The sequence below is a fragment of the Amycolatopsis sp. NPDC051903 genome (assembly GCF_044452505.1).
Classification (GTDB): domain Bacteria; phylum Actinomycetota; class Actinomycetes; order Mycobacteriales; family Pseudonocardiaceae; genus Amycolatopsis.
The window spans coordinates 794085-836897 of sequence record NZ_JBITBT010000001.1 but is presented as its reverse complement, the minus strand read 5'-3'; the positions used below and the strand labels follow the sequence as shown (position 1 = coordinate 836897).

Sequence of the window (42813 nt, the reverse complement as noted above, 5' to 3'; positions counted from 1 at the left end):
TGCCGAGCCAGCATGTGCGCCACGATGAAATGCGTGTTGATCACCCCCGACACACTCATCCACCCCCGCGCGATCTCCTCCACCACCAGCGCATAGGTCAACAACGACTCGCCAAGACCACCGAACTCCTCCGGGATCGTCAACCCGAACAAGCCCAGCTCCTTCATCCCCTCCACGATCTCCACCGGATACACATCCGCACGCTCCAGCGCCTGCGCATGCGGAATCACCTCCCGATCCACGAACGACCGCACCGTCGCCAAAATCTCGGACTGCACATCGGTCAGGCCTGCGGTTTGGGCGAGGCGGGCCATCGGGAGCTCCCTTCCGCGGGGGTTACCGCGGAGTATTCACGGCTGAGCGGGTGCGCGCCTATGAGGGTGCTCACGAATGGGCCGCGTTTACCCCGTTAAAGTGCGGATCCGGACAACCTGTGGTGGGGAAGGAGCGTGATGAGCGAGGGATACGAGCACTCGTCGTTCGAACACCAGCCGTACCCGCCGCAAGGCCCGCCGCCCGGCGCGGGTCTCGCGATCGGCTCGCTGGTGTGCTCGATCGCGGGCCTGATCGTGTGCGCGCCCGCCGCGATCGCCGGGATCGTGATGGGCCACATCGCCTACCACCGCTCGCGCCACGGCCGAGCGACGGGCGGCGCGGTGGCGATCGCCGGGTTCGTGATCGGGTACCTCGCACTGGTGGTGTGGGGCATCACGATCCCGCTCGTGGTCCACGAACTCGCCCGCCTCGGCGCGTTCGGCTGAGCAGGTGCGCGGTGCCCAACCGCCAGAACCGAGGGGGAACCCCATGACCAACCCGTCCGAGCCGCAGGATCGGCCGGCCGACAGCACCAGCAGCACCGACGGGACGGCGAGCTACGAACCGCCCGCCACCGCCGAACCCGCGGCCTACGCGCCGCCGGCCACGGCCGACCCCGCGCCCTACGACCCGCCGCTGACCGACGCGACGGCCTTCGGCTCCGACGCGGCGGCCGAGCCGGGTTCGGGCAGCACCACCGTCGGCTTCACATCCGGGTCCGGCGAGCAGGCCGCAACGGGTGGTCACACCACCGCGGCGGCCGGTGGCTTCGCCGCGCCTGGCAGCTCCCCCGACTCCAGCGGCTTCACCACGCCTGGCGCATCCGGCGGTTTCGCCGCGCCCGGCACCTCCCCCGACGCCGGCGGCTTCACCACGCCTGGCGCGTCCGGCGGCTTCGCCACGCCCGGCACCTCCCCCGACGCCGGCGGCTTCACCACGCCTGGCGCATCCGGCGGCTTCGCCACGCCCGGCACCTCCCCCGACACCGGCGGTTTCGCCACGCCCACTGCGTCCGGCGGCTTCGCGACGCCCGGCAGCCAGCCGTCCGGCGAGTTCGCCGCGAGCGCGTACCAGCCGCCGGCCTATCCGGGGCAGCCGTACCCGGGCCCGACCGCCGCCTACCCCGGCGCCCCGGGTGTTCCGGGTGTTCCGGCGGCTCCCGGCACCCCCGCGCCGATGCCGTACGGCCAGCCGTACCCGCAGGCCCCCTACGGCCAGCCGTACGCGCCCTACGGCCCGAACCAGCAGGCCAGCGGCCTGGCCATCGGCGCGCTGGTCTGCTCGCTCCTGGGCCTGCTGACGTGCCTGATCGCGATCCCCGGCATCGTCATGGGGCACATCGCGCTGGCGAAGGCCAACCGCGGTGAAGCGGGCGGCCGCGGCATCGCGCTGTCGGCCGTGGTGATCGGGTACGTGATCGTCGCGCTGTACATCGGGTTCTTCGTGACGATCGTCGTCCTCGGGGTCAACGGCTACCTCGACAACTGAGACAACCGACTAGCGCACGCGCAGCCCGTCGACGAGCAGGTCGAGCATCCGGGACGCGCGGGTGCGCCAGTCGGACTTCGGGTCGATGCGCCAGAGGAACCCGGTGATGAGCAGGACGTCGTCGGGGTCGAGGCCGGGGCGGACGGTGCCGGCCGCCTCGTTCGCCTCCAGCAGCAGCCGCAACGCGCCGATCACCGGCTCGTACGTCTCCGCGGCGAGCCCCTCGTGGGTCGTGGTCGCCGTGTACAGCGCTTCACCGAGCCCGGCCTTCGTCGTGCCGTAGTGGGCGAGGTGGTCCAGCCACTCGCGCAGCGCGGCGAGCGGCGGCTGGGACGCGAGCAGGCGCGGTGCGGCGGCCGCGACCTGCCGCACCTCGTAGCGGTAGACCTCCAGGACCAGCGCGTCGCGGTTCGGGAAGTGCCGGTACAGCGTGCCCGCGCCGACCCCCGCGCGCTTGGCGATCGAGTTCAGCGACGCGTCGGGCGACTCCGTGAACGCCTCCAGGGCCACGGCCAGGATGCGCTCGCGGTTCTGCACCGCGTCCGCGCGCCGCTCGGCCACCGCGCCTCCCGCCCGTCACCCAGGAACCCCGGAAGCCAGCAACCGGAGAGTACTCCGCTTGTATTCTAGCGGCGGCTCACTCGGCGAGCGCGTCCCCTTCCCGGCGCGGCTGCGGCGGACCGGCGTGGCCGTTGGCCCCGGGCCTGCCCAGCAACGGCGCCGGCGGCTCGTCGGCAGGCGACTCCACCGGTAGCTCAGCCCGCGAGTCGGCCGGCGGCTCAGCCGGCTCGACCGGTGCGTCGGCGGGTTCGTCGGCCGGTTCCCCCGGGGACTGCTGGGCCTTCTTCGTGTTCGCGTCCAGGAAGCGCAGCAGCTCGACCGGGAACGGCAGCACCAGCGTCGAGTTCTTCTCCGCCGACACCTGCACCACCGTCTCCAGCAGGCGCAGCTGCAGCGCACCCGGGTGGTCGCTCATCGCCGCCGCGGCCTGCGCGAGCTTGTTCGACGCCTGCAGTTCACCGTCGGCCGAGATCACGCGGGCCCGCCGCTCGCGCTCGGCTTCGGCCTGGCGCGACATCGACCGTTTCATCGACTCCGGCAGCGCCACGTCCTTGATCTCGACGCGGTCGATGTGGATGCCCCAGTCGATCGCGGGGCTGTCGATCATGATCTCGAGGCCCTGGTTGAGCCGTTCCCGGTTCGACAGCAGGTCGTCGAGGTCGCTCTTGCCGATGATGGACCGCAGCGACGTCTGAGCCACCTGCCCGACGGCCGCGCGGTAGTCCTGCACGTTGATGGCCGCCCGCACCGGGTCGACCACGTTGAAGTACACGACCGCGTCGACCCGCACCGTCACGTTGTCCCGCGTGATGCCGTCCTGCCCCGGCACCGGCATGGTGACGATCTGCATGTTCACCTTGTGCATGCGGTCGGCGCCGGGTACCAGCAGCGTCAGACCCGGCCCGCGCACTTCGGGCCGCACCCGGCCGAAGCGGAACACCAGGCCTCGTTCGAACTGCTTCACCACGCGCACGCCCGAGGCGAGCCACACCCCGCCCACGATGACCACCGCACTCAGAATTTCCACGATCATGGCCACTCCCAGGATCGAAAAACCCCTGGTTGTTCACTGTACGCGCGCCTCGCGCCGGGCGAAACGCGTTCGCCGGGCCTGCCACGATGGGGATCATGGCCAGACTCGTCGTTCCCGCACCGTTCGCCGCCCGCGCGCCCCGTGTGCTCGGCCCGGACTGCCTGCCGTGGCTGGCGGCGCTGCCCGGCCTCGCCGACCGGTTCGCGCGCGAGTGGGACCTCACGCTCGAAGGTCCGGCCCTGCACGGGTTCGTCGGCGTCGCCCAGCCCGTGCGCCGCGCCGACGGCACCCCGGCGGTGCTCAAACTCGGCTGGCAGCACGAGGAATCGCGCGACGAGCCGCTCGCACTGTCCACATGGGCCGGTCGCGGAGCGGTGCTGCTGCTGGAGTCGGCGCCGGACGAGGGCGTGCAGCTGCTGGAGCGCTTGGACCACACGCGAACGCTGCACGGCGAGCCGGTGCTCGAGGCCGTCGGCGTGATGAGCGACCTCGCCCGGAGGCTGGCCGTGCCCGCTCCCCCGCAGCTGTCGCGCACGCTGCGGGGTGAGGCCGAACGGCTGCTGGCGAAGCTGCCGAAGAGCTGGCACGACCTCGGCGGCCCGTTCCCGCGCCGCGAACTCGACGCGGCGCTGGAGGTCTGCCGCGACCTCGGACCGGGCGCCGGCGGGCTGCTGGTGAACGAGGACCTGCACTACCAGAACGTGCTCGCCGGGCAGCGCGAACCGTGGCTCGTGATCGACCCGAAACCCCTCGCCGGCGACCTCGAGTACGGCGTGTTCTCCTTGCTGTGGAACCGGTTCGGCGAGTCCACAGTGGAGAACAAGCTCGCGGCCACCGGGTTCGACGCGGACCGCGCGCGGGCGTGGACGCTCGTGCGCGCCGTGCAGAACCGGCTGTGGTTCGAGGCGGATCTGGCCGGGTCCACCGAACTCGGCGCCGAACAGCCCGCGTACGAGGCGCTGCCCGCTTTGGTCGACTGGGCCTTGTCGTCCTGACTGAGAGAACGCTGGCAAGACACGGATCCGCGGCACGGGCGCCCGGGCCCGCAAGCCGATAGTGTCAGCCCCATGGCTGGCGTGAACAGGGTTTTCGTGGCTCGGCTGGCGGGCCTGCCGGTGTTCGGGCCCGACGGCGAGTCGATCGGCAAGGTCCGCGACGTGGTCGCGGGCTTGCGGCTCGACGCGCAGCCGCCGCGCATCCTCGGCCTCGTGGTCGAGCTCGCGACGCGGCGGCGCGTGTTCGTCCCCATGCTGCGCGTCACCTCCATCGAACCCACGGCCGTGACGCTCGCCACCGGTTCGGTCAACATGCGCCACTTCACCCAGCGCCCCAACGAGGTCCTCGTGTGCGGGCAGTTGCTCGACGCGCACGCGACGCTCATGGGCACCGAGACGCGCGTGACGATCGTCGACGCCGCCATGGAACCCACCCGAACCCGCGATTGGATCCTCACGAAGCTCGCCGTTCGCGAGCGCTCCACGCGCCTGTCGCTCGGCCGGCGGCGGGCGGCGATGCAGGTGCTGCCGTGGGACGAGGTCGCCGGCCTCGGCCTCACCGACCTCACCGGCCAGCCGCAAGGCGCGGGACGGCTGCTGATGCTGTTCGACACGATGCGCGCCGTCGACATCGCCGCCACCGTGCGCGACCTGCCGCTCAAGCGCCGCCACGAGGTGGCCGACGCGATGGACGACGAACGCCTCGCCGACGTGCTCGAAGAGCTGCCCGAAGACGACCAGAAGGAGCTGCTGGCGTACCTGGCGGAGGAGCGCGCGGCCGACATCCTCGAGGCGATGAACCCCGACGACGCCGCCGACCTGCTGGCCGAGCTCGCGCCCGCCGACCAGCACCGGCTGCTCGCCCTGATGGAGCCCGAGGAATCGGCGCCGGTCAGGCGGCTGCTCGCGTACTCCGCCGACACCGCGGGCGGCCTGATGACCCCGGAACCGGTGGTACTGACACCCGACTCGACCGTGGCCGAAGCGCTCGCGCACATCCGCAACGCCGACCTGCCGGCCGCGCTCGCGAGCATGGTGTTCGTCTGCCGTCCGCCGACGGCGACGCCGACCGGCCGGTTCGTGGGTGTCGTGCACTTCCAGCGCCTGCTGCGCGAGCCGCCGGCCGAGCTGATCGGCGGCGTCGTGGACACCGACCTCACGGCGTTGCGGCCCGAGGCGTCACTGGCCGAGGTCACGCGCTACTTCGCCGCGTACAACCTGGCGTGCGGCCCCGTGGTCGACGGCGGGGAGCACCTGCTGGGCGCCGTCACCGTCGACGACGTCCTGGACCACTTGCTGCCCGACGACTGGCGCGAGACCGGCCTGCACGACGTGGCCGACGGCGCCGACGTGCACCCCGAGGAGGCCGGACGTGCCTGAGCTCACCAGCGGTCGGCGGCTCGACCAGCCGCGCGGCCAGAACCGGTTCCGGCTGAACATCGACCCGGACACCTTCGGCCGCTTCACCGAGCGCATCGCGCGCTTCCTGGGCACCGGGAAGTACCTGTTCTGGCAGACGCTGATCGTCATCGTCTGGATCGCGCTGAACCTGGTGGCGACGACGCTGCGCTGGGACCCGTACCCGTTCATCCTGCTCAACCTGGCCTTCTCCACGCAGGCCGCGTACGCCGCGCCGCTGATCCTGCTCGCGCAGAACCGGCAGGACGACCGCGACCGCGTCTCGCTGGAGGAGGACCGCACGCGCGCCGCGCAGACGAAGGCGGACACCGAGTACCTGGCGCGCGAACTGGCGGCGCTGCGGCTCGCGATCGGCGAGGTCGCGACCCGCGACTACCTGCGCAGCGAGCTCGACCGGCTGCGCGAGGACCTGGCCGGCAGCGGCAAGGCGCGCAAGGTGAAGCAGGCGGCGAAATCGGACGTGCCGACCGGTACGTAACATGGGTTGCGTGACGAGTACACAGCAGCTCCCCAGCGTCGAGGACGTCCGCACAGCGCTGAAGGACGTGTACGACCCTGAGATCAAAAAGCCGATCACCGACCTCGGCATGGTGAAGGACGTCGCGGTCGGTGAAGACGCGGTGGTCACCGTCGGCATCTACCTCACGGTCGCGGGCTGTCCGCTGAAGGCGACGCTGACCGAGGACACCACCAAGGCCGTGAAGAAGCTCCCCGGCGTCGCCGACGTGCGCGTCGAGCTCGACGTGATGAGCGACGAGCAGCGCACCGAGCTGCGCAAGTCGCTGCGCGGCGATTCGGCCGAGCCGGTGATCCCGTTCGCGCAGCCCGGGTCCATGACGCGCGTGTACTGCGTGGCGTCGGGCAAGGGCGGGGTCGGCAAGTCGTCGGTGACGGTGAACCTGGCCGTCGCGATGGCCGAACGCGGCCTGTCGGTGGGGGTCGTCGACGCGGACATCTACGGCCACTCGATCCCGCGCATGCTGGGCGCGCGCGAGAAGCCGACCAAGGTCGAGACGATGATCATGCCGCCGCAGTCCCACGGCGTGAAGGTCATCTCGATCGGCATGTTCACGCCGGGCAACGCCCCCGTCGTCTGGCGCGGCCCGATGCTGCACCGCGCGCTGCAGCAGTTCCTCGCCGACGTGTTCTGGGGCGACCTGGACATCCTGCTGCTGGACCTGCCGCCGGGCACCGGCGACATCGCGATCTCGGTGGCGCAGCTGGTCCCGAACGCGGAGATCCTGGTGGTCACCACGCCGCAGCAGGCCGCCGCCGAGGTGGCCGAGCGCGCGGGCGCCATCGCGATGCAGACGCGCCAGCGCGTGGCCGGTGTCATCGAGAACATGTCGTGGCTCGAGACGCCTTCGGGCGAGCGCATGGAGATCTTCGGCTCCGGCGGCGGCCAGACCGTGGCGGATTCGCTGTCGAAGTCCGTGGGCTCCACCGTTCCCCTGCTGGGCCAGGTGCCGCTCGACCCGCGGCTGCGGGAACAGGGCGACGAAGGCACCCCGCTCGTCCTGGCCGAGCCGGACGCCCCGGCGTCGAAGGTGCTCAAGGAAGCGGCGCAGAAGCTCACGGTCCGCGCCCGCGGCCTGGCGGGCATGATGCTGAACGTCAGCCCCGCCGGGCGCTGACCCCGGACACGAGTCGGGCCGGGCGGGAACTCCCGCCCGGCCCGTTTTTCGCGGTTCTTACGCGGCGTGCACCGTCACCAGGAGCGTGCCGGCGGTGCCCAGCGTGACCTTGGTGTCGCCGGCCTTCGCCACCGTCCAGACGACGTCCTGCGGGGCGCCGGGGCCGACGTCGGAGGACGCGTCGGCATTGTTCTGGACGTCGATGGTCTCCTGCTGGTCCGACGTGACGCGGACCTTGACGCGGTCGCCGACCTGGACGTCGACGACACCGGCGGGCGGGGTGACCTTGCCGGCGCTGTAGTCGACCGTCACGAGGACGTCCACGTCGGCCTCACCGGTCTGGGCGCCGCGCTTGACGTTGGCCTGGTCACCGGCCGGCGGGGCGCTCGAGGACGGCAGCACCGACGGGCCGCCGGTCGTCACGGGCGCGGGCACCGAGGTGAACGTGGCCGGGGGCGCGGTGCTCGGCTCGTCGTCGGCGGTGCAGCCGGCGGCGAACAGCGCCGCCGCGGCGATCGTTCCGGCCAGCGCAGCCGCACGGCGTGACATGGGGAACCTCCAGGGTCGATATGGGCGGTTTGCCCGAGGTTACCCAGCAAGATCACTCGTGCACACCGCGGGCCCGCCACAGCCAACTCGCCCGGCCACCGCCGTGCAACTCGGCGCGCGCCGCACGGGCCACCCGCCGGTTCAGGTCACACCCGGACGGGCAACAAGCGGACGGAACCGGCTCAGGTGGCGTCCGGATCCACCGGCGGGCGTTCACCCGGCTTCAGCGGATCGGCCTGGGGCGTCACGGTTTGCGGCTTGACGCCGTTGGATCCGTTGGAGCCGTTCGTCCCGTTCGAACCGTTCGACGAGAACCCGTTGAGCCCCAACGGATCCGAATCGCCGTCGAACAGGTGCTGGGTCACCACGCGCTTCGGGTCGAAGTTGCGCAGTCCGCGAAGGTCCTCGAGCGGCTTGCGGAGCTGGTCGAACTCCGGGCCCATCTCCTCGCGCAGCTGGTCCCGGGCACCGTTGGCGAACTCCCGGACCTTGCGCACGCTCTTGGCGAGCCACGACGCCGCTTCCGGGAGCCGTTCCGGCCCCAGGATGAAGAGACCGGCGACGATGAGCACGAGGATCTCGCCCCAGCCGATACTGTCGAACACCCGTGGACCTCCGCTCGTGCTTCCCCGCTCAGAATACCCGGGCCGCCCCGCGTTCCGGCAGGCCCGAACGCCGAAGCGGGGCTACTGCGGCATTCGTTCCCGATCCGGCCACAGTCACGGTGGAAAGCGTTAGCACAACGCTAGCCTCCAGTTGGTGTCCGCCTTCTGCCGGCCGCATCGGGAAGGCACCCGACGTCAGTCGGAGCCGAGGGTCACGTCGACCACGAGCAACGCGCCGTCGCGGGCGACCTGCACGGGCACGACCTCACCGACGTTGTGGTTGCGCACGGCCACGGTCAGCTCCGCGGAATCGCGCACGAGCCGGTCGCCGACCTTCGTGATCACGTCGCCCTCCTTGATCCCGGCCGCCGCGGCGGGACCTCCCGGCTCGACGTTCTTCACCTGCGCGCCCATCGTGGTCGAGCCGGCGACGGTGGTGGAGGCGTTGATGCCGATGTCGGCGTGGGCCACCTTGCCGTCCTTGATCAGCGCCTTCGCGATCTTCATCGCGTAGTCGCTCGGGATGGCGAAGCCGATGCCGATGCTGCCCCCGTCTGCGCTCGACGAGCGGATCGACGAGTTGATGCCCACCAGCGCCCCCGTGGAGTCGACGAGCGCGCCACCGGAGTTGCCGTGGTTGATCGCGGCGTCGGTCTGGATGGCCTCGTACGTCACGGGCGGCTGGCCGCTGTCGCCGCCGGCGGTGATGGGCCGGTTGAGCGCGCTGACGATGCCCGAGGTCACGGAGTTCTGCAGCGCCAGCGGCGAACCGACGGCGATCACGGCGTCGCCGACCTCCAGGTCCGACGACTTGCCGATCTGCATCACCACGGGGTTGGTCACGTTGACCTTCACCACGGCGAGGTCGGTCTTCTGGTCGGAGCCGACGATCTTGGCCTCGGTTCGCGTGCCGTCGTTGAAGATCGCGGTGACCTTCACGGTCGGGTCGGCGACGGCGGTCGCGACCACGTGCTCGTTGGTGAGGATGTAGCCCTGCGGGTCGATCACCACGCCGGAGCCCTGCTCACCGGAGTCGGCGCCCGGCTTGAACACCTCCAGCGAAACGACCGTCGGTGACACGCGTCGCGCGATGTCCGCGATCGAGCCCGGCGGGCGTTCCTTCGCCGCTTCGGCTTCGGAGATCGTGGCGCTGCCGGTGAGCGCCGAACCGGTGTCGGCGATCCACCAGCCCACCAGCCCGCCGACCGCGCCCACGAGCAGCGCGACGACACCCAGCAACGCCAGGGCCCGCGGCTTCACGCGACGGCCGAACAGGACCTCCGGCAGGCTCAGCAGCGCGCCGGAGGGCCGGTGCCCCGGCTTCTCCTCGTCCTCGGCGGCCACGGCCGGGCCGGCCAGCACCGCGCCGGCGGTGGGGTCGCGCCACGGGTCGCGCGGGTCCGTCCACAGGGGATCCTCGGGCGCGGGCGGCTCACCGGTCGCTTCGCGCGGACGCTCCAGCACGACGTCCTCGGCGCCCGGCGGACGGCGGAACGCCTCCGCGAGCGATTCGGGCGTCGGCGGTGCGAGTTCGAGGTTGCGGCTGCCGTTGGGCGCCGGGGTGTAGAGCTTGTCGAACGCCCCCTCGACGCCTCGCGGCCGGCCGAACACCGCTTCCTGCGCCGGATCCACCGCCGGGCGGTCGAGCGGCCGGGGACCCAGCCGGTCGTCGCCCGCGGCGGGGGGCTGTGCGGAGTTCGCGTTCGGCTGCTCGGTCATCATTCCCCGGGGCTGAGATCAGGTGGCTGGGCGTGACGATACCCAAGCCTCGACGTCCCAGTGTGCCCAGACGACGGTGAAATGGCTGTTGCCCACCGCGTTCGGGGGGCAACCGAACCGCACCACGGCCTCCCTCTCGCGCCGTGGTGCGGTGGCTCAGCGGGCCGGCGTCGGCGCCAGGCTCTCGTCGACCACCGGCGTGGCGGTCGGCGTCGTCGGCTCGGTCGGCGGCGTGGACACGGTCGGCTCCGATCGCGGCACGGCCATCTGCGCGGGCAGCAGGTTGGCGTTGGGCGGCGGGACGTTGCCGGGGTCGCCGGTGCCTTCGCCGCTGTCGGCGGACGTGCCGACCAGGGCCAGCGCGCTCAGCACCAGCCCGGACACGACCACGCCGGCGCCCTGGGCCGCGCGCTTACGGGTGAGGGTGAAGCGGCCGCCGCCGAGCACGTTTGGCGAGTGCCCGAGCGGCGTTGTCGATCCCAACGGTGGCGGACCTCCGAGCACTCCCGCCTCGCGCAGGCCGGCCACGCGGTCCGGGCGCTGGATGGCGACGAGCTGGCCGTCGGCCGTCATCGCCAGGTTGTCCGGGGCGCCGGGCAGGTCGGTGTGGTCCGGGATCGAGCGCAGGCTCGCCAGGAAACCGTCGGACATCGACGGCGCGCCCGCGTGGCGGACGGCCTCGACGGCCTGCCGCTGGGCGGACACCTCGGCGGCGCACATCCCGCAGCGCGCCAGGTGCGCGGTCGCGCGGTCGTGCGCGCCCGGGGAAAGCTCGCCGTCGACGAGTGCGACCACTACGTCCGGCAACAGGTGCGACTCGGGGAGGCCCCAACCTCGCGCAGCGGTCATACCGACACCTTCGCAGTCTCGTCTCGCAGCGCCCGGCGGCGCTCCAGCGAAGCCCGCAAGGCCTGGCGGCCGCGGTGGATGCGGCTGCGGACGGTGCCGAGCTTGACACCGAGCGTCGCGCCGATCTCCTCGTAGGACAAGCCTTCGACGTCGCACAGGACCACGGCGGCCCGGAACTCGGGCGGCAGCTCGTCGAGCGCCGCCTGCAGGTCGGGGTCGAGGTGGGTGTCGCTGTAGACCTGCTCGGGGCTCGGGTCGTCACCGACGATGCGGTCGGTGTCCTCCGGCAGCCCCTCCATGCGCACGCGCGAGCGGCGGCGCGCCATGTCGAGGAACAGGTTCGTGGTGATGCGGTGCAACCAGCCCTCGAAGGTGCCCGGCTTGTACGACGCGAGCGAGCGGAAGACGCGGATGAACGTCTCCTGCGTGAGGTCCTCGGCGTCGTGGGTGTTGCCGGTCAGGCGGTAGGCCAGCCGGTAGACGCGGTCGGCGTGCTCGCGCACGACCTCGTCCCAGGACGGCGGCGTCCAGGCCGCTTCGCCCGAGTCCACGGTCACCGGCTCCGGTTCGGTCGTGTCGGCGTTCTGCATCAGGGGAGCAGGCACCTCCATCAGCGTGTCTCCTCTTCTGCCTCGGCCAACGCTGCTCGGGAGCACGGTGTTCCCGTGCGGTCGAGATTGAGTCTGTCCGGTCTCCTTATGGTTCTAGTGAGACGCGTCTGAGAACAGGCTGAGAAGTTATTTCGGCGGGCTTACCAGGGAGCCTTCGCGGTTTTGTCGACAAGCAACGCTAACCTTCGCGCGTGAGTTCCGGGACGCATGCGGCCTCGGCGGCCGAGCCGGTCGGCGCCGAGTACGTCGACGGGTACCTTCCCGACGACGACGTGCTGGCCGCGGCGCGGGCCCGCGCGGCCGACTTGGGGTGCCACCCGCTGGCCGCGGGAGCGGGCGCGACCTTGCGTTTCCTCGCCGCGACGCTCGGGGCGAAGGCCGTGGTGGAGGTCGGTACCGGGGTCGGGGTGAGCGGGCTGCACCTGCTGCGCGGGATGGCCCCCGGCGGAGTGCTGACGTCGATCGACCTCGAGCCGGAGTACCAACGGGCCGCGCGCAAGACGTTCCTCGACGCCGGCATCCCACCCGGCCGCACCCGGCTCATCGTCGGCCGCGCGCTCGACGTGCTCCCGCGGCTCACCCCCGGCGGCTACGACCTGGTGTTCGTGGACGCGGCCCGCATCGAGTTCCCCAGTTACTACGAGAAGGGCGTCTCGCTGCTGCGCCGCGGCGGGATCATCGCCTTCCACAACGTGCTGGCCGGCGGCCGGGTCGCCGACCCCTCGCGCCGTGATCCGGAAACGCTGGCCCTACGGGAGGTCGCGCGGGCCATGCGGGAGGACGAACGCCTGGTGCCGGCTCTGCTGCCGGTCGGCGGCGGGCTGCTGGTCGCGGCGGTCGGCTGAGGGCGTTGCCCCTGGTCAGGAGTGCGCCAGCTCGCGCGGGCGCACCCGGACGGCGGTGCCGACCCCGACGGCGACCGCGGCGAGCGCGAGCCACACCGCCACGGCGACGATGAGCCAGGCCCAGCCGGCCGTGCCGTAGATGACCGCACCGACGGCACCGCCGATGCTGCTGCCGAGGTAGTAGAGCAGTGTGTAGAGACCGCCGGTCTGGCCGCGCGCGTGCTCTGGCGCCTCGGCGGCCGCCCAGCTGTTCGCGATCGCGTGGGCGGCGAAGAACGAGCAGGTCAGAACCACGAAACCGAGCGCGAACAGGAGCACGGAGTCCGGGATCGTCAGCACTCCCCCGACGGCCATGGTCAGCAGCGCGCCGAGGATCGCGCGGCGGCGGCCGATGCGGGCGGACAGGCGGCTGGCCAGCGCCGAGGAGACGGAGCCCAGCGCGTAGGCGAGGAACACCAGCGACGCGAGGGCCTCGGACAGGTGCAGCTCCCCCGTCAGCCGGAAGCCCGCGGCGTTGTAGAGCGCGACGAACGAGCCCATGGCCAGCAGCGCGACCGCGTACTGGGCGAGCAGCACGGGCTTGCGCACGGCGTGGAGCACGCCCACGCAGACGTCGCGCACGTGCTGGCGCGGTTCGTCCGGCGCCCGGTGGCTCGGCGGCAGGGTGACGACCGTGACGATCGCGCAGACCAGCGAGAGCCCGGCGACCACGTACAGGGCGCCCCGCCAGCCGAAGGGAGCGGCGGTGAAGCCCGTCGCGAGCCGGCCGGTCATGCCGCCGATGGAATTGCCGGCGATCATCGCCCCCACCGCCGCCGCGACGCCGACCTTGCCGAGCCGCTCGACCAGGTAGGCCGTGGCGACGCCGGGGAAGCCCGCGATCGCGACGCCCTGGACCGCGCGCAGCACCAGCATCAGGGAGTACGAGGGCATCAGCGGCAGCAGCAGCCCCAGCACCGCCGACACGATCACCGACGTCAGGATCACCGCCCGGCGCCCGACCACCTCGGACAGCGCCGCGATCGGGAGCACGGAGATCGCCAGCGCACCCGTCGCCACGCTGACCGCCAGCGACGCGCCGCCCGGGTCCAGGTGGTACTGCTGCGCGAGCTGCGGCAGCACGGCCTGCGGCGCGTAGAGCAGCGCGAACGAGGTGAAGCCGGCCGCCGTGACGGCGACCTTCACACGAGCGGTGGTGGTCACGTACTCCGAAGCTAAGGAACGCTAACCAATACGTCCAATACGGTAATGCGGGATAATCCATACCGTGCCGTATGAGACTCTGACTTCCCAGCTCGCGCCCCACCTGCAGCTCCTCGCCACCCTGAGGAGCACGAGGAACGTCACACGCACAGCCGAGCTGCTCGGGGTGCCGCAGCCCACAATCAGCCGACGGCTGTCCGCGCTGAGCGAGTCGCTCGGGGCGCCGCTGACGGTGCCGGACGGCCGGGGCATCCGGCTCACGCGGGCGGCCGAGTTGCTGGCGGAGGCCGCCGAACGGGCACTGGTGGCGGTGGACGCCGGGGCGCGGCTCGCGCGCGAAGAGATCGAACCGGACAGCGGGCGGGTCGTGCTGGGGTTCCTGCACCTGCTGGGGCGGTCGCTGGTGCCGTCACTGCTGCGCGACTACCGGGCGGTGGCGCCGAGGGCGCGGTTCACGCTGGTGCAGGGGTCGCGGCAGGAGATGGTGGACCGGCTGGCGGAGGGCGAGCTGGATCTGGTGTTGCTGGCGCCGGTGCCGGACGAACCCGGGTTCGAGACGGCGGTGCTGGCGACGCAGCCGATCCTGCTGTCGGTGCCGGCTGGACATCGGCTGGCGGGCAGGGAAGGGGTGCGGATGGAGGAGCTCGCCGGGGAGGAGTTCGTGTTGCTGGAACCGGGGTACGGGTTGCGGCGGATCACGGACGAGTTGTGTGCGGCGGCGGGGTTCGAGCCGAGGATTGCGTTTGAGGGGCAGGAATCGGACACGGTGCGGGGGTTGGTGGCGGCGGGGTTGGGGGTGGCGTTGTTGCCGCATTTCGAGCCGGGGGCGCCGGCGGGGGTGGCGGAGGTGCCGATCGTGCCGGGGGTGGGGAGGACGATCGGGTTGGCTTGGCGGAGGGGGGAGCCGGTGTCGAGGAGTGTTGGGGAGTTTCGGGGGTTTGTGGTGGGGAGTTAGGGGTGGGGAGTTAGGGGTGGTCTTGGTGTGGGGTGTGGGCCCTCGCGGGGGCGGGTGCGGTCTCGTTGTGGGTTGATGCGGTCCTGCGCGGGGGCGTGTTGCGTGGCGTTGTGGTGGGGATGCGGTCCTGCGCGGGGGCGTGTTGCGGTGCGTAGGCACCCCGAAGCTCGAGTGTGACTACGGCCGCTGACCCCGTGTCAAGGCGGGAAAGCGTGCCTTGACACGGGGTCGGCGGCCGTGTGGAAGCTTCGGATCGAGGTGCCGGGCAGGGGCTGGATGCATCCTTCGTTGCCTAGTTCGGCGGCGGTGTCGTATGCGTGGTGCGTCGCCTGTCGGGGGTGCGCGGCAGGGGCTGGGCGCATCCTCAGTGGGTCTGTTTGGCGGCGGTTGCGTATGCGTGGCGCGTCGCCGATCGAGGTGCACGGCAGGGCTGCGTGCATCCTTCGTTGCCTAGTTCGGCGGCGGTGTCGTATGCGTGGTGCGTCGCCTTGGGTGGGTGGTCGGCCTGGGAGCCGGGGGTGCCTGGCTGTGTCGGATTGGGCTTGGGGCGCGGTCAGTGGGTGAAGGAGGCGGCTAGTTCCACGAGGGTGCGGGCGGCGAAGCCGGAGGCGCCGGGGACGATGTCGTCGTAGGTTTTGTCGGCGCGGGCGGGGCCGGCGATGTCCAGGTGGGCCCAGGGGAGGCCGGCCGTGAATTCGCGGAGGAAGAGCGCGGCCATGATGCCGCCGGGGCCGCCGGGGGCTTGGCGGACGTCGCCGAGTTCGCCTTCGATGCCGGTGGCGTAGTCGTCGACGAGGGGCATGCGCCACCAGGATTCGCCGACGCGCGCGCCGGCTTCGACGACTCGGGTGGCGAGGGCGTCGTCGGTGGCGAAGAGGCCGCCGGTGCGCAGGCCGAGGGAGACCTTCATGGCGCCGGTGAGGGTGGCGGCGTCGACGACGAAGTCCGGCTTGTGCTTTTCGATGCCGTACGCCAGCGCGTCGGCCATGACCATGCGGCCCTCGGCGTCGGTGTTGCCGACCTCGGTGGTGCGGCCGCCGTAGTGGCGGACGATGTCGCCGGGGCGGTACGAACCACCCGAGACGTGGTTCTCGGCCGCGGGCACCAGCGCGCTGACGCGCACCGGCAGCTTCAACGCGGCGATCGCGCGCACCGCCGACAGCACGGCCGCGCCGCCCGCCATGTCGGTGCGCATGAGGTGCATGCCGTCGGCCGGCTTGATCGAGAGGCCGCCCGTGTCGAACGTGATCCCCTTGCCCACGAACAGCACGTGGGTCTTCGCGCCGCGCGGGCGGTACTCGAGTTCGATCAGCCGCGGCGGCGACGCCGAGCCGCCGCCCACGGCGAGCACGCCGCCGAAGCCGTTGTCGGCGAGCCACTTCTCGTCCCGTACGGTCACGGTCACCGCGGCCGAACCGACGACCTTCGCCGCGGTGTTGGCGAGCCACGCCGGGTTCTTGACGTTCGACGGCGTGTTGGCCAGATCGCGCGTCAGCGCCGCGGCCGCGGCCAGCTCCCGCACCCGCGCGACCTCGTCCGCGTACGCCGCCGCCGCACCGCCGCGCCCGGTCACCAGCCGCACGGTCTGCAGCGCCGGCTTCGGGTCCTCTGTGGTCACCAGGAACCGGTAGCCGCCCAGGAACAGGCCCATGGCCAGCTCGCCGACCTGCGCCACGGTGACGTCCGCGGGCAGCTCGACCTGCACGGCCTTCGCCGGCTCGTCCACAGAGGTCACTGCGCGCGCCACGGCCGCACCCGCCCGCCGGTACTCGCGCGGTTCCCCGTCGCCGATCCCGGCGACCCAGCCGCCGGCCGGCACCGGCTGCACGTCGCCGGCCTTGCCGGACGGCTTCACGCCGCCCAGCTCCAGCTCGGCCGACTTCAGCGCGAGCACCACGTGCGGCGCCGCGCGGCGGAACGAATCGGCGACCTCGATCTCGGGCAGTTTCGTCGGAACAGGCGGTAGCGAGTTACGCACAGTGAGCAACCTTTGGGCGCAGATGAACCGCAACCCCGGCCTCCAGCAGGAGACCGGGGTGCGAATTGGACAGTGGGGGAGCCGGGATCAGCCGGTGACCTCCTGCAGGGCCGCGCCGAGGTCCTTCGCTTCTTCCGCGGAGAGCTCGACGACGAGCCGGCCGCCACCTTCCAGTGGCACCCGCATCACGAGGCCCCGTCCCTCCTTGGTCACTTCGAGGGGACCATCTCCGGTCCGGGGCTTCATGGCCGCCATAGCGTGCTCCCTCCGTCTCAACCGGCGCGCCCGGGTCGCGCACTCCCATGCCAGCCGGGTCTTGACCCCCATTGTCCCTCATCAGCGGCCGGGCGCGAACGCGGACCGATCATTTGCCGCCACATCGGTGCTGGTATGCGCCACGCGGGGCTGAAAGACTCGGCGGAACAGTCGTGATTACGCCAAGAGGAGCACCAGTGACCACATCCGACGTCCTCCTGACCGCCGACGCCGACGGCGTGCGCACCCTGACCCTGAACCGGCCGGAGGCGTACAACTCGCTGACCGTCGAGCTGAAGGAACGGCTGCTCGCCGAGCTGCGGGCCGCGGCCGACGACGCGGACGTGCGCGCGGTCGTGCTCACCGGCGCGGGCAAGGCGTTCTGCGCCGGTCAGGACCTCAAGGAACACGTGGGCCTGCTCCAGGCCCACGACCCGGCGCCGCTGCACACGGTGAGCGACCACTACAACCCGATCGTCAAGGCCATCGTCGACATGCCGAAGCCGGTCATCGCCGCCGTCAACGGCACGGCCGCCGGCGCGGGCGCCGCCTTCGCCTACGCCAGCGACCTGAGGATCGCCGCCGAGTCGTCGTCGTTCCTGATGGCCTTCGCCAACGTCGGGCTCGGCCCCGACTCGGGCGCGTCGTGGACGCTGCAGCGGCTCATCGGCCTCGGCCGCGCCGCCGAGCTGATGCTGCTGGCCCGCACCGTCGACTCCGCCGAGGCGCAGCGCATCGGCCTGGTCGGCGAAGTCGTGCCCGACGAGGAGCTGGCCGCGCGCGCCCAGTCCGTGGCCGCGAAGCTCGCCGCGGGCCCGACCGTGGCGTACTCGAAGATCAAGCACGTGCTGTCCGTCGCCGCGCAGTCCTCTCTGGACGACGCGCTCGGCGCCGAGGACGAGGCCCAGACCGCGCTCGGCGCGACCGCCGACCACACGGAGGCCGTGGAGGCGTTCGTCGCGAAGCGCAAGCCGAACTTCCAGGGGAAGTAGCCGCGCCGGGCTGCTTCCGGCGGGTTCAGTTCGCCCGGAAGCAGCCCGCGACGTGATCGTCGACCATGCCGGTCGCCTGCATGAGCGCGTAGCAGGTCGTGGGGCCGAGGAAGGCGAAGCCGCGCTTCTTGAGCGCCTTCGCCATGGCCTTGGACTCGTCGGTCGCCGCCGGCACGTCGGCCATCGTCTTCGGCCGCACGTGCTTCTCGGGCGCGAACGACCACAGCAGTTCGTCCAGCGGCAACTCGAGCTGCGCGATCGCGCGCGCGTTGCCGATGGCCGCGAGGATCTTGGCGCGGTTGCGCACGATGCCGGCGTCGGCCATAAGCCGTTCGACGTCGGCGTCGCCGAAGCGCGCGACCTTGGCCGGCTGGAACTTCCGGAACGCCTTCCGGAAGTTCTCGCGCTTTCGCAGGATCGTGATCCACGACAGTCCCGACTGGAACGACTCGAGGCACAGCCGCTCGTACAGCGCCGCCTCGCCGTGCAGCGGCGTGCCCCACTCCTCGTCGTGGTAGGCCGTGTAGTCCGCCGTCGAGTTGCCCCACGAACAGCGCGAAACGCCGTCTTCCCCCAGCAGCCCCGTCATCGGCCGCCCACCGTGTAGTCCTGGACGAACTTCGCGAACCGCTTCATCGAATACCGCAGCCCGAGCGAGAACGCCGGGCGCACGACCGGCCAGCCGACGCGCCCGAGGAGGCCGAACGGCAGGTCGAGGTGCTCGGCCCAGACGAACGTGGAGCGCGTCGGCCCGTTGGCGACGACCTGGAACGCCGCGGTGCCGCGCACGAGGCTGCCGATGTGGCGCATCGTCACGCGCAACGGCGGCTCCCAGGCGGTGACCTCCATGGTGTCGGTGAAGAGCCCGACGCCGGCGATCCCCGTGGTCGCCGCGATCTTCGAGCCGACGCTGCGGCCGTTGCCCTCGAGCACCTCCACAGTGGTGCCGAGGATCCACTCGTGCTGGCGCGGCCAGTCGGTGAGCGCGAGCCACGTCGTCCCTGCCGGGGCGTCGACCTCCACCGACAGCACCAGGTCGCTACTCACCCGCGGGCCTCGGTTCCCGCTGGGCCGCCTCCAGCTCCGCGACTCGGCCGCGCAGCTCGTCGAGCTCCACCCCGAGCCGGCGCATCACCCAGTCCACTTCGGACATCTTGTAGCCGCGCAGCACGAGCTGGTAACGCACCTGCCGCACGTCTTCACCCGTGATGTCCTCGGCGGGCAGGCGGGTGGGCGAGCTGCCCGGCGGCAGCGGGGCCAGCTCCTCGCCCCGGCCGAACACCACGGCGGCGAGCAGGAACACCACGGCGGCCACCAGCAGCATGACTACGAGGTAGATCAGCGCGGTCGTCACGCCACGATCGTGGCACACCGCGCCATCGAACGTCGCGCGAGCACGACCAGACGCACCGACAGCAGTACGTACGCCACCATCAGCAACACGCACGGAACGGACAGGAACAACCGCGAAACGTCGACGAAGCCCGTCGCCACCACGAGCGTGAGCACGGACGCGAGGTTGATGCCGACGGCGCCGGCGATGAAGAACCCGCACGTGCGCGCCAGGCGGATCCCGTCGACGCGGCGGCTCAGCCAGCGCGCGCACACCAGCGCGACGAGCCCCACCGCGGGCACCACGAACACCGCGCCGTGCGAGAAGTGCGTGGCGAGGCGGTACCACTCGGGCGTCGGGGTCGACAGGCGCGTCCAGTCGCCGAAGGTGAGGATCCGGGCGAAGTCCCACGAAAGCTGCATCGCGGGCACGCCCAGCACGAGCTTCCACAGCGTGCGCACGCCGCTGTGCATGGACAGCTCCGCCTGGTAGTCGCCGGCGATCACGTCGGCCCCGCCGAAGTCGGCCACCGCGCGGCGCTCGGCTTCGAGGCCGGGCATCCCGCCTTCGCGGTACGCGTCGGCCGCGTCGTGCAGGCCGTCGCGCGCCTCCGCCAGCAGGTCGTCCTTCGTCGACCGGCAGCCCACGAGGCGCCGGTCGAGGTCCGCGAGGTACCCCTCGATCCCGGTCATGCCCGCTCCTCCCCCACCCGCGGTCCGGCGAACCGCGGGAACGCTCTCACGCGCCCGCCTGGAGGACGCCGCCGATCACCGTCGTGAACTCCCGCCACTCGGCTCGCTCGGCGGCGAGCGCCTGCTGCCCGGGGCGGGTGAGCCGGTAGGTGCGGCGTTTGCGCCCGGCCACCACGTCCCACTCGCTGGCCAGGTAGCCGGCCCGCTCGAGTCTGCGCAGCGCCGGGTACACGGTCCCGGTCGGCAGGTCGAGTGCACCGCCGCTCCGCAGCGCGAGCGCCTCGATGATCGCGTAGCCGTGCAGCTTCCGGCCGTCGAGCACAGCCAGCAGCAGCGCGTCGAGGTGCCCGCGCAAGGTGTCCGCCTTCATAGGTGGGCAGTCTACTCATACCAACGCCGGAAGCGTAATCCCCGGTTCGGCGAGCGGGACACCGGGGATGACCCTGAGATGACCCGGATCTCATAGATTTCTCTGCTACATGTAGCCGCACTACGTATAGACTCCGCCGCCATGGACCCACTACCGATCGCGAGACTCCAGTTCGCGACGACGACGACGTTCCACTTCCTGTTCGTGCTGCTCACCCTGGGTTTGGTGACCGTTGTGGCGATCACCCAGACCCGGGCTGCCATCAGCGGCACTCCGCAGCTGCTCCGGATGACCCGGTTCTGGGGCCGCCTCTACGTGATCAATTACGCGCTCGGCATCACCACCGGAATCGTCATGGAATTCCAGTTCGGGCTGACGTGGACCGGGCTTTCCGCATTCGCCGGTGATGTTTTCGGAGCGCCACTCGCGATCGAGACGCTGGTGGCGTTCTTCCTCGAGTCCACATTCCTGGGATTGTGGATCTTCGGCTGGGGCCGGCTGAACAAGTGGGTGCACCTGGCCACGATCTGGCTCGTCACGCTAACCGCGTACGCGTCGGCGCTGTTCATCATGGTCGCCAACTCGTTCCTGCAGAACCCGGTCGGCAGCCACCTCGAGAACGGCGTGCTGCGGCTCGACGACTTCGGCGCCCTGCTCACGAACCCGGCGCTCGTCGCGTCGCTGCCGCACGTGCTGGCCGCCGCATTGGCCACCGGCGGGTTCTTCGTGGTCGGCGTGAGCGCCTACCACTTCATCAAGCGCACGCCGGAGGTCGACTTCTTCCGCCGCTCGATGCGAATCGGCGTGGTGACGGCACTGGCCGGCAGCGTCCTGGTGATCCAGCAGGGTTTCGCGCAGTTCGGCGAACTGGCGAAGTACCAGCCGGACAAGCTCGACGGCAACAGCACCGGGGTCGCCACGCCACTGGGCGTGATGGTGACCATCGGGTTCGTCATGCTCCTGTGCACGGTGGTCGGCACCGTGCTGCTCTACCGCAACTGGCTGATGCGCGCCCGCCCGCTGCTCTACCTGATGGTGCCCGCGATCGCGCTGCCGTTCGGCGCGGCGATCGGCGGCTGGCTCGTGCGGGAGATCGGGCGCCAGCCCTGGCTGGTCTGGGGGCAGCTGCGCACGGCCGACGCGATCTCCGGGGTGAGCGCGGGCCAGATCCTGTTCTCGTTCGTCGCGTTCGGCGTGCTCTTCGCCGCCCTCGCCGTGGCCGACTGGGTGCTGCTGTCGCGGATCGCGCGGCGCGGCCCCGAGCCCGAAGAGGCGCCGGCCGAGCCCGAACTTCCCGTGCTGAGCGGAGTCTGATCATGGTGACGATCTGGTGGTGCGTGCTCGGCCTGCTGCTCGGCGGGTACTTCGCGCTCGCGGGCTACGACTACGGCGTCGGCTTCCTGCTGCCCGGCCTCGCCCGCGACGAACCGCAGCAGCGCCGCGCGCTGGGGGCGCTCGGGCCGTTCTTCCTCGCCAACGAGGTGTGGCTGATCGCCGCGGTCGGGGTGCTGTTCGGCGCGTTCCCGCACCTGGAGGGACGGGTGTTCGCCGGCGCGTACGTGCTGGTGGTGACACTGCTGCTCGGGCTCGTCGCGTTCACGGCGTCGGTGCAGCTGCGCAGCCGCCGCCCCGAAGCGCGCCGAGGGCCGTGGACGTTCGGCATCACGGCGGGCGCGCTCGTGACGACGGTGTCGTGGGGCCTGTTCCTCGGCAACCTCGTGCTCGGCCTGCCCGTGGATTCGCGCGGCAACCCGGTCGACGACGTGCTCGCGCTCTTCGACCCGTACGCCGTGCTGTGGGGGCTCGGGTTCGTGGCGCTGTTCGGGCTGCAGGCGGCGGTGTTCCTCGCCGTGCGCGGGCCGGCGGACCTCGCCGGGCGCGCGGCGCGGTTCGCCAAGTCGTTCACGGCCCCGGCCGGCACGTTCCTGGTGGTGGCCACGGCGTGGGGCGCGCTGGCCGTGTCGGGGGCGTCGTGGCTCGCGATCGTGGTGACGGCCGTGGCGTTCGCCGCGTTCGGTGTTGTCCTGTTCGGACTGCGGACGCGCCGGTTCCGCGTCGCGCTGCCCGCCGCCATGCTGCTGTCGGCCACACCGGCGCTGCTCGTGGGCGTGCTGCGGTTCCCGACGGTCCTGGTGTCCACTTCGGACCCGTCGTACGCGCTGACCGTCTCCGCTGCCGTCACGGCGCCGGAAACGGCCGCGCTGCTGGGCTGGTTCGCGGTACCCGTGCTCGTGGTGCTGGTCGTCGTGCAGTGGCTGACCTGGCGCGCGAACCGCGGTCCCGTCGACCGGCAGTCGCTGCTGCACTTCTAGGGGGAACGGAAATGCCGTCCTTGCCCGGCTTGCGCCGGTACCTGGCCGTGCTCGGGGTGCTCGGCGCGCTGACCGCCGGCGCGGTCCTCGTGCAGGCCGAAGGCCTCGCCACCCTGCTGACCGGTGGTGGCGTCGGTGTCGCGCTGCTCGTCGCCGTGGCCGCGCGGGTGCTGCTCGCGCTCGCGCAGGGGGTCGTCACGGGCCGCTTCGCGGCGGGCGCGCAGGCTGGGCTGCGGCGCCGGCTGCTCGGCTCGTCCGCCGACGCCGGCGCGGTCACCACGCAGGTGACCAAGGGGGTGGACGCGACCACCGGCTACCTCACCGGGTACCTGCCCGCGCTGGTGCTGTCGGTGCTCGTGCCGGTGGCCGTGGTGGCGCGGCTGTTCACGACGGACCTGACGTCGGCGTTGATCGTGGTCGCGACGCTGCCGCTGATCCCGGTGTTCGCGGCGCTGGTCGGCGCGCGGGCGAAGGCGCGCACCGAACGGCAGTGGGCGCTGCTCACCCGGCTGGGCGGGCACTTCCTCGACACCGTGCGCGGTCTGCCGACGCTCAAGCTGCTCGGCCGGGCCCGCGCCCAGGCGGACACCGTGCGGGCCATGGCCGGCGCCCACGCGGACGCGACGCTCGGCACGCTGCGCGTGGCGTTCCTGTCCTCGCTGGTGCTGGAACTGGTGGCGACGATGTCGATCGCGCTCATCGCCGTGCCGATCGGGTTCCGGCTGCTCGAGGGCTCGCTCGACGCGCACACCGCGATGCTCGTGCTGGTGCTCGCGCCCGAGGCGTACCTGCCGCTGCGCGCGGCCGGCGCGAAGTTCCACGCGGCGGCCGAGGGGCTCACGGCGTTGCGGGAAGCGCTGGCCACGCCGGCGCCGGCCCAGCGAGGCGGCGTGCTCACGCGGCCGGCCGGGCCGCCGGAGCTCGTGGTCGAGGGGGTGTCGGTGCGCTACGGCGACGTGGTGGCACTGTCCGAAGTGGACCTCGTTGTCGGGCGCGGTGAGCACGTGGCGCTCACCGGGCCGAGCGGATCGGGCAAGTCGACGCTGCTGGCGGTGCTGCTCGGTTTCGTCACGCCGACGTCGGGCCGGGTGCTCGTGGACGGCGTCGACCTGCGCTCGCTCGACCACGCGGCCTGGCTGCGCGACACGGCGTGGCTGCCGCAGCGGCCGACGCTGTTCAGCGGCACCGTCGCCGACAACATCGCGCTGGGCTCGACGTGTGACGTCCCGGCCGCGGCGCGCGCGGCCGCGCTCGACGACGTGATCGCCGGGTTGCCCGAGGGTTGCGCGACCCGCATCGGCGAGCTGGGCGCGGGATTGTCCGCGGGGCAACGGCAACGCATCGGCTTGGCGCGCGCGTTGGCCCGGACCGGCGCGGGACTCGTGCTGCTCGACGAACCGACGGCGCAGCTGGACCTCAGGACGGAACAGGCGGTGCTCGACGGCACGCGCCAGTTGCTGCCCGGGCGGACGGCGGTGTTCGTCGCCCACCACCCGGCGCTGGCCGACCTGGCCACGCGCACGATCCCCGTGGCGGGCGGGCGCGTGCCGGAGGCGGTCCGATGAACGGCGCGCGGCTGATCCGGGCGGCGCTGCTTGCCGCCGCGGCGGAACTGGCCGGGCTGGCGCTCACCGGCACCGCGGCCTGGCTGCTCATGCGAGCGGCCGAACAGCCACCACTCGCCGCGCTGACGGTCGCGATCGTGGCGGTGCGCGTGTTCGCCTTGGCACGCGGGGGGTTGCGCTACGCCGAACGCCTGGCCGGGCACGAGGTCGTGCTGCGTTACCTCGGGGCGCTGCGGGCGCGGGTGTACGAAGCGCTCGTGCCGCGGCGGGTGGCGGAGCACTCCGGGGCCGACCTCGTGACGCGACTGGTGTCCGATGTGGACGCCGTCCAGGACGCCGTGCTGCGGCTGGCGTTGCCGGCGGTCGTCGCGGGGATCGTCGGGGCGGCGGTGACGGTCGTGGTGGGCCTGGTGAGCCTTCCGGCCGCCGCGGTGGTGGTGGCCGGGCTGATGGTCGCGGGCGTGGTGCTGCCCCGGCTCGCCGTGCGGATCACCGCGAAGAGCCAGGCGCTGACGTCCCCGGCGCGGCAGGAGCTGGCCGAGCGCACCGTGGAGCTGGTGACGGGCCGGCGGGAGCTCGTGGCGTACGGCGCGGAAGCCGAGGCGACGGCGGCCGCCGGCTCGGTGGCCGACGGGATCGCCGCCCGGGCGCGCGGAATTTCGGCGTGGCTCGCGGTGCTGACCGCTGCCGGTGCGCTCGTGCAGCTCGCGTCGACGGCCGCGGTGGCGCTGCTGGCGGGCGCGAGCGTCCCCGTCACGGCGGCGCTGACGCTGGTCGTGCTGGCGGTGTTCGAGATCGTCCTACCCCTCACCGCCGCCGCCCAGCGCGTGCCGGAGCTGCGGGCCTCGCTCAGCCGCGTGCGGGAACTGCTGGCGACCACGCCCGCCGAGCCGCCGGAGCACACCGGCCCGGGGCACCTGCGGCTGAGCGGGGTCGGCGTGCGGCACCCCGGCCGGGCCGCGGCGCTCGACGGCGTCGACCTCGACCTCCCGCCGGGCACGCGGCTCGGCGTGCTGGGCCCGTCGGGCGCGGGGAAGACGACGCTGCTGCACGTCCTGCTCGGGTTCACGGCGCCTACGGCGGGCCGGGCCACGCTCGACGGCCGGCGGATCGAGGGCCCGAACCCGCGGGTCGTGTCAGGCGCGCTCGCCGACGCGCACGTGTTCACCACGACCGTCCGCGAGAACCTGCGGCTGGCCGCGCCGGACGCTTCGGACGACGATCTGCTCGCCGCGTGCGCCGTCGCCGACCTCGACGTGCCGCTCGATCGCGCCGCCGGCACGCTGTCGGGCGGCCAGCGCCAGCGGCTGGTGCTCGCACGGGCCGTGCTCGCCGCGCCACCGGTGCTCGTGCTGGACGAACCCGTCGAAGGCCTCGACGAAGCTCACGGCGACGAGGTCCTCGCGCGCGTGCTCGCGGCCGCGAAGGGGACCGTCGTGCTCGTGACGCACCGGCCCGAGCACCTCGCCGGTTTCGACCGCGTGCTCAGCCTCGAGGACGGGCGGCCCGCACCTCACGCATCGGCGGCCGGTCCAGCACTGCGACCTCGGTGACGTCGGGCAGCCACTCCCCCGACACCTGCACGAACTGCGTGAACCGGGCCGCTTCGTCACTCGGCCCGCCGCAGCGGGCGAGCGCCGTGCCGAGGATCTGGCGCGCCATCACACCCAGCTGCAGCAGCGAGCGGTTGCGGTGCTTGCGGACGCCGAGGTTGACCTGGGCGAGCCCGTCGAGGCCGTAGCGCTCCTCGGCGTCCAGCAGCAGGCCGATCTCCACGCCGTAACCGCCGGCGAAGGGCACGGACTCGAAGAACTCGCGCGTGCCCGCGTACTCGCCGCCGAGGGGCTGCACGAGCTCGCCCAGCGCCGGGCGCAGCGCGGAGAGCACCGGCCGGGCGAGGAGTTCGGTGACGCGGCCGCCACCCGTGCTCTCGAGCCGCAGCGGACGGCGGTAAAAACCCTTGACCAGGTGCACGCCGGCTTCCGTGAGCAGCGGGCCGAGCAGCGCCGGCACGAACGCCGGGCCGGGATCCACGAGATCGGAGTCGAGGAACACCACGACGTCGCCGCTGGTCGCCGCAAGTGAACGCCACAGCACCTCGCCCTTGCCGGGCCGCGGCGGCAGATCGGGCAGCACGTCCTCGCGGTGCACGACGCGCGCGCCCGCCTCCTCGGCGACCCGAGCCGTCGCATCGGTGGAGCCGGAGTCGACGACCACGAGCTCGTCGACGACCGACCCCAGCAGCGGGCGCACGGACCCGACGACGGCACCGACCGTCTGCTCCTCGTCCAGCGCCGGAAGCACCACGGAAACCGTGCGGTCACGCTTCGCCGCGAGGATGTCCGCGGGCGTCCACGCGGGTTCCTGCCAGGTGCGACGTTCGAACCAGCTCATCGGCCGATCGTGCCATGCTGGAGCCGGCGACCTGTCCACCGGAGGGAGACCCCGTTGCTGCCCCTGCTCGTCCGTTTCGCGCTCGGCCCGTTGGTCCGCTCGCTCTACCGTCCGGAGGTCGAGGGTGTGGAGAACGTGCCGGCCCACGGTCCGGTCCTGCTCGCGGCCAACCACCGGGCAGCGCTGGACACCGGCGTGATCACGTTCACGACGCCACGCCAGGTGCGGTTCCTCGGCAAGGCGGAGTACTTCACGGGCAAGGGCCTGAAGGGCCGGTTCATCGCCAACTCACTCGACGCGCTCGGCTACATCCCCGTCGAGCGGGGCAACGCGTCCGCCGGCCTGGCCGCGCTGGAGGCCGGGCGCCGCGTCCTCGAGGCGGGCGGCACGTTCGCCATCTACCCCGAGGGCACGCGCTCCCTGGACGGGCGCCTGTACCGCGGCCACACGGGCGTCGCGGCGCTGGCGCTGTCCACCGGCGCCAAAGTCGTCCCCGTCGCCCTCTCCGGCACCGAAGCCATCCAGCCGGGCGGCGCGAAGATCCCGCGCGTGTGCCCGATCCGCGTCAAGTTCGGCGAACCGCTCGACTTCTCCCGCTACGAAGGCCAGGACTCGTCCTCGGCCATCCGCCGTTCCGTGACGGACGAGATCATGTACGCGATCCTGGAGCTCTCAGGGCAGGAGTACGTGGACAGCTACCACAAGCGGCCGAGCGAAGGCGCCGCCTGATCACGACCACTTGGGCTGCGCGGGCGGCTCGTACTCCGTGAACCGGTCCAGCAGCGCCGAAACGTCGGCGTCCACCAGGAGCAGGTCGCGGTAGCCGGCACCCAGGAAGCCCTGCGTGACCATGTGGTCGGCGAAGTCCACGAGGCCCCGGTAGTAACCGGCGACGTCGACGAGGCCGATGGGCTTGCCGTGCAGGCCGAGCTGGGCCCAGGTCCAGACCTCGAACAGCTCCTCCAACGTGCCCGCCCCGCCCGGCAGGGCCAGGAAGCCGTCCGACAGCGCGGCCATCTTGGCCTTGCGCTGGTGCATGTCGGGGACGACGTGCAGTTCCGAGAGGCCCGCGTGGGCGATCTCGACGCTGGACAGCGCCTCCGGGATCACGCCGATCACCTCACCGCCCGCGGCGAGGGCGGCGTCGGCGACCGCGCCCATCGTGCCGACGCTCGCGCCGCCGTACACGAGGCCGATGCCGCGCTGCGCGAGGAGCTTGCCGAGTGCGGTGGCGGCCTCGGCGTACACCGGGGACAGGCCCATGGACGAGCCGCAGAAGACGCAGACGCGGCGCATCAGTGGGTGTCCTCCCAAGCCTGGTAGGAGTCCTCGACCACGCGCACCGCGTCGTCGATGTCGTCGGTGAGGTGCAGCAGCTCCAGGTCCTTTTCACCGATCTTGCCGCCTTCGAGCACGGCCTTCGAGATCCAGTCGTAGAGCCCGCCCCAGTACTCGGTGCCGAACAGCACCACCGGGAACTTCGTCACCTTCTTGGTCTGCACCAGCACGAGCGCCTCGAACAGCTCGTCGAGCGTCCCGAAGCCGCCGGGCAGGCAGATGAACGCCTGCGAGTACTTGATGAACATCGTCTTGCGCGCGAAGAAGTACCGGAAGTTCACGCCCAGGTCGACCCACGGGTTCATGCCCTGCTCGAACGGCAGCTCGATCCCGAGCCCGATCGAGAACCCGCCGGCCTCCGCGGCCCCGCGGTTCACGGCCTCCATCGCGCCCGGGCCGCCGCCGGTGATCACGGCGAAGCCGGCGTCCGCGAGCGCGCCGCCGATGTCGCGGCCGAGCTGGTACTCGGGCTCGTCGCGCTTCGTGCGCGCCGAGCCGAACACGGTCACCGCGCGCGGCACCTCCGCGAGCGCGCCGAAGCCCTCCACGAACTCGGCCTGGATGCGCAGCACCCGCCACGGATCGGTGTGCACCCAGTCGCTCGGCCCGCGCGAGTCCAGCAGCCGCTGGTCGGTGGTGCTGCCCTGGTCACGCCGGTCGCGCCGCAGCACCACCGGGCCCTTGTGGCGCTCCACCGGGCGCTCGGGGTACTGGCCGTCCGGAAACTCAGACTGTTCGCTCACCAGGCAAGCGTACGGGCCTGCGCGACCGGCATTTCCCCAGCGTCCCGGCGCCGGTGACGCCCGGGTGACCCGGCCGTGAACGGTCCCTTGTGGACCCCGGGACCGTGGCGATCACCGTGAGTCAAGGGCTGGTCACTCACCGGTCAGCACGCCGAAGGGTGCGGTGCGCGACGCCGCCCGCGCGACCGCCGTCGCGCAGGGTCAACTAACCACAGTGGACAGTGTAGCTCGGCCAGCCTCGACTATTTGTCTAGACCACCCGTTCGTAGGTAGTCAACCACTCCCGCGCGCGCCTACCGTTCACCCGAACGCCGCGCACTGACACAGTCGTCACGAGACGGGAGCCGGGATGTTCGGTCGGAAGTCACGGGTGTTCGCCGCGGTGGTCGCGGCCGCGCTCGCCGCGGGGCTCGCGGGGGCAGCGGGGGGCTCGCCCGCGGGTGCGTCGGCGCAGGCCGACACGTGCGCCGTGAAGTCGAAGCCCGCGGGCAAGGTCCTGCAAGGCTACTGGGAGAACTGGGACGGCGCGGCCAACGGCGTGCACCCCGGCCTCGGCTGGGTGCCGATCACCGACAGCCGCATCGCGGCAAACGGTTACAACGTGCTCAACGCGGCCTTCCCCGTGATCCGCTCCGACGGCACGGTGCTGTGGGAAGACGGCATGGACGCCGGTGTGAAGGTCGCGACCCCGGCCGACATGTGCGCCGCGAAGGCTTCGGGCGCCACGATCCTCATGTCCATCGGCGGCGCGGCGGCGGGCATCGACCTGTCGTCCTCGGCGGTGGCGGACAAGTTCGTGAGCACGATCGTGCCGATCCTCGAGAAGTACAACTTCGACGGCATCGACATCGACATCGAGACGGGCCTGAGCGGCAGCGGGAGCATCGGCACGCTGTCGACGTCGCAGCAGAACCTCGTGCGCATCATCGACGGGGTGCTCGCGCAGATGCCGGCGAACTTCGGGCTCACGATGGCACCCGAGACCGCGTACGTCACCGGCGGCAGCGTCACCTACGGCTCGATCTGGGGCTCGTACCTGCCGATCATCAAGAAGTACGCCGACAACGGCCGCCTGTGGTGGCTGAACATGCAGTACTACAACGGATCCATGTACGGCTGCACCGGCGACACCTACGAGGCCGGGACCGTGCAGGGCTTCACCGCGCAGACCAATTGCCTGGCCAAGGGGCTCGTCGTGCAGGGCACCACGATCAAGGTCCCGGTCGACGAACAGGTGCCCGGCCTGCCCGCCCAGTCCGGCGCCGGCGGCGGGTACCTGGCGCCGAACCTCGTGTCGCAGGCGTACAACTCCGTCCCGGGCCTCAAAGGTCTGATGACGTGGTCGCTGAACTGGGACGGCTCGAAGACCTGGACCTTCGGCGACAACGTCAAGTCGTTGCAGGGCCGGTGAAATTCCGGGCGGGGATCCGGGCCACCGGACCCCCGCCCGGGAACTTCCGCTGCGGCGCACCACAACCGGTGTTCGTTGACATCGCTGATAACGTGCCCCGACGAAGTCGACCAGAGGAGACGACGTGCTCGGGCGCAAGCGAAGAACAGGACAACGTGGCGGACCCGTCACGTTCAACGCCGAAGCCGGGCTCCTCAGCGTGCGCCTCGGTGACCAGAACGGCCGGCCGCTGGCCGGGGCGCACGTGGTGATCCAGCACAAGCGCACCCAGCGGCAGACCAGCACCACCTCGGACGACTTCGGCCTGGCGGTCAGCACGTTGACGGCCGGGACCTACACCGTGTCCATCAGCGCGGGCGGTTACCTGGCGCAGACCCGCTCGGTCGAAGTGGCCAGCGGCGACCACACGGCGATCGAGGACCTCCGGCTCGAACCGGACGGGAACCTGCGACTGCCCGACCCCGGCGAGTGGGTGCTCGACCCGGACCACACCGGCATCCGGTTCATCGCCCGGCACATCGGGCTCTCGGAGGTGCACGGCCGGTTCACCCGCTTCGACGGGAGCATCAACGTCGGCAGGCGGATCGAGGACTCGACCGTCGAGGTCGTCATCGACGCGGCGAGCATCGACACGGCGGCCGAAAAGCGCGACGCGCACCTGCGGTCGCCGGACTTCCTCGACGTCGAGCGCTTCCCGGCGATCCGGTTCCACGGCACCCGGTTCCGGCGCGCGCCCGGTGACCGGTGGGCCATCGACGGCACACTGAACCTGCACGGCGCCAGCCGCGGCGTGCAGCTCGACGCCGGCTACCTGGGCCTGCGCACGTGGAACGGCGACCGGCTCGGCGCGATCGCCACGACGCAGCTGCACCGCGAGGACTTCACCATCAACTGGCAGCAGACGCTGGCCAAGGGCCTGGTCATGGTCGGCTCCACGATCGAGATCAAGCTCGACATCCAGGCGATCCGCGGCGGCGCGTAGCCCGTTTCAGCGCCTGGCCCGTTTCAGCCCAGGAACTTCCGCAGCACGTCGGCCACCTGGCGGATCTCCGCGACGCGCACGTGTTCGCCCTGGGTGTGCGCGAGGCTCGGGTTGCCGGGGCCGAAGTTCAGCGCCGGCATGCCCAGCGCGGCGAAGCGAGCGACGTCCGTCCAGCCGAGTTTCGCGGCGGCGCGGCCACCCGCGGCGGCCACGAGTTCGGCCGTCGCGGGGGCCGACAGACCCGGCAGAGCGCCCGGCGAGACGTCCGTGAGCGTCACGTCGTGGCCGCCGAAGACCTCGCGCACGTGGGCTTCCGCCTGGGCCGGGCTGCGGTCCGGGGCGAAGCGGTGGTTGACGGTCAGCACGGCGGCGTCGGGCACGACGTTGCCGGCCACGCCGCCGGAGATCTTGGTGGCCTGCAGGCCCTCGCGGTAGGTCAGGCCGTCGATGTCGACCACGCGCGGCGAGTACTCGGCGAGCCGGCGCAGCGGCCCGGCCAGCGCGTGGATCGCGTTCTCCCCCATCCACGCGCGCGCGGTGTGCGCGCGGGTCCCGCTCGTGCGGACCTCGACGCGCAGCGTGCCCTGGCACCCGGCCTCGATGACGCCGTTGGACGGCTCGCCGACCACCGCCAGGTCGCCCGCGAGCCACTCCGGCAGCTCGCGCTCGATGCGGCCGAGGCCGTTCTTGACCGCTTCGACCTCTTCGTGGTCGTAGAAGACGAACGTCACGTCGTGCCTCGGGTCCGGCAGGGTCGCGGCGAGGTGCAGGAACACCGCGTCGCCGCCCTTCATGTCGACGGAGCCGAGGCCGTGGAGCAGTTCCTCGTCGCCGGAACCGCTGCGGCGCGAGGGCAGGTTGCCGTTCTCGGGCACGGTGTCGAGGTGCCCCGCGAGCACCACCCGCGAGCCGCGACCGAGGTTCGTGCGGGCGAGCACCGCGTCGCCGTTGCGAACGACCTCGAGGTGCGGTGCCTGCTCGCGCAGCGCCGCTTCCACGGCGTCCGCGAGCGGGCCCTCCTGCGCGGAGACGCTGAACACGTCGACGAGGGCGGCGGTCAGGTCGGCGGGGTCGGCACGCAGGTCGAGCGAGGTCATACCCGCACCGTACCGACCCGGCCCGAGGGCTACCGTGAGGACGTGCGTACGCGAAGCTCCCTGGTCGCTCTCGGCGGCGTCGTCCTCACCCTGGTGTTGGCCGGCTGCGGTTCCGAGGCGGGTCCCACGCCCGGCCCGAACCCCGGCACCCCGGGCCCGGACGCCCTGCCGATCAAGCTCGACGCGCTGTCGGCCGACGCGTGCTACGTCAGCCCGCAGACGCAGCTGCCGAAGGGCTGCGAGAAGTACGTCACGGAGGTCGGCGGCACGGCCGCGGCCGTGCACCAGCGCGCGGCCGCGGGCAAGACGCTCGACGTCGCGCTCGACCACGCCGCCGCGGCGCTCGACCAGGGCGTCGGCGCGTTCCGCGGCGCCGGCTGCACCACCGTGCCGAACGCCGGCGGACCGTGCACGGAGTCGCTGATCAGCATTTCGGCGGCGCTCACTTCGGTGAAGCGGCTCGTGAACCAGCAGGCCACCACGGGTTGAGGCGCGTCACTCGACTACCGTGACCGGCGTGAGCGAGCAGACCCCTGACCCCGAAACGACCGGCGCCGTCGGCGTCGGGCTGGCCACCGTCGCCACCGACGGCACGGTGCTGGACACCTGGTACCCGCACCCGAAGCTGACCGGGACCGGTACCGCCGGTACCGAGCGCCTGTCGGCCGCCGAGACCACCGAGCTGCTGGGCGAAGCGGCGGCCGCGCTGCTCGGGCCCGACACCGATCGCGGTGTCGAGGTGGTCGCGGTGCGCGTGACCGTCGGCAGCCTGGCCGAAGCCATCACCGACGCGCACGACGCCTACCTGCGCCTGCACCTGCTGTCGCACCGCCTGGTGCAGCCGCGCGGGCAGAACCTCGACGGCATCTTCGGCAAGCTGGCCAACGTGGTGTGGACGAACCACGGCCCGTGCCCCGTCGAGGGCTTCGAGCAGACGCGGCTGCGGCTGCGTTCGCGCGGCGCGGTGGCCGTGTACGGAGTGGACAAGTTCCCGCGCATGGTCGACTACGTGCTGCCCAGCGGCGTGCGCATCGCCGACGCCGACCGCGTGCGCCTGGGCGCGTACCTCGCTTCGGGCACGACGGTGATGCACGAGGGCTTCGTGAACTACAACGCCGGTACGCTCGGCGCGTCGATGGTCGAGGGCCGCATCTCGGCCGGCGTGGTCGTGGGCGACGGCAGCGACGTCGGCGGCGGCGCGTCGATCATGGGCACGCTCTCGGGCGGCGGCAAGGAGGTCATCTCCATCGGCGAGCGCTGCTTGATCGGCGCCAACGGCGGCATCGGCATCTCGCTCGGCGACGACTCCGTGATCGAGGCCGGCCTCTACATCACCGCCGGGACCAAGGTCGTCGTCGACGGCAAGACCGTGAAGGCACGGGAAATCTCCGGTGTCTCCGGCGTGCTGTTCCGCCGCAACTCGGCAACCGGCGCGGTGGAGGTCGTTTCGCGCACGGGGGCGGGCATCCAGCTCAACGAGGCCCTGCACGCGAACTGATCCTTTCCGCTGCGTCATTCCAGACGAAGGGGCGCGCTCCACCTGGAGCGCGCCCTTTTTCGTCACACGGGATTCCCGCACTGCCAGCAAGTTCACTTACCATTCATGTCGTGACCACCGAAACGTTGCCCTCCTCGACCCGCCGCCGAGCGCCTGAGCCGACGACCCCGGCCGAGCTCGGCCTCCCGGAAGAACCCGCCAAGGCGGGCCCCCGGGATCCGGCGGCCACGCACATCCGCGCGAAGCTCGATCACGAGCTGCGCGAGCTGCTGGCCCGCGAAGCCGGCACCCGCAGCGGCGCGGATCCCGAAGACCTGCACCAGATGCGCGTCGCCGTGCGGCGCATGCGCAGCGTGCTGAAGACGTCCGGCCCGCTCATCGGCCCGACGGCCGAGCCGGTGCGCGTGGAGCTCGGCTGGCTCGGCCAGTCGCTCGGCGAGGTGCGCGACTACGACGTGCTGATCGGCCACCTGCGCGAGGTGATCGCCGGCTTCGACGTCCGCGATCAGGCCGCGGGCCGCCGGCTGGTGTCGAAGTTCGTCGCCGAACGCGGCGTCGCCCGCCGCCGCCTGACGCGCGCCCTGTCGAGCGCCCGGTACTCCGCCCTGCTGCAGAGCGTCGCCCAGCTGACCCGCACGCCGGACCAGGAGATCGACTCGACGCCGCTCGCCTCGGACGGCCTGGCGGCCGACGTGCGCAAGCCCTTCCGGCGCCTGGACAAGGCCGTGCGAGCCCTTCCCGCCGACCCGCCGGACGACGATCTGCACAACCTGCGCATCTACGGCAAGAAGCTGCGCTACACCGCCGAGATGGCCCGCTCGTCGGCGAAGAAGAAGCAGGCCCTGCAGCTCGCCGACCTCGTCAAAGCGACCCGCAAACTCCAAACCGTCCTCGGCGACCACCAGGACGCCGTCGTCGCCGCCGACCGCGTCCGCGGCCTGCTCCCCAACGCCGACGGCGAAATCGGCTTCATCGCGGGCCGCATCGCCGAACACGAACTCGCCAAACGCGCCGAAGCCCGCGCCGCCTGGCCCGCCGTGTGGTCCCGCGTGTCCAAAACGGCCCGCGCCGCCCTCTGATCCACCGGGCGGGTCGAGCCACCCCCTCGCTCGACCCACCCTGTGCTCTCGCTCTTGCCTGGCCGCTGCCAGTCCCTACCTGATCAATCCGACTGGCTGGACCGCTCCGCTGTCCCACCTCGGCTCGGCCCGCGCGGCGCTTTCACGCCCCCGGCCCAGTCGCTCCGCCGACTCTCCTGCGCGGCTCTCGTTCCCGCGCGATCGGCCCCAGCGCACCCGCTCAGCTGCCCTCCAGCTCGGCCGCTCCGCGACGCTGCTGCCCGACTCCTGCAGTCGCCCGTCGCAGTGGGTGCCTCGGTTCGGCTCCCGCCGCCGGCCCTGCTGTCGGCCGCTGCTGCCGGCGCCTGCCGCCGGCCGCTGCCGCCGGCCGCTGCCGCCGGCCCCTGCTGTCGGCGCCTGCTGCCGGCCCGTGCTGTCGGCCGCCCAGACGCGGGCCGCCCAGACGCGGCCCGCCTCCCAGGGGGCTGCCCCCGGACCCATTTTATCGGCGGTCACCCACGAAACCGCGGTTCACGGCCGGCCGGGGGCTGAGCTGTCCACAACTCGACGATGCTGTGGACAAACCTCCCGACACCGGTGGATCCGACCGACCCGGCGGCCGAGCACCTTCGCCCGACTCGCCTGGTGTTCCCGGCCCGGCCGCTTCGCAGCTCAGCCGCGGCCTCGCCCGTGATGAACCCCCAGCGCGCCCACTCCAGTTCCCCGCGCGCCCCGTGCTCACCCCAGCCCCGCTGGTGATCAGCCCCAAGCCGGCCCGGCGCCCACCCCGGTCCCCGAGTGATCAGCGCTCCGAGATCGACCACACATAACCGTCCGGACGGATCACCACGCGGCGCCCCGCCGTGGCCTCGTAAGCGGCGAACGCGTGCCCACCCACGTCCACCAGATCAGCGCCCGAAACGGCGGAACCGGCGGGCAAGATCCGATGCACCGGAAACTCACCCGAAGCAGCGCCGGCCCCGAACACCAACTCCGTCGCATGCGGGCCCCGGAAGAGTTCGAACAGCCGCACCGCCTTGCCGTTCGCGTCGGCCAGCGGCGCGTCCGGGGCGCGGTCCCCCGCCCGCAGCGCGCCGGTCGAAGCGGGGGCGAGCGGGCCGCCGCGGTAGCCGATGTCGAGTTGCTTCGTCTCGTCGCCGCGGCGGTGGGCGTCCTCGTCGCCGTCGGTGTACTTCTCCATGATCGCGGTGGAGACGCCGAGGACGCGGGCGGCGACGGCGCGGCGTTCGGGCTCGTAGGAGTCGAGCAGGGCAGGCGAGCCGGACGCCAGTTTCCAGCCCAGGTTGTACGCGTCCTGCACGCCCGTGTTCAGGCCCTGCCCACCCGTGGGCGGGTGGACGTGGGCGGCGTCGCCCGCGAGGAACACGCGGCCCTGGCGGAAGGAGGCCGCGAGGCGGACGTTCGGACGCCACACGGTGGACCACGCGAGGTCGTGCAGCCGGATCCCGCCGCCGGAGACGGCGTCGAGGCGGGCCTGCAGGGCAGGCAGGGAGGTGGCGGCCTCCTCGTCGCCCAGCGGGGCGCCGAACTGGAAGTGCGGAGTGCCGGCGAGAGGGGTGAAGATGACGCCGGTCATGGGGTTGTCGGCGGTCGCGAACCAGTACGCGGAGTCGTGCGCGAGGCCCTCGGCCTGGACGTCGCCGAGCAGCATGCGGATCGTCTCGTCGGTGGTGCCCTCGAACGGGATCCCCAGCGTCTTGCGCACGAAGCTCTTGCCGCCGTCGGCGCCCACCAGGTACTCGGCGCGCACGGTCTCGCCCGTCGACAGTTGCGCGGTGACGTCGTCTTCGTCCTGCGTGAACCCCGCCAGACCCGCGCCGAGCTCCACGCGCACGCCGAACTCAGCGAGCCGGTCGCGCAGGATGCCCTCGGTCTGCGACTGCCCCAGGAACCAGGCGTTCGGGTACGGCACGGCGGGCGTCGGCTCGACCGTTTCGGCCATCGTGCGCTCCTGCACGAACCGGCCGTCGAGGTGCACCTTCATCCGGAACGGCGGCGCGCCCGCGGCCAGCACCGCGTCGAGCACCCCCAGGTCCTCGAAGACCTCCAGCGTGCGCGGCTGCAGGCCGTCGCCCCGCGAGCCGGTGAAGTACTCGTCCGCCTTGTCGACCAGCCGCACGGCGACGTCGCGCCGGGCCAGTTCGATCGCCAGCGTCAACCCGGTCGGCCCCGCCCCCGCGATCAGCACCGTGGTGTCCATGTCCCCTCCAGTGAATTATAATTCAGTGAATCTGAATTCAGAATGCGCGCTGCTAGCGTTCCTGTCAAGGGAGGTGGGGGCATGACTGCGACGAGCCGCAAGGAAAAGGCCGCCGAAACGGAGACCGCGCTCAAGGAGGCGGCCAAGCGCGTGTTCGCCCGCAAGGGCTACCTGAACACCAAGATCACCGACATCACGGCGGAAGCCGGCCGCGCGGCGGGCTCGTTCTACAACCACTTCGCGAGCAAGGAGGAGCTGCTCGAAGCGCTCCTGGGCGACCTGGCCGCGGCGGGCGACGAGGACGCGCTGTCCGAAGACCACCTCACGGACTTCAGCGACCCGGCGGCCGTGCGCTGGCACGTGCGCCAGTACTGGAACTTCTACCGCGCCAACGCGCCGACGATGCAGGCGCTGCAGCAGGCGGCGATGGTGAACGACGACTTCGCGCGCACGTTCGCGAACTTCGGCGTGACCCAGGCGGCCGACCTCGACGGGCACCTGGCCCACGTCACGGCCGCCGGCTACCGGCTGCCCGCGTCGACGGAGCTCAGCATCGCCATGATGTACCAGCTGATCGACAGCGCGGCGCGGATGTGGCTGACCGGCCCGCAGCCATCCGACCGGGCCACGCCGACCGACGACGAGGCGGTCGAGGCGCTGACCCGGTTCGTCTACCGCGGGTTCACGGGCCGCGACGTCTGAGCGGGCGCGCGCGGCGCCTGCTCAGCGCTCAGGAGTTCAGCCGCTCGACGGCCGCGTCGATGCGCTCGTCCGTCGCGGTGAGGGCGACGCGCACGTGCTCGGCACCGGCCGGGCCGTAGAACGTGCCCGGGGCGACGAGGATGCCGCGGTCGGCGAGCCAGGCCACGGTGTCCAGCGCGGGCTCGCCGCGCGAGGACCACAAGTACAGGCCCGCTTCGGAGTGGGAGATCTCGAAACCGTTGTCCTGCAACGCTTTCCGCAGCACGAGTCGGCGGCGGGCGTAGCGCTCGCGCTGCGCGGCCGCGGCTTCGTCGTCCGTGAGGGCGGCGACCATGGCCTCCTGCACCGGCCGCGGGACGATCATGCCCGCGTGCTTGCGGATCTCCAGCAGCTGCTTGACCAGCTTCGGATCGCCGGTGATGAACCCGGCGCGGTAGCTGGCGAGGTTCGCGGACTTCGACAGCGAGTGCAGGGCCAGCAGCCCGTCGAGCCGTCCACCGTGGACGGACGGGTGCAGCACCGACACGGGCTCGGCGTCCCACGCGAGCGAGAGGTAGCACTCGTCGGACGCGACGATCACGTCGCGCTCGCGCGCCCACTCCACGACCTTGCGCAGGTGCTCGACGGGCAGCACCTTGCCCGTCGGGTTCGACGGCGAGTTGAGCCAGATCATCGCCGGGCGCTGCGGGCCGAGCTGCGTGAGCCCGTCGGCGCGCACGACGTCCGCGCCCGCCATGAGCACGCCCACCTCGTACGTCGGGTACGCGAGCTCGGGGATCACCACCAGGTCACCCGGGCCGAAGCCGAGCATCCGCGGCAGCCAGGCCACGGCCTCCTTCGAGCCGATGGTCGGCAGTACGGCGTCGGGCTCGAGGCCCGTGATGCCGTACCGCCGGCCGAGCGACTCGACCGCGGCGGCCCGCAGCGCGGGCGTGCCGTGGGTGGCCGGGTACCCCGGGATGTCGGAGACCGAGGCCAGCGCGTCGCGGATCCCGGCCGGAACCGGGTCCACGGGCGTGCCGACGGAAAGGTCGACGATCCCGCCGGGATGCGCCTGCGCGCGGGCCTTGACCTCGGCGAGCGAATCCCAGGGGAAGTCGGGCAGTGCGCGAGTGGTCATTCGCCCTGCGGGGGCAGCGCCTTGATGAAGGCGGGGTCGTGATCGGTCTTGCCCACCTTGGAGGCGCCGCCCGGCGAGCCGAGCGTGTCGAAGAAGTCGACGTTCGCCTTGGTGTAGTCGGACCAGTTGTCGGGGACGTCGTCCTCGTAGTAGATGGCCTCGACCGGGCAGACCGGTTCGCAGGCGCCGCAGTCGACACACTCGTCGGGGTGGATGTACAGCATCCGCTCGCCCTCGTAGATGCAGTCCACGGGGCACTCGTCGATACACGCCTTGTCGAGCACGTCGACGCAGGGCTCGGCGATCACGTAGGTCACTGCGCACTCCTGCTTTTCTCTAGAGCCAGTCCCCCTCGGACATTACGCGCTTGCCGCACCACCGGTCCTGCTTAGGCAACCCTTAGCCATACCCCTGGTATGGCGTCGAATGCCCCGCTCAGCGGTCCCGTCGGCGGGGCTGCGGAGCGTTGCGCGCGTCGCCGGTGATCGTGAAGCCGGGGCCGGAGGATTTCACCGTGCCGTCCTCGTCCACCTTCTTCTCCTTGATCGTCCTGGCGAAACCGTCCGCGATCTCGTTGACCAGGTCGTCGTTGTGCCGGTCGTCCTTGCGCGCGTAGCTCATCGGTCCTCCCTGCGAAAATGGGGCCGCGGCCGCGGTGCCGCCTCCTCCACAATCTAACCGTGAACGACTCGGAAATGCTCGAACTCGTGTGTGCGCGGGCCTGGCCGGCGGTGGTCGACGAACCCCTCGGCGAGTGGCGGCTGCGCTGGGCCGACGGCTTCACCGGGCGCGCGAACAGCGCACTCGCCGTCGGCGACCCCGGGCGTGGCGTGCCCGCCGCGTTGAAGACCGTTTGTGACTTCGCCCACGATCGGGGGATCCCGCCGGTCGTCCAGGTGATCCAGGACAGCGACCTCGAACGCGCGGTGGCCGCCGCGGGCTGGGCCGAGTGGACCGAGCACGCCGCGGGCTACCAGGTGTCGGTGCTCGTCGGGCCGCTGCCGACGGGACCGCCGGGCGCGGCCGAGGTCCTCGACGAACCGACGCCCGAATGGTGGGAACTCACGGCCGAGCACCGGGAGCCGAGCGCGGCCGAGCGCCACGTGCTGGCCACGGGGAAGATCGGCTACGGCGTGGTGGACGCCGGCGACGCTGCGGGCACGACCGCGGGAGCGGTGCGGGGCGCCGTCGTGGACGAGTGGCTGCACGTGTCGCGGCTGGCCGTGCGGCCGGAGTTCCGCCGCCGCGGGCTCGCGTCGGCGCTGATGAACGCGCTGGCCGCGTGGGGCCGCGAACACGGCGCCGACAAGTGGGTGCTGCAGGTGGCCGTGGACAACGAGGGTGCGCTGGAGCTGTATTCCGCGCTCGGCTGTACGGAGCACCACAGGTACCGCTACTGGGGCCCGGGACCCGGCGCGTGCGAGGATCCGCAGTCGTGAAGATCGTCGTTTTGGTCGGTGGAGTGGGCGGGGCGCGCTTCCTGCTCGGGGTGAAGACCGCGCTGGGGATGCCCGCGACGGGCGAGCCGGACGAGCCGTCGCAGCACGAGGTCACCGCGCTGGTGAACACCGGCGACGACGTGTGGATGCACGGCCTGCGCATCTGCCCCGACCTGGACACCTGCATGTACACCCTCGGCGGCGGCATCGACACCGGACGCGGCTGGGGTCACGCGGGCGAGACGTGGGTCGTCAAGGAGGAGCTCGCCGCGTACGGCGCCGAGCCGACGTGGTTCGGGCTGGGCGACAAGGACATCGCCACGCACCTGATCCGCTCGCGGATGCTGCGCGCGGGCTACCCGCTCTCGGCCGTCACCGAGGCGCTGTGCGACCGCTGGCACCCCGGCGTGCGGCTGCTGCCGATGACCGACGACCGCGTGGAGACCCACGTCGTCATCGACGACCCGGACCAGCCGGAGCAGCAGAAGGCGATCCACTTCCAGGAGTGGTGGGTGCGCTACCAGGCCGGTCCGCCGGCGCATTCGATCGTGGCGGTCGGCAACGACGAGGCGAAACCGGGCCCGGGCGTGCTCGAGGCACTGGCCGAGGCCGACGTGGTGCTGTTCGCGCCGTCGAACCCGGTGGTGAGCGTGGGGACGACGCTCGGCGTGCCGGGCGTGCGCGAGGCGCTGCGGAAGTCGCCGGCCAAGGTCGTCGGGGTGTCGCCGATCATCGGCGGCAAGGCGCTGCGCGGCATGGCCGACGCGTGCCTCACCGCGATCGGCGTGGAGACTTCAGCCGAGGCCGTCGGCCGGCACTACGGCGCGCGGTCCGAGGGCGGGGTGCTCGACGGCTGGCTCGTCGCCGAGGAGGACCACGACGTGACGGTGCCGGGCGTGACCGTGCGCGCGGTGCCGCTGCTCATGTCCGATGTGGACGCGACCGCCGCGATGGTGCGGGCGGCCCTGGATGTTGCGGGAGTACGCGGTGTCTGAGTCGAGCGGTGCTGAGTTCAAGGACCACGCTTCGGCGAAGGTCGAGATCCTGCCCGTGACCGGGCTGCCGGAGTTCCGCCCCGGCGACGACCTGACGGGCGCGCTGGTGGCCGCGGCGCCGTGGCTGCGCTCAGGCGACATCGTCGTGGTGACCAGCAAGGTCGTGTCGAAGACCGAGGGCAGGCTCGTGCGCGTGCCGAGCGAGCCGGAGGCCCGCGACGCCGCGCGGCGCGAGCTGATCGAGCACGAGACCGTACGGGTTGTCGCGCGGGTCGCGCGCACGGTGATCACGGAGAACCCGCTGGGGATCGTGCAGGCGGCGTCGGGCATCGACGCGTCGAACGTGCAGGGCGACGAGGTCGCGCTGCTGCCCGCGGACCCGGACGCGTCGGCGCGGGCGCTGCGCGGCGGGCTGCGCGAACGCCTCGGCGTCGAGGTCGCCGTGGTCATCACCGACACCATGGGCCGCGCGTGGCGGATCGGCCAGACCGACGCGGCGATCGGCTCGTCGGGCGTGCGCGTGCTGCACGGCTACGCGGGCCAGGTGGATTCGCAGGGCAACGAGCTCGCCGTCACCGAGATCGCGGTGGCCGACGAGCTGGCCGCCGCGGCGGACCTGGTGAAGGGCAAGCTCGGCGGGCTGCCGGTCGCGGTCGTGCGTGGCCTCGACCTCGTCGACGACGGCTCGACCGCACGTGACCTGGTGCGGCCGGTCGACGAGGACCTGTTCCGCCTGGGCACCGCGGAAGCGCTGGCGCAGGGCCGGCGCGAGGCGGTGCCGAACCGGCGTTCGGTGCGGGCGTTCTCCGACGAGCCGGTGGCTCCGTCGGCGCTGCAGCGCGCCGTCGCGTCGGCGCTGACCGCACCCGCGCCGCACCACACGCACCCCGTGCGGTTCGTCTGGCTGCGCGACCACGGCCTGCGCACGAAGCTGCTCGACGCGATGCGCGAGTCGTGGCGCGCGGACCTCTCGGGCGACGACTTCACGCCGGCGCAGATCGAGAAACGCCTGTCGCGCGGGGACATCCTCTACCGCGCGCCGGAGGTCGTGATCCCGTTCCTCGTGCCCGACGGTGCCCACACCTACCGCGACGAGCGGCGGAACGCTTGTGAGCACACGATGTTCACGGTCGCCGCCGGTGCGGCGGTGCAGGGTCTGCTGGTGTCGCTGGCCGCCGAGGAGCTGGGCTCGTGCTGGATCGGCTCCACGATCTTCGCGGCGGACCTCGTGCGGTCGACCCTCGGGCTGGACTCGCGCTGGGAGCCGCTCGGGGCCGTCGCGATCGGGCACCCGCTGGAAACACCGCCGGTCCGTCAGCCGGGCTCGCCGGGGGAAGGACTCGTGGAGCTGTGACCTTGCACGCGGACGCCGTCGCGACGCTCACCTCCTGGACGCCCTCGGCGCCTGCGCAGGAGTCCCTGCGCCAGGCGTACCTGGGCTTCCTGGCCGCGCGCGACGATTCGGTGCGGCGCTCGTGCGCGGCCGGCCACCTCACGGCGTCGGCCGTGGTCCTCGACTCGACGGGCACGCAGGTCC

General features: G+C 72.1%; 48 protein-coding genes (1 of these 48 cut by a window edge). 24 read left to right on the top strand and 24 right to left on the bottom strand.

The features are described from left to right. A partial coding sequence (locus tag ACIA77_RS04265) for an acyl-CoA dehydrogenase family protein (RefSeq protein WP_395884294.1) occupies window positions 1–314 on the bottom strand: 314 nt, incomplete at its 3' end. A gap of 138 nt (window positions 315–452) precedes the next feature. Here ACIA77_RS04265 and ACIA77_RS04260 point away from each other — a divergent pair. Beyond that, window positions 453–761, top strand: a complete 309-nt coding sequence (locus ACIA77_RS04260; protein ID WP_395884293.1) for a DUF4190 domain-containing protein — start codon at window positions 453–455, stop codon at window positions 759–761. A gap of 43 nt (window positions 762–804) precedes the next feature. Further along, on the top strand, window positions 805–1803 hold the full coding sequence (locus ACIA77_RS04255; protein WP_395884292.1) for a DUF4190 domain-containing protein: 999 nt from the start codon (window positions 805–807) through the stop codon (window positions 1801–1803). 9 nt (window positions 1804–1812) lie between these two features. Here the strand turns inward: ACIA77_RS04255 and ACIA77_RS04250 are convergent, their stop codons facing one another. Beyond that, a complete protein-coding gene (locus ACIA77_RS04250; protein ID WP_395884291.1) occupies window positions 1813–2364 on the bottom strand; it encodes a TetR/AcrR family transcriptional regulator in 552 nt (183 codons plus the stop codon). Window positions 2365–2440: 76 nt separating this feature from the next. After that, window positions 2441–3397 (bottom strand): slipin family protein, encoded by a 957-nt coding sequence (locus ACIA77_RS04245; RefSeq protein WP_395884290.1) that lies wholly within the window; start codon window positions 3395–3397, stop codon window positions 2441–2443. A 95-nt stretch (window positions 3398–3492) separates the two neighbouring features. Between ACIA77_RS04245 and ACIA77_RS04240 the strand changes: the two genes are divergently transcribed. The 4 genes from ACIA77_RS04240 to ACIA77_RS04225 all read left to right on the top strand — a co-directional run bounded on the left by ACIA77_RS04240 (window position 3493) and on the right by ACIA77_RS04225 (window position 7445). Then, complete coding sequence (locus ACIA77_RS04240) at window positions 3493–4392, top strand: aminoglycoside phosphotransferase family protein (RefSeq protein ID WP_395884289.1); 900 nt, start codon at window positions 3493–3495, stop codon at window positions 4390–4392. 72 nt (window positions 4393–4464) lie between these two features. After that, the gene (locus ACIA77_RS04235; RefSeq protein ID WP_395884288.1) at window positions 4465–5772 is read left to right on the top strand and encodes a magnesium transporter MgtE N-terminal domain-containing protein; all 1308 of its coding nucleotides are present in this window, start codon (window positions 4465–4467) and stop codon (window positions 5770–5772) included. Next, window positions 5765–6289 carry a DUF1003 domain-containing protein gene (locus tag ACIA77_RS04230; RefSeq protein ID WP_395884287.1) on the top strand — a complete coding sequence of 175 codons (525 nt, stop codon included), beginning with the start codon at window positions 5765–5767 and terminating at the stop codon, window positions 6287–6289. Before ACIA77_RS04235 ends, ACIA77_RS04230 begins: the two co-directional genes overlap by 8 nt. Before the next feature lie 10 nt (window positions 6290–6299). Next, a complete protein-coding gene (locus tag ACIA77_RS04225; RefSeq protein ID WP_395884286.1) occupies window positions 6300–7445 on the top strand; it encodes an Mrp/NBP35 family ATP-binding protein in 1146 nt (381 codons plus the stop codon). A gap of 57 nt (window positions 7446–7502) precedes the next feature. Here ACIA77_RS04225 and ACIA77_RS04220 read toward each other — a convergent pair whose 3' ends face one another. From ACIA77_RS04220 to sigE, 5 genes are all read right to left on the bottom strand, one after another. Further along, the gene (locus ACIA77_RS04220) at window positions 7503–7994 is read right to left on the bottom strand and encodes a hypothetical protein (RefSeq protein WP_395884285.1); all 492 of its coding nucleotides are present in this window, start codon (window positions 7992–7994) and stop codon (window positions 7503–7505) included. Window positions 7995–8176: 182 nt separating this feature from the next. After that, window positions 8177–8599 carry a Sec-independent protein translocase protein TatB gene (tatB, locus tag ACIA77_RS04215; protein ID WP_395884284.1) on the bottom strand — a complete coding sequence of 141 codons (423 nt, stop codon included), beginning with the start codon at window positions 8597–8599 and terminating at the stop codon, window positions 8177–8179. 195 nt (window positions 8600–8794) lie between these two features. After that, the gene (locus ACIA77_RS04210; protein ID WP_395884283.1) at window positions 8795–10318 is read right to left on the bottom strand and encodes a S1C family serine protease; all 1524 of its coding nucleotides are present in this window, start codon (window positions 10316–10318) and stop codon (window positions 8795–8797) included. A 156-nt stretch (window positions 10319–10474) separates the two neighbouring features. After that, entirely contained in the window at window positions 10475–11167 is a 693-nt protein-coding gene (locus tag ACIA77_RS04205) for an anti-sigma factor family protein (RefSeq protein ID WP_395884282.1), read from the bottom strand. Next, window positions 11164–11778 (bottom strand): RNA polymerase sigma factor SigE, encoded by a 615-nt coding sequence (sigE, locus tag ACIA77_RS04200; protein WP_204091398.1) that lies wholly within the window; start codon window positions 11776–11778, stop codon window positions 11164–11166. The genes ACIA77_RS04205 and sigE overlap by 4 nt, the downstream gene beginning before the upstream one ends. A 191-nt stretch (window positions 11779–11969) precedes the next feature. On the opposite strand from sigE, the gene ACIA77_RS04195 reads away from it, so the two are divergent. Beyond that, entirely contained in the window at window positions 11970–12623 is a 654-nt protein-coding gene (locus ACIA77_RS04195) for an O-methyltransferase (protein ID WP_395884281.1), read from the top strand. Window positions 12624–12638: 15 nt separating this feature from the next. Here ACIA77_RS04195 and ACIA77_RS04190 read toward each other — a convergent pair whose 3' ends face one another. Continuing rightward, window positions 12639–13826: an MFS transporter gene (locus ACIA77_RS04190; RefSeq protein WP_395884280.1), complete on the bottom strand. Its 1188-nt coding sequence runs from the start codon at window positions 13824–13826 to the stop codon at window positions 12639–12641. Window positions 13827–13905: 79 nt separating this feature from the next. On the opposite strand from ACIA77_RS04190, the gene ACIA77_RS04185 reads away from it, so the two are divergent. After that, window positions 13906–14781: a LysR family transcriptional regulator gene (locus ACIA77_RS04185; protein ID WP_395884335.1), complete on the top strand. Its 876-nt coding sequence runs from the start codon at window positions 13906–13908 to the stop codon at window positions 14779–14781. A 553-nt stretch (window positions 14782–15334) separates the two neighbouring features. Here the strand turns inward: ACIA77_RS04185 and ACIA77_RS04180 are convergent. Both ACIA77_RS04180 and ACIA77_RS04175 read right to left on the bottom strand, forming a co-directional pair. Further along, window positions 15335–16759 (bottom strand): leucyl aminopeptidase family protein, encoded by a 1425-nt coding sequence (locus ACIA77_RS04180; RefSeq protein WP_395884279.1) that lies wholly within the window; start codon window positions 16757–16759, stop codon window positions 15335–15337. 87 nt (window positions 16760–16846) lie between these two features. Next, a complete protein-coding gene (locus ACIA77_RS04175; protein ID WP_005155393.1) occupies window positions 16847–17014 on the bottom strand; it encodes a DUF3117 domain-containing protein in 168 nt (55 codons plus the stop codon). Between the two features lie 197 nt (window positions 17015–17211). Between ACIA77_RS04175 and ACIA77_RS04170 the strand changes: the two genes are divergently transcribed. Then, window positions 17212–18006: an enoyl-CoA hydratase-related protein gene (locus ACIA77_RS04170; RefSeq protein WP_395884278.1), complete on the top strand. Its 795-nt coding sequence runs from the start codon at window positions 17212–17214 to the stop codon at window positions 18004–18006. A gap of 25 nt (window positions 18007–18031) precedes the next feature. On the opposite strand, the gene ACIA77_RS04165 is transcribed toward ACIA77_RS04170, so the two are convergent. From ACIA77_RS04165 to ACIA77_RS04145, 5 genes are read right to left on the bottom strand one after another with little or no spacing between them, the layout of a single operon-like run. Further along, window positions 18032–18595: a DNA-3-methyladenine glycosylase I gene (locus tag ACIA77_RS04165; RefSeq protein WP_395884277.1), complete on the bottom strand. Its 564-nt coding sequence runs from the start codon at window positions 18593–18595 to the stop codon at window positions 18032–18034. Continuing rightward, a complete protein-coding gene (locus tag ACIA77_RS04160) occupies window positions 18592–19053 on the bottom strand; it encodes an SRPBCC family protein (protein ID WP_395884276.1) in 462 nt (153 codons plus the stop codon). Before ACIA77_RS04160 ends, ACIA77_RS04165 begins: the two co-directional genes overlap by 4 nt. Then, complete coding sequence (locus tag ACIA77_RS04155) at window positions 19046–19360, bottom strand: DivIVA domain-containing protein (protein ID WP_395884275.1); 315 nt, start codon at window positions 19358–19360, stop codon at window positions 19046–19048. The genes ACIA77_RS04160 and ACIA77_RS04155 overlap by 8 nt, the downstream gene beginning before the upstream one ends. Continuing rightward, window positions 19357–20031 carry a permease prefix domain 1-containing protein gene (locus tag ACIA77_RS04150; protein WP_395884274.1) on the bottom strand — a complete coding sequence of 225 codons (675 nt, stop codon included), beginning with the start codon at window positions 20029–20031 and terminating at the stop codon, window positions 19357–19359. Before ACIA77_RS04150 ends, ACIA77_RS04155 begins: the two co-directional genes overlap by 4 nt. A gap of 46 nt (window positions 20032–20077) precedes the next feature. After that, entirely contained in the window at window positions 20078–20401 is a 324-nt protein-coding gene (locus ACIA77_RS04145) for a helix-turn-helix transcriptional regulator (protein WP_395884273.1), read from the bottom strand. A gap of 141 nt (window positions 20402–20542) precedes the next feature. On the opposite strand from ACIA77_RS04145, the gene ACIA77_RS04140 reads away from it, so the two are divergent. Genes ACIA77_RS04140 through cydC form a run of 4 tightly spaced genes read left to right on the top strand, consistent with a single transcriptional unit; the run spans window position 20543 to window position 25831 of the window. Next, a complete protein-coding gene (locus ACIA77_RS04140) occupies window positions 20543–21715 on the top strand; it encodes a cytochrome ubiquinol oxidase subunit I (RefSeq protein ID WP_395884272.1) in 1173 nt (390 codons plus the stop codon). Window positions 21716–21717: 2 nt separating this feature from the next. Next, window positions 21718–22713: a cytochrome d ubiquinol oxidase subunit II gene (locus ACIA77_RS04135; protein WP_395884271.1), complete on the top strand. Its 996-nt coding sequence runs from the start codon at window positions 21718–21720 to the stop codon at window positions 22711–22713. Between the two features lie 11 nt (window positions 22714–22724). After that, window positions 22725–24278, top strand: a complete 1554-nt coding sequence (gene cydD, locus ACIA77_RS04130) for a thiol reductant ABC exporter subunit CydD (RefSeq protein ID WP_395884270.1) — start codon at window positions 22725–22727, stop codon at window positions 24276–24278. Continuing rightward, complete coding sequence (gene cydC / locus ACIA77_RS04125) at window positions 24275–25831, top strand: thiol reductant ABC exporter subunit CydC (RefSeq protein ID WP_395884269.1); 1557 nt, start codon at window positions 24275–24277, stop codon at window positions 25829–25831. The genes cydD and cydC overlap by 4 nt, the downstream gene beginning before the upstream one ends. On the opposite strand, the gene ACIA77_RS04120 is transcribed toward cydC, so the two are convergent. Next, on the bottom strand, window positions 25764–26672 hold the full coding sequence (locus ACIA77_RS04120) for a glucosyl-3-phosphoglycerate synthase (RefSeq protein ID WP_395884268.1): 909 nt from the start codon (window positions 26670–26672) through the stop codon (window positions 25764–25766). The genes cydC and ACIA77_RS04120 overlap by 68 nt on opposite strands. Before the next feature lie 54 nt (window positions 26673–26726). On the opposite strand from ACIA77_RS04120, the gene ACIA77_RS04115 reads away from it, so the two are divergent. Further along, a complete protein-coding gene (locus tag ACIA77_RS04115; protein WP_395884267.1) occupies window positions 26727–27401 on the top strand; it encodes a lysophospholipid acyltransferase family protein in 675 nt (224 codons plus the stop codon). On the opposite strand, the gene ACIA77_RS04110 is transcribed toward ACIA77_RS04115, so the two are convergent. Next, window positions 27402–27968 carry a TIGR00730 family Rossman fold protein gene (locus tag ACIA77_RS04110; protein WP_395884266.1) on the bottom strand — a complete coding sequence of 189 codons (567 nt, stop codon included), beginning with the start codon at window positions 27966–27968 and terminating at the stop codon, window positions 27402–27404. Next, window positions 27968–28753, bottom strand: coding sequence for a TIGR00730 family Rossman fold protein (locus tag ACIA77_RS04105; protein WP_395884265.1), 786 nt, complete (start codon window positions 28751–28753; stop codon window positions 27968–27970). The genes ACIA77_RS04110 and ACIA77_RS04105 overlap by 1 nt, the downstream gene beginning before the upstream one ends. A 349-nt stretch (window positions 28754–29102) precedes the next feature. Between ACIA77_RS04105 and ACIA77_RS04100 the strand changes: the two genes are divergently transcribed. Both ACIA77_RS04100 and ACIA77_RS04095 read left to right on the top strand, forming a co-directional pair. Next, complete coding sequence (locus ACIA77_RS04100; protein WP_395884264.1) at window positions 29103–30164, top strand: chitinase; 1062 nt, start codon at window positions 29103–29105, stop codon at window positions 30162–30164. A 124-nt stretch (window positions 30165–30288) separates the two neighbouring features. Beyond that, a complete protein-coding gene (locus tag ACIA77_RS04095; RefSeq protein ID WP_395884263.1) occupies window positions 30289–31146 on the top strand; it encodes a YceI family protein in 858 nt (285 codons plus the stop codon). A gap of 23 nt (window positions 31147–31169) precedes the next feature. Here ACIA77_RS04095 and dapE read toward each other — a convergent pair whose 3' ends face one another. Then, complete coding sequence (gene dapE, locus ACIA77_RS04090) at window positions 31170–32243, bottom strand: succinyl-diaminopimelate desuccinylase (RefSeq protein ID WP_395884262.1); 1074 nt, start codon at window positions 32241–32243, stop codon at window positions 31170–31172. 42 nt (window positions 32244–32285) lie between these two features. On the opposite strand from dapE, the gene ACIA77_RS04085 reads away from it, so the two are divergent. The 3 genes from ACIA77_RS04085 to ACIA77_RS04075 all read left to right on the top strand — a co-directional run bounded on the left by ACIA77_RS04085 (window position 32286) and on the right by ACIA77_RS04075 (window position 34820). Further along, window positions 32286–32732: a hypothetical protein gene (locus ACIA77_RS04085; protein ID WP_395884261.1), complete on the top strand. Its 447-nt coding sequence runs from the start codon at window positions 32286–32288 to the stop codon at window positions 32730–32732. Window positions 32733–32760: 28 nt separating this feature from the next. Beyond that, entirely contained in the window at window positions 32761–33741 is a 981-nt protein-coding gene (gene dapD / locus ACIA77_RS04080) for a 2,3,4,5-tetrahydropyridine-2,6-dicarboxylate N-succinyltransferase (RefSeq protein WP_395884260.1), read from the top strand. A 110-nt stretch (window positions 33742–33851) separates the two neighbouring features. Continuing rightward, complete coding sequence (locus ACIA77_RS04075) at window positions 33852–34820, top strand: CHAD domain-containing protein (RefSeq protein ID WP_395884259.1); 969 nt, start codon at window positions 33852–33854, stop codon at window positions 34818–34820. A 781-nt stretch (window positions 34821–35601) separates the two neighbouring features. Here ACIA77_RS04075 and ACIA77_RS04070 read toward each other — a convergent pair. Beyond that, entirely contained in the window at window positions 35602–37020 is a 1419-nt protein-coding gene (locus tag ACIA77_RS04070) for an FAD-dependent monooxygenase (protein ID WP_395884258.1), read from the bottom strand. Window positions 37021–37101: 81 nt separating this feature from the next. On the opposite strand from ACIA77_RS04070, the gene ACIA77_RS04065 reads away from it, so the two are divergent. Further along, window positions 37102–37722, top strand: a complete 621-nt coding sequence (locus tag ACIA77_RS04065; RefSeq protein WP_395884257.1) for a TetR/AcrR family transcriptional regulator — start codon at window positions 37102–37104, stop codon at window positions 37720–37722. A gap of 28 nt (window positions 37723–37750) precedes the next feature. Here ACIA77_RS04065 and dapC read toward each other — a convergent pair whose 3' ends face one another. The 3 genes from dapC to ACIA77_RS04050 all read right to left on the bottom strand — a co-directional run bounded on the left by dapC (window position 37751) and on the right by ACIA77_RS04050 (window position 39463). Further along, complete coding sequence (gene dapC, locus ACIA77_RS04060) at window positions 37751–38842, bottom strand: succinyldiaminopimelate transaminase (protein ID WP_395884256.1); 1092 nt, start codon at window positions 38840–38842, stop codon at window positions 37751–37753. Next, on the bottom strand, window positions 38839–39159 hold the full coding sequence (gene fdxA / locus ACIA77_RS04055; protein WP_204091424.1) for a ferredoxin: 321 nt from the start codon (window positions 39157–39159) through the stop codon (window positions 38839–38841). Before fdxA ends, dapC begins: the two co-directional genes overlap by 4 nt. Window positions 39160–39277: 118 nt before the next feature. After that, window positions 39278–39463, bottom strand: a complete 186-nt coding sequence (locus ACIA77_RS04050; RefSeq protein WP_395884255.1) for a hypothetical protein — start codon at window positions 39461–39463, stop codon at window positions 39278–39280. Window positions 39464–39522: 59 nt separating this feature from the next. On the opposite strand from ACIA77_RS04050, the gene ACIA77_RS04045 reads away from it, so the two are divergent. The 4 genes in view from ACIA77_RS04045 to ACIA77_RS04030 are tightly spaced (each overlapping or abutting the next) and all read left to right on the top strand, a layout consistent with a single transcriptional unit that may run on beyond the window. Continuing rightward, window positions 39523–40281: a GNAT family N-acetyltransferase gene (locus ACIA77_RS04045; RefSeq protein WP_395884254.1), complete on the top strand. Its 759-nt coding sequence runs from the start codon at window positions 39523–39525 to the stop codon at window positions 40279–40281. Further along, window positions 40278–41276, top strand: a complete 999-nt coding sequence (gene cofD / locus ACIA77_RS04040; RefSeq protein WP_395884253.1) for a 2-phospho-L-lactate transferase — start codon at window positions 40278–40280, stop codon at window positions 41274–41276. Before ACIA77_RS04045 ends, cofD begins: the two co-directional genes overlap by 4 nt. Then, complete coding sequence (locus tag ACIA77_RS04035; RefSeq protein WP_395884252.1) at window positions 41251–42630, top strand: coenzyme F420-0:L-glutamate ligase; 1380 nt, start codon at window positions 41251–41253, stop codon at window positions 42628–42630. Before cofD ends, ACIA77_RS04035 begins: the two co-directional genes overlap by 26 nt. Further along, on the top strand, window positions 42627–42813 hold the 5' end (the start) of the coding sequence (locus ACIA77_RS04030) for an NUDIX hydrolase (protein ID WP_395884251.1). Its footprint extends 350 nt past the window's final position; the window shows 187 of its 537 coding nt (coding positions 1–187); the start codon lies at window positions 42627–42629; the stop codon falls past the right edge of the window. Before ACIA77_RS04035 ends, ACIA77_RS04030 begins: the two co-directional genes overlap by 4 nt.

What these genes read in the sequence shown, in the direction of transcription:
- ACIA77_RS04150 (WP_395884274.1), bottom strand. Translation starts at nt 20,031, where the DNA reads ATGACCGGGATCGAGGGGTACCTCGCGGACCTCGACCGGCGCCTCGTG.
- cydD (WP_395884270.1), top strand. Translation starts at nt 22,725, where the DNA reads ATGCCGTCCTTGCCCGGCTTGCGCCGGTACCTGGCCGTGCTCGGGGTG.
- ACIA77_RS04050 (WP_395884255.1), bottom strand. Translation starts at nt 39,463, where the DNA reads ATGAGCTACGCGCGCAAGGACGACCGGCACAACGACGACCTGGTCAAC.
- ACIA77_RS04235 (WP_395884288.1), top strand. Translation starts at nt 4,465, where the DNA reads ATGGCTGGCGTGAACAGGGTTTTCGTGGCTCGGCTGGCGGGCCTGCCG.
- ACIA77_RS04100 (WP_395884264.1), top strand. Translation starts at nt 29,103, where the DNA reads ATGTTCGGTCGGAAGTCACGGGTGTTCGCCGCGGTGGTCGCGGCCGCG.
- ACIA77_RS04240 (WP_395884289.1), top strand. Translation starts at nt 3,493, where the DNA reads ATGGCCAGACTCGTCGTTCCCGCACCGTTCGCCGCCCGCGCGCCCCGT.
- ACIA77_RS04135 (WP_395884271.1), top strand. Translation starts at nt 21,718, where the DNA reads ATGGTGACGATCTGGTGGTGCGTGCTCGGCCTGCTGCTCGGCGGGTAC.
- ACIA77_RS04140 (WP_395884272.1), top strand. Translation starts at nt 20,543, where the DNA reads ATGGACCCACTACCGATCGCGAGACTCCAGTTCGCGACGACGACGACG.
- ACIA77_RS04065 (WP_395884257.1), top strand. Translation starts at nt 37,102, where the DNA reads ATGACTGCGACGAGCCGCAAGGAAAAGGCCGCCGAAACGGAGACCGCG.
- sigE (WP_204091398.1), bottom strand. Translation starts at nt 11,778, where the DNA reads ATGGAGGTGCCTGCTCCCCTGATGCAGAACGCCGACACGACCGAACCG.
- ACIA77_RS04165 (WP_395884277.1), bottom strand. Translation starts at nt 18,595, where the DNA reads ATGACGGGGCTGCTGGGGGAAGACGGCGTTTCGCGCTGTTCGTGGGGC.
- ACIA77_RS04110 (WP_395884266.1), bottom strand. Translation starts at nt 27,968, where the DNA reads ATGCGCCGCGTCTGCGTCTTCTGCGGCTCGTCCATGGGCCTGTCCCCG.
- dapE (WP_395884262.1), bottom strand. Translation starts at nt 32,243, where the DNA reads ATGACCTCGCTCGACCTGCGTGCCGACCCCGCCGACCTGACCGCCGCC.
- dapC (WP_395884256.1), bottom strand. Translation starts at nt 38,842, where the DNA reads ATGACCACTCGCGCACTGCCCGACTTCCCCTGGGATTCGCTCGCCGAG.
- ACIA77_RS04255 (WP_395884292.1), top strand. Translation starts at nt 805, where the DNA reads ATGACCAACCCGTCCGAGCCGCAGGATCGGCCGGCCGACAGCACCAGC.
- ACIA77_RS04120 (WP_395884268.1), bottom strand. Translation starts at nt 26,672, where the DNA reads ATGAGCTGGTTCGAACGTCGCACCTGGCAGGAACCCGCGTGGACGCCC.
- ACIA77_RS04145 (WP_395884273.1), bottom strand. Translation starts at nt 20,401, where the DNA reads ATGAAGGCGGACACCTTGCGCGGGCACCTCGACGCGCTGCTGCTGGCT.
- ACIA77_RS04210 (WP_395884283.1), bottom strand. Translation starts at nt 10,318, where the DNA reads ATGACCGAGCAGCCGAACGCGAACTCCGCACAGCCCCCCGCCGCGGGC.
- ACIA77_RS04035 (WP_395884252.1), top strand. Translation starts at nt 41,251, where the DNA reads ATGTTGCGGGAGTACGCGGTGTCTGAGTCGAGCGGTGCTGAGTTCAAG.
- cydC (WP_395884269.1), top strand. Translation starts at nt 24,275, where the DNA reads ATGAACGGCGCGCGGCTGATCCGGGCGGCGCTGCTTGCCGCCGCGGCG.
- ACIA77_RS04260 (WP_395884293.1), top strand. Translation starts at nt 453, where the DNA reads ATGAGCGAGGGATACGAGCACTCGTCGTTCGAACACCAGCCGTACCCG.
- ACIA77_RS04070 (WP_395884258.1), bottom strand. Translation starts at nt 37,020, where the DNA reads ATGGACACCACGGTGCTGATCGCGGGGGCGGGGCCGACCGGGTTGACG.
- ACIA77_RS04220 (WP_395884285.1), bottom strand. Translation starts at nt 7,994, where the DNA reads ATGTCACGCCGTGCGGCTGCGCTGGCCGGAACGATCGCCGCGGCGGCG.
- ACIA77_RS04175 (WP_005155393.1), bottom strand. Translation starts at nt 17,014, where the DNA reads ATGGCGGCCATGAAGCCCCGGACCGGAGATGGTCCCCTCGAAGTGACC.
- ACIA77_RS04245 (WP_395884290.1), bottom strand. Translation starts at nt 3,397, where the DNA reads ATGATCGTGGAAATTCTGAGTGCGGTGGTCATCGTGGGCGGGGTGTGG.
- ACIA77_RS04205 (WP_395884282.1), bottom strand. Translation starts at nt 11,167, where the DNA reads ATGACCGCTGCGCGAGGTTGGGGCCTCCCCGAGTCGCACCTGTTGCCG.